Annotated in this window: 37 protein-coding genes and 4 pseudogenes (2 of these 41 running past the window's edge); 23 read left to right on the top strand and 18 right to left on the bottom strand. The window is 72.5% G+C overall.

What is annotated here, in order from left to right; translation table 11 throughout:
- Both OV079_RS04585 and OV079_RS04580 read left to right on the top strand, forming a co-directional pair.
- Positions 1-286, top strand: partial view of a peptidylprolyl isomerase gene (locus tag OV079_RS04585; protein WP_267778457.1) — the 3' portion only. 164 nt of this gene lie to the left of the window's left edge; the window shows 286 of its 450 coding nt (coding positions 165-450); its start codon lies beyond the left edge, outside the window; its stop codon occupies positions 284-286.
- 92 nt (positions 287-378) lie between these two features.
- Positions 379-1,251 (top strand): peptidylprolyl isomerase, encoded by an 873-nt coding sequence (locus OV079_RS04580; RefSeq protein ID WP_267766463.1) that lies wholly within the window; start codon positions 379-381, stop codon positions 1,249-1,251.
- Positions 1,252-1,638: 387 nt separating this feature from the next.
- Here OV079_RS04580 and lon read toward each other — a convergent pair whose 3' ends face one another.
- The 4 genes from lon to OV079_RS04560 form a co-directional block, all read right to left on the bottom strand.
- The gene (lon, locus tag OV079_RS04575) at positions 1,639-4,107 is read right to left on the bottom strand and encodes an endopeptidase La (protein WP_267766462.1); all 2,469 of its coding nucleotides are present in this window, start codon (positions 4,105-4,107) and stop codon (positions 1,639-1,641) included.
- A 153-nt stretch (positions 4,108-4,260) separates the two neighbouring features.
- Positions 4,261-4,623 carry a hypothetical protein gene (locus OV079_RS04570; RefSeq protein WP_267766461.1) on the bottom strand — a complete coding sequence of 121 codons (363 nt, stop codon included), beginning with the start codon at positions 4,621-4,623 and terminating at the stop codon, positions 4,261-4,263.
- Positions 4,584-5,375: a hypothetical protein gene (locus OV079_RS04565; protein WP_267766460.1), complete on the bottom strand. Its 792-nt coding sequence runs from the start codon at positions 5,373-5,375 to the stop codon at positions 4,584-4,586. Before OV079_RS04565 ends, OV079_RS04570 begins: the two co-directional genes overlap by 40 nt.
- Entirely contained in the window at positions 5,372-6,058 is a 687-nt protein-coding gene (locus OV079_RS04560; RefSeq protein ID WP_267766459.1) for an HAD family hydrolase, read from the bottom strand. Before OV079_RS04560 ends, OV079_RS04565 begins: the two co-directional genes overlap by 4 nt.
- Before the next feature lie 49 nt (positions 6,059-6,107).
- On the opposite strand from OV079_RS04560, the gene OV079_RS04555 reads away from it, so the two are divergent.
- The 3 genes and pseudogenes from OV079_RS04555 to OV079_RS57260 form a co-directional block, all read left to right on the top strand.
- Complete coding sequence (locus tag OV079_RS04555; protein WP_267766458.1) at positions 6,108-7,994, top strand: PAS domain-containing sensor histidine kinase; 1,887 nt, start codon at positions 6,108-6,110, stop codon at positions 7,992-7,994.
- A 644-nt stretch (positions 7,995-8,638) separates the two neighbouring features.
- The gene (locus OV079_RS04550; protein WP_267766457.1) at positions 8,639-11,467 is read left to right on the top strand and encodes a response regulator; all 2,829 of its coding nucleotides are present in this window, start codon (positions 8,639-8,641) and stop codon (positions 11,465-11,467) included.
- Positions 11,464-11,745: pseudogene (locus OV079_RS57260) on the top strand (hypothetical protein); the annotation flags it as partial. The gene OV079_RS04550 and the pseudogene OV079_RS57260, both read left to right, overlap by 4 nt.
- Here the strand turns inward: OV079_RS57260 and OV079_RS04545 are convergent.
- The gene (locus OV079_RS04545; protein ID WP_267766456.1) at positions 11,656-11,898 is read right to left on the bottom strand and encodes a hypothetical protein; all 243 of its coding nucleotides are present in this window, start codon (positions 11,896-11,898) and stop codon (positions 11,656-11,658) included. The pseudogene OV079_RS57260 and the gene OV079_RS04545 sit on opposite strands and share 90 nt — an antisense overlap.
- Before the next feature lie 21 nt (positions 11,899-11,919).
- Between OV079_RS04545 and OV079_RS04540 the strand changes: the two genes are divergently transcribed.
- Entirely contained in the window at positions 11,920-12,321 is a 402-nt protein-coding gene (locus tag OV079_RS04540) for a TrmH family RNA methyltransferase (RefSeq protein ID WP_267766455.1), read from the top strand.
- Between the two features lie 2 nt (positions 12,322-12,323).
- Positions 12,324-12,956: pseudogene (locus OV079_RS55575) on the top strand (sterol desaturase family protein); the annotation flags it as partial.
- 72 nt (positions 12,957-13,028) lie between these two features.
- Here OV079_RS55575 and OV079_RS04530 read toward each other — a convergent pair.
- A complete protein-coding gene (locus OV079_RS04530; RefSeq protein ID WP_267766454.1) occupies positions 13,029-13,901 on the bottom strand; it encodes an FG-GAP repeat domain-containing protein in 873 nt (290 codons plus the stop codon).
- A gap of 753 nt (positions 13,902-14,654) precedes the next feature.
- On the opposite strand from OV079_RS04530, the gene OV079_RS04525 reads away from it, so the two are divergent.
- The 6 genes from OV079_RS04525 (at position 14,655) to OV079_RS04500 (ending at position 19,523) form a co-directional block, all read left to right on the top strand.
- A complete protein-coding gene (locus OV079_RS04525) occupies positions 14,655-15,284 on the top strand; it encodes a zinc metalloprotease (protein WP_267766453.1) in 630 nt (209 codons plus the stop codon).
- Positions 15,278-15,598, top strand: coding sequence for a M43 family zinc metalloprotease (locus tag OV079_RS04520; RefSeq protein WP_267766452.1), 321 nt, complete (start codon positions 15,278-15,280; stop codon positions 15,596-15,598). The genes OV079_RS04525 and OV079_RS04520 overlap by 7 nt, the downstream gene beginning before the upstream one ends.
- Before the next feature lie 215 nt (positions 15,599-15,813).
- Complete coding sequence (locus OV079_RS04515; RefSeq protein WP_267766451.1) at positions 15,814-17,127, top strand: vWA domain-containing protein; 1,314 nt, start codon at positions 15,814-15,816, stop codon at positions 17,125-17,127.
- 19 nt (positions 17,128-17,146) lie between these two features.
- On the top strand, positions 17,147-18,139 hold the full coding sequence (locus OV079_RS04510; RefSeq protein ID WP_267766450.1) for a DUF4003 family protein: 993 nt from the start codon (positions 17,147-17,149) through the stop codon (positions 18,137-18,139).
- A 41-nt stretch (positions 18,140-18,180) separates the two neighbouring features.
- The gene (locus tag OV079_RS04505; RefSeq protein WP_267766449.1) at positions 18,181-18,888 is read left to right on the top strand and encodes a hypothetical protein; all 708 of its coding nucleotides are present in this window, start codon (positions 18,181-18,183) and stop codon (positions 18,886-18,888) included.
- Between the two features lie 32 nt (positions 18,889-18,920).
- Positions 18,921-19,523, top strand: coding sequence for a hypothetical protein (locus OV079_RS04500; protein WP_267766448.1), 603 nt, complete (start codon positions 18,921-18,923; stop codon positions 19,521-19,523).
- A gap of 28 nt (positions 19,524-19,551) precedes the next feature.
- Here the strand turns inward: OV079_RS04500 and OV079_RS55570 are convergent, their stop codons facing one another.
- Positions 19,552-22,041: a type ISP restriction/modification enzyme gene (locus tag OV079_RS55570; RefSeq protein ID WP_267766444.1), complete on the bottom strand. Its 2,490-nt coding sequence runs from the start codon at positions 22,039-22,041 to the stop codon at positions 19,552-19,554.
- A 310-nt stretch (positions 22,042-22,351) separates the two neighbouring features.
- Positions 22,352-23,089, bottom strand: coding sequence for a metallophosphoesterase (locus OV079_RS04490; protein ID WP_267766443.1), 738 nt, complete (start codon positions 23,087-23,089; stop codon positions 22,352-22,354).
- Between the two features lie 979 nt (positions 23,090-24,068).
- Between OV079_RS04490 and OV079_RS04485 the strand changes: the two genes are divergently transcribed.
- Positions 24,069-24,362 carry a hypothetical protein gene (locus OV079_RS04485; protein WP_267766442.1) on the top strand — a complete coding sequence of 98 codons (294 nt, stop codon included), beginning with the start codon at positions 24,069-24,071 and terminating at the stop codon, positions 24,360-24,362.
- Between the two features lie 290 nt (positions 24,363-24,652).
- Here the strand turns inward: OV079_RS04485 and OV079_RS04480 are convergent, their stop codons facing one another.
- A complete protein-coding gene (locus tag OV079_RS04480) occupies positions 24,653-24,925 on the bottom strand; it encodes a hypothetical protein (protein WP_267766441.1) in 273 nt (90 codons plus the stop codon).
- A gap of 239 nt (positions 24,926-25,164) precedes the next feature.
- Between OV079_RS04480 and OV079_RS04475 the strand changes: the two genes are divergently transcribed.
- Both OV079_RS04475 and OV079_RS04470 read left to right on the top strand, forming a co-directional pair.
- Entirely contained in the window at positions 25,165-25,554 is a 390-nt protein-coding gene (locus tag OV079_RS04475; RefSeq protein WP_267766440.1) for a hypothetical protein, read from the top strand.
- A 151-nt stretch (positions 25,555-25,705) separates the two neighbouring features.
- A pseudogene (locus OV079_RS04470) lies at positions 25,706-26,302 on the top strand (serine/threonine-protein kinase); the annotation flags it as partial.
- Positions 26,303-26,967: 665 nt separating this feature from the next.
- On the opposite strand, the gene OV079_RS04465 reads toward OV079_RS04470, so the two are convergent.
- From OV079_RS04465 to OV079_RS04450, 4 genes and pseudogenes are all read right to left on the bottom strand, one after another.
- The gene (locus tag OV079_RS04465; RefSeq protein WP_267766439.1) at positions 26,968-28,182 is read right to left on the bottom strand and encodes an RNA polymerase sigma factor; all 1,215 of its coding nucleotides are present in this window, start codon (positions 28,180-28,182) and stop codon (positions 26,968-26,970) included.
- 53 nt (positions 28,183-28,235) lie between these two features.
- Positions 28,236-29,504, bottom strand: a complete 1,269-nt coding sequence (locus OV079_RS04460; protein ID WP_267766438.1) for a hypothetical protein — start codon at positions 29,502-29,504, stop codon at positions 28,236-28,238.
- Positions 29,505-29,845: 341 nt separating this feature from the next.
- A pseudogene (locus tag OV079_RS04455) lies at positions 29,846-31,388 on the bottom strand (amidase).
- Between the two features lie 10 nt (positions 31,389-31,398).
- Positions 31,399-32,010, bottom strand: a complete 612-nt coding sequence (locus OV079_RS04450; RefSeq protein WP_267766436.1) for a hypothetical protein — start codon at positions 32,008-32,010, stop codon at positions 31,399-31,401.
- A 199-nt stretch (positions 32,011-32,209) separates the two neighbouring features.
- Here OV079_RS04450 and OV079_RS04445 point away from each other — a divergent pair, with 199 nt between their 5' ends.
- Complete coding sequence (locus OV079_RS04445) at positions 32,210-33,430, top strand: hypothetical protein (protein ID WP_267766434.1); 1,221 nt, start codon at positions 32,210-32,212, stop codon at positions 33,428-33,430.
- Here the strand turns inward: OV079_RS04445 and OV079_RS04440 are convergent.
- The gene (locus OV079_RS04440) at positions 33,427-34,116 is read right to left on the bottom strand and encodes a glycosyltransferase family 2 protein (RefSeq protein WP_267766433.1); all 690 of its coding nucleotides are present in this window, start codon (positions 34,114-34,116) and stop codon (positions 33,427-33,429) included. The two genes, OV079_RS04445 and OV079_RS04440, sit on opposite strands and share 4 nt — an antisense overlap.
- Before the next feature lie 310 nt (positions 34,117-34,426).
- Between OV079_RS04440 and OV079_RS04435 the strand changes: the two genes are divergently transcribed.
- Together OV079_RS04435 and OV079_RS04430 are read left to right on the top strand one after the other, a co-directional pair.
- On the top strand, positions 34,427-34,780 hold the full coding sequence (locus OV079_RS04435; RefSeq protein ID WP_267766432.1) for a DUF2304 domain-containing protein: 354 nt from the start codon (positions 34,427-34,429) through the stop codon (positions 34,778-34,780).
- Complete coding sequence (locus tag OV079_RS04430) at positions 34,777-34,971, top strand: hypothetical protein (RefSeq protein ID WP_267766431.1); 195 nt, start codon at positions 34,777-34,779, stop codon at positions 34,969-34,971. Before OV079_RS04435 ends, OV079_RS04430 begins: the two co-directional genes overlap by 4 nt.
- Positions 34,972-35,248: 277 nt before the next feature.
- On the opposite strand, the gene OV079_RS04425 is transcribed toward OV079_RS04430, so the two are convergent.
- Entirely contained in the window at positions 35,249-36,379 is a 1,131-nt protein-coding gene (locus OV079_RS04425) for a putative sodium/potassium/calcium exchanger (protein WP_267766430.1), read from the bottom strand.
- A 1-nt stretch (position 36,380) separates the two neighbouring features.
- Between OV079_RS04425 and OV079_RS55565 the strand changes: the two genes are divergently transcribed.
- A complete protein-coding gene (locus OV079_RS55565; RefSeq protein WP_267766429.1) occupies positions 36,381-36,953 on the top strand; it encodes a YfhO family protein in 573 nt (190 codons plus the stop codon).
- Positions 36,954-37,180: 227 nt separating this feature from the next.
- On the opposite strand, the gene OV079_RS04415 is transcribed toward OV079_RS55565, so the two are convergent.
- Positions 37,181-40,267, bottom strand: a complete 3,087-nt coding sequence (locus OV079_RS04415) for an ankyrin repeat domain-containing protein (RefSeq protein ID WP_267766428.1) — start codon at positions 40,265-40,267, stop codon at positions 37,181-37,183.
- 552 nt (positions 40,268-40,819) lie between these two features.
- Here OV079_RS04415 and OV079_RS57255 point away from each other — a divergent pair.
- The 3 genes from OV079_RS57255 to OV079_RS60570 all read left to right on the top strand — a co-directional run bounded on the left by OV079_RS57255 (position 40,820) and on the right by OV079_RS60570 (position 43,342).
- On the top strand, positions 40,820-41,176 hold the full coding sequence (locus OV079_RS57255; RefSeq protein ID WP_267766427.1) for a CAP domain-containing protein: 357 nt from the start codon (positions 40,820-40,822) through the stop codon (positions 41,174-41,176).
- A gap of 201 nt (positions 41,177-41,377) precedes the next feature.
- Positions 41,378-41,926 (top strand): nuclear transport factor 2 family protein, encoded by a 549-nt coding sequence (locus OV079_RS04405; protein ID WP_267766426.1) that lies wholly within the window; start codon positions 41,378-41,380, stop codon positions 41,924-41,926.
- 114 nt (positions 41,927-42,040) lie between these two features.
- Positions 42,041-43,342 (top strand): PAS domain-containing protein, encoded by a 1,302-nt coding sequence (locus OV079_RS60570; RefSeq protein ID WP_267766425.1) that lies wholly within the window; start codon positions 42,041-42,043, stop codon positions 43,340-43,342.
- Here the strand turns inward: OV079_RS60570 and OV079_RS04395 are convergent.
- On the bottom strand, positions 43,326-44,189 hold the full coding sequence (locus OV079_RS04395) for a bifunctional metallophosphatase/5'-nucleotidase (protein ID WP_267766424.1): 864 nt from the start codon (positions 44,187-44,189) through the stop codon (positions 43,326-43,328). The genes OV079_RS60570 and OV079_RS04395 overlap by 17 nt on opposite strands.
- Positions 44,129-44,757, bottom strand: partial view of a metallophosphoesterase family protein gene (locus OV079_RS04390; RefSeq protein WP_267766423.1) — the 3' portion only. The gene runs 553 nt beyond the window's last position; only the last 629 of its 1,182 coding nucleotides appear in the window; the start codon falls outside the window, past its right edge; its stop codon occupies positions 44,129-44,131. The genes OV079_RS04395 and OV079_RS04390 overlap by 61 nt, the downstream gene beginning before the upstream one ends.

Here is a 44,757-nt window from a genome sequence, read left to right as displayed (position 1 = left end):
CGGCCGCCGCGGGACCGGCCCGGGCTTCGTGCTTCAGGACGAGATGTCCGCCGGACACGTGTTCGATCGCCCGGGCCTGCTCGCCCTCGCCAACACCGGCGCGCCGCACAGCAGCGCCGCCGAGTTCTTCATCTCGTTCGCCCCGCTGACCCAGCTCAAGGGCAAGCACACCATCATTGGCTCGTGCGACTCCGAGGATGTCGTCCGCGAGCTGGCGCGCCGGGCCCTGGCCGACCCTGCGAACCCGCCGAAGATTGCGACGGTCACGATCCGCCGCGAACCATGACCCGCGATCTTCCTCACGGCTCTGCGCGTGCAGATTCGCTGGCCGCGGCGCGCGGTCGTGGGAAAACCCTCGCCGTCTACGGACCTACGACCATGCCCGAGATCTCGCACGTCCGCATCCTCTCCCTCTCCTGCGCGCTGGTGCTTGCCGCCTGCGCCCCCGACGCCGGCAAGACCGACGCTGGCAAGGCCGAGTCGACCAAGACCGAGGCCAAGAAGCCGGACGCCAAGGCGCCCGAAGTGAAGGCGCCCGAGGCCAAGGCCCCGGAGACCAAGCAGGAGGCCAAGACCGAGCCGCAGCCCGCGGCTTCGAAGTTCAAGAAGGGCCAGAACGTACGCCCTGGCCTCTCCCCGGCCGACCTGCTCGAGTTCAACAAGGCCCAGGGTGACCCGATGGGCGAGATCACCCTCGAGCAGGCGCTGGCCGGCGACGAGGTGCTCGCCGACAAGTCGAAGGGCAAGCTGTTCGCCACCCTCGACACCACGATGGGCCCGATCCGCTGCGAGCTGTTCGAGGAGCAGGTACCCAAGACGGTCGCCAACTTCGTCGGCCTCGCGCGCGGCGTGCGGCCCTACTACGTCAAGAAGGAAGACACCTGGAAGACGGGCAACTTCTACGACGGCACCCTGTTCCACCGCGTGATCCCCGGCTTCATGCTGCAGGGCGGCGATCCGCTGGGCAACGGCACCGGCGGCCCGGGCTTCCTCATCGTCGATGAGTTCGACAAGACCCTGCGCCACAGCGGCCCGGGCATCCTGTCGATGGCCAACCGCGGGCCGAACACCGGCAGCTCGCAGTTCTTCGTCACCGTCGCCGCCACGCCGCACCTCGACGACAAGCACGCCGTGTTCGGCAAGTGCGACAGCAAGACCGCGATCGAGATCAGCAAGGTCAAGACCCGCGCCGATCGCCCGCTCGACGACGTGAAGATCAACAAGGTCACGTTCGAGCGCGCCAAGAAGTGAGCCGCTCGCCTCTTTCATGACCGAAGGACATGGCCGCCGAGACCTGCGCGATGGGACAGGTCTCTGCGGCCATGTAGTATTCGCCGATTCGACAGCGACGGTGAGTAGACACGTCGCGCCTCGCGAGCTGGCGAGGACACGACCTCGAGAGCTGACGCTTCATCCTCGTCGCGGCAGTGAGCGCGGCCCTCAAGACGGCGAAGCCGCCGAGACTCGCGCCCGGGCTCCGCGTCGCGGGCGCTGCGCTCCATGCGGCCTGGAACGGCGAAGCCGCCGAGACTCGCGTCCCGGCGGCTCCATCGCGGCGCTTCGCGCTCGATGCGGCCCGAAACGGCGAAGCCGCCGAGACTCGCGTCCCGGCGGCTCCGTGCGGCGGCGCTTCGCGCCTCAGTGCGGCCCGTGCTCGCTCTCGTGGGCGGCGCGGTCCTTGCGGCGGCGCTCGTCGAGGTACTGCGCGACCGCTCGCCAGTCAGCCGGGCCTGCCACCAGCTCCCCGGACATGAACTTGCGGAACGGCGCGTTCGGGTGGTCCTCCGGCGGCATCGACAGGGCGGCGCGGAGCACGTCGTCGATGGTGTCGGCGAGCTTGACCTCGAGCGCCTTGAGCACGTTCTTCGGCACGTCCTGCAGGTCCTTCTCGTTGTCGCGCGGGCAGATGACGGTCTTCATGCCGCCGCGGAAGGCCGCGAGCAGCTTGTCCTTGAGCCCGCCGATCGGCAGCACCTTGCCGCGCAGGTTGATCTCGCCGGTCATCGCCACGTCCTTGCGCACGGGCACCTGCAGCAGCGCGGACACCAGCGAGGTCACGATCGTGACGCCCGCCGAGGGGCCGTCCTTGGGCACCGCGCCCTCGGGGAAGTGCACGTGGAAGTCGATGTGCTCGTAGAAGTCGGGCTCGAGGCCGAACGACAGCGAGCGCGAGCGGACGTAGGTGACCGCCGCCTGCGCCGACTCCTGCATGACCTCGCCGAGCTTGCCGGTCAGGGTGACCTTGCCCTTGCCGGCCGACACGGTGACCTCGGCGGGCAGCAGGTCGCCGCCGAAGATCGTCACGGCGAGGCCGTTGGTCATGCCGATCTGGTCGTTGGTCTCGGCGACGTTGTAGCGGAACTTCTGCGGGCCCAGGAGGCGCTGGACCGTGCGCACGTCGACCTTGTACGCCTTCTTCTTCTTGCCTTCCTTGATGTACTCGCGGGCCAGCTTGCGGACCACCGAGCCGACGGCGCGCTCGAGGTTACGGACCCCGGCTTCCTTCGTGTAGTGGTGGATGAGCTCGCCGACCGCCTGGTCGGTGAACGTGACCTCGACCGTCGACAGGCCGTTGGCCTCGAGCTGCTTCGGGATGAGGTACTGGCGGCAGATCTTGCCCTTCTCCTCGTCCGTGTAGCCCGTGAGCTCGATGATCTCCATGCGATCCTGCAGCGGCAGCGGGATCGAGTGCAGCGAGTTCGCGGTGCACAGGAACAGCACGTCGCTCAGGTCGTAGTCGAGGTCGAGGAAGTGGTCGACGAAGGCCTGGTTCTGCTCGGGGTCGAGGACCTCGAGCATCGCCGCCGACGGGTCGCCGCGGAAGTCCATCGAGATCTTGTCGATCTCGTCGAGCAGGAACACCGGGTTGGCGGAGCCCGCCTTGCGCAGGCCCTGGATGATCTTGCCCGGCATCGCGCCGATGTAGGTGCGCCGGTGGCCGCGGATCTCGGCCTCGTCGCGCACGCCGCCGAGCGACACGCGGACGAACTTGCGGTTGGTCGCTCGCGCCACGCTCTTCGCCAGCGACGTCTTGCCGACGCCGGGCGGGCCGACGAGGCACAGGATCGGGCCCTTCAGCTTCGGCACCAGCGAGCGCACCGCGAGGTACTCGATGATGCGCTCCTTCGGCTTCTCGAGGCCGTAGTGGTCCTGGTCGAGGATCTTCTCGGCCTCGTCGACGTCGAGCTTCTCGACCGTGCGCTCGTCCCACGGCAGCGCCAGCACCGTGTCGATGTAGTTGCGCACGACCGTGGCCTCGGCGCTCATCGGGCTCATCATCTTGAGCTTGCGCAGCTCCTTCTTGAGCCGGTCGGTCGCCTCGGCCGACATCTTCTTGCGGCGCACCTTCTCCTCGAGCTCGGCGATCTCGTTCTTGAACTCGTCCTGCGAGCCGAGCTCCTTCTGGATCGCCTGCATCTGCTCGTTGAGGTAGTACTCCTTCTGGTTCTTCTCCATCTGCTTCTTGACGCGCGTCCGGATCTTCTTCTCCACCTGGAGAATCTCGATCTCGTTCTGCATCAGCTCGTAGAGCTTCTCCAGGCGCGCCCGGACCGACTCGGTCTCGAGCAGCTCTTGCTTGGCCGACAGCTTGAAGTTCACGTGCGCGGCGATCGTGTCGGCCATGCGCGACGGGTTGTCGATGCTCGCCACGCTCGCGGCCAGCTCGGGCGGCACGCGCTTGTTGAGCTTGACGTAATTCTCGAAGGTCGCCTGCACCGAGCGCATCAGCGCCGCCAGCTCCGGCTCCTCCTCGACGGTCACCGCGGAGGGTTCGACGACGTCGACTTCGACCAGGAAGTACTTGTCGTGGTCGATGTAGCGGCCGATCTTCGCCCGGCTCTTGCCCTCGACCAGCACCTTGACGGTGCCGTCGGGCAGGCGGAGCAGCTGGATGATGCTGCCGATCGTGCCGAACGTGTGGATGCCGTCCGGCCGCGGATCGTTGACCTTGGCCTTCTTCTGCGCGCAGAGCAGGATGCTCCGGTCGCTTGCCATGGCCTCTTCGAGGGCGTTGATCGACTTCTCGCGCCCGACGAAGAGCGGCACGACCTCGTGCGGGAAGACGATGAGCTCGCGGAGCGGGAGAAGCGGGATCTTGCGTGCCATGAAGGAGCCTGGCGGCAAACCTAGCATCCGGGCCAGGTGGGGTCAAACACCGCGCGTGCGCTGCCCCCCGCGGCATGGCGCGGCGCGACTCGAGACCCGATGTGTGTGTCTCCAACGAGTGCGATCGGGCGGGCTCGTTTTGTGAGGCCTCGCTCACCCTCTCGGCGCGATGAACCACCGCCACAGCCGCGCGAGCGCGGCGCCGACGAGCACGCCCCAGGGCAGGCCTGGCGCGCCCGTGACGGCCAGCGCCAGCGCGACGACCTCGACGCGGACGTCGCTGTTCGACCACGCCGGCAGCGTGGCGCCGAGCCGCGCCGCGAACGCGTCGGCGCTCGGCAATTCGAAGCGCGGTCGCTCGCCGCGCAGCACGTCGCGCGCGTGGGCCAGCGACAAGAACGCCGCGCCCGCGCCGAGGCCGAGCAGCACCAGGCCGGCGACGCTGGAGCGACCCGCCTCGGCGACCAGCGCGTAGGTCAACGCGGCGACGTAGGCCGCGTGCCCGAACGGTCGCACCGCGGGCGCGAGCCACTGCACGTCGGCCGCGCCCCGCGCCCGCGGACCAGTCGCGCGAGCGCGGGCACCACGGCCGCGAGCTGCACCCCGATGCAGAGCAGCGCGGCCCCGAGGACGATCCCGAGCCGTCCACCGAGCAGAGCCGCCGGCCCGGCGAGGACCGCCGTCACCGTCGCCGCGAGCTCGATCTGTCCCAGCGGACGACCGCCGTCGGCCAAGCGATTCACGATCGCGCGCAGCCACCCCGAAGCGCTCGCGGCGCCCTCGACAGCGTCGCCGCGATCGCTCCAGATCACCGCCTCGAGCCGCGCACGATCTTCGCCGTACACGTAGCGCGCGAGATCTGCGGGCCCGCGATCGGCCGGCCACGGCAACTCCTCCGCGATCGGCAGCTCGGCCGGCACGCACGCGAGGTGACCGGTACACCACGCACTCGGACGTCCGAGCCCGTCGCCGAGCGAGTAGCCCTCGTCGGCCGCCAGCGGCTGCTCGACGAGCGCGCGCAGCAGCGGCTCGGCGATCACCGCGCTCTCGAACACCAGCAGCGCCGGGGCCGCGATCGGCTCGCCGGACGACACGACCCTCGCGCCATGTACGATCGAACATGTCCCTGGGGCCAGGAGCACCTCGGCGAAGCCGGCGCGGCGAGCGGCCTCGGCGAGGCGGACCGCGGGGGTGGTGCCGAGCACCGGGCGGGCCAGGTCGACCCGCGCCTCGGCGTCGGGCATCAGCACCAGGACGGGCGCGCTCACGAGGTCATCACCGCCGCGAGGTCGGCCAGCTGCAGCCCGGCGAGCCCGGGGACCACGCGGTGAGCCGCGTGTTGCCGCTGGTGCCCGGGCCGATCCGGCGGCGGGTTGGCCGCCGAGGTCGCCAGCACGCGCATGCCGGCCGCGAGCCCGGCCGCGATCCCGGCCTCGCTGTCCTCGACCACCAGGCACCGCTCCGGCGCCGCGCCGAGCCGCTGCGCCGCCAGGACATAGCCCTCCGGCGAGGGCTTGCCGCGGATCACGTCCTCGGCGCCGACGTAGAAGCGCAGCAGCTCGCCGATCTCGAGCACCTCCAGCGCCTGCACGATCTCCGAGCGCGCCGAACCGCTCACGATCGCCACCGCGATCCCGGCGGCGTGGGCCAAAGAGACCAGCTCGCGCGCCCCCTCGAGGACAGGAAGCCTCAACCCGGCCGCGAACATCACGTCCTTGGCCGCCGTGGTGCCGGCCAGCACCTCCGCCAGGGTTGCTCCCAGGCGCGCCTCCAATCGCAGCTCGGCGTAGATCTCCTGCCAGGCGTGGCCGATCACGAACAGCCGTTCGGGCTCGCTGAGTTCGAGCCCGCGGCCCGCGCAGAAGCGGACCAGGCCCTCGGTATGGATGTGCTCGCTGTGGACGAGGGTGCCGTCGAGGTCGAGGAGCAGCGCTTGCGGCAGGCCGATCATGCCGCGACAGGCTAACCGACCTCCGGCCCTGATACACTGTCACCTCCAGATGCCTGACCCCGGCGATGAACGCTGCCTGCCCGCCCTCGCCGCGGCCTTGCGGAGCCTCCTGCTCCCTGGTGCGGGCGCGGCCGAGCGGGCGCTCTCGGCCTTCGCCGAGCCGCAGGGGCTCGACTTCGCCGCGTTCCTCGAGCCCAGCGGACTCGGCTTTGCCCCGCGCGGCGTGTGGATGCGCGAGCGTGGGGCGCCGCGCGGCGACGAGCTGCGGCTGCCCCCGCGCTGGCTCGAGGCGTTCGCCGAGGGTCGGGTCGTCAGCGCCCCGGCGGGCGAGGTCTCGCCGCCCGAGCTCAAGCCGCTGCGGCTGTTCGGCGCCCCCGCCCTGCTGGCCGCCCCGGCGCGCGGCGACGGCCTGGTCGGCGTGCTCCTGTTCGCCGCCTTCGGCCAGCGCTTCACCTGGTCCGAAGGACATGCCCATGCGGCCAGTGCGTTGGCCGCCGCGCTGGCCGCCGCGCTCGTGCGCATCGACGAGACCGCCGCCGTCCTCGACCACCTGCCGCAGCGGATCGCCTGGAAGGACAGCCGCCTGCGCTACCGCGGGGCCAACCGCGCGTTCGCCCGCGCGGCCGGCCTCACCGGCGCCCAGCTGGCCGGCCGCAGCGACCGCGAGCTCGTCCTGCGCCCCGAGCTGTGCGACGGCGGCGACGTCGCGCGGCGGCACGAGCGCGAGGTGCTGCAGAGCGGGCGCCCGCAGCTCGCCCGCATCGAGGCGACCCAGGTCGCGGCGGGCCGCGAGCAGTGGCTCGCGGTCAGCCGGATCCCGCTGACCGGCGGCGACGGCAAGCCCTCGGGCGTGATCGTCGTCAGCGAGGACATCACCGACCGCTTGCAGGCCGCGGCGATGCTGCGCCACGCCGAGCGCACCGGCGCCGTCGCGCGGCTGGCCTCGGCGATGAGCGCCGACCTCCAGAACCCGCTGACCGAGATCGAGAACCTCGCCACCGACGAGCGGATCCGCAGCGCCGCCCGCAACGCGAACGACCTCGTGCGCCAGCTCGCCGCGTTCGCGCGCCGCCAGCTCGCCGACCCGATCGACGTCGCCCCCGCCTCGCTGATCGCCCGCATGGGCGGCCTGCTCGGGCGCGTGCTCGGCGACGGCCTCGCGCTCGAACTGCCCGTCGAGGGCCTGCGCAGCGCCGTCCGCGTCGACCCGCGCCAGCTCGAGCTGCTGGTCGTCGCCGTCGTGCGACACATCCGTTCGTACATGCCCCAGGGCGCCAAGCTGGCGATCGACGTCGCCCTGCAGACGCTGGGGATCGAGCGCTCGCTCGGGTTCGGGCTGCCCGCCGGCGAGTACGTCCGGATCCGCTTCCTCGCCTACCCGGTCGAGTCGGGCGGCGCCGACATGGGCGAGGCCCTGCGCGCGCGGCTGGCCCTGGCGCAGGCGATCGCCCGCCACGGCGGCGGCGCCCTCCGGCTCAACCGCGACAGCGAGTCGAGCTTCCGCGCCAGCTTCGACTCGCTGGCGATCGAGGTCGTGCTGCCGCGCGTGTTCAGCATCCCGCGCGCGGTCGATCCGACCCCCACGTCCGACACCCGCGGCGTCGAGTCGGTGCTCATCCTCGACGACGACCTCCACCTGCGCGGGGCCGTCGCCGCCGCCCTGCGCCAGCTCGGCTACACCGTCCACATCGCCGAGCACCTCGACGAGGCGCTCGCGCTGCAGCGCCAGACCCGGCCCCCGCCGGCCCTCGCCCTCATCTCGTCCGAGCTGTCGGCCGGCACCGCCGAGGCCGCGCGCGCCCTGCAGAAGGCCCAGCCCGAGCTGCGCGTGCTCGTGCTGTCGCGCCACGCCGGCGGCGAGGGCGTGGTCGTGTCCGGCAGCTTCGAAGCCCTCGCCGCCCGCGTCCGCCAGGCGCTCGACACCCGCCCGGGCTGACGCGCGCCGCGAGGGCGTGGTCGTGTCCGGCAGCTTCGAAGCCCTCGCCGCCCGCGTCCGCCAGGCGCTCGACACCCGCCCGGGCTGACGCGCCGCGAGCCGGCCCGAGCCCGCACGCGCGAGCGGCCTGTCCCTTCGCGTCGACATGTCCCTCAGGACATGCTCGAACAGCCATGCTTATTCAGACATGTCTCATAAGACATGCCCACTGAGACATGTCTACAGAGACATGTCCTCACGCCCCCGGCTGCGCGCGGCTTCGGCGCGGCGGCATCGCTCGCGCGATCGCCTCGGTCCACGCACGGGGACTGCGCACTGGGCGACGCCCGCGAGGTCGACGCCGCAGTACGCCGTCGCGATTCGGGCGCGGTCCGGTCCGCATCGCCCGGTCTGCGCTTGAACAGCGCACAGCGGCCCCTGCGCGCCGTTGTGGCGGTGATCCTGTCCCGGAGATCTCCCCGCGCGTGGCCCTGGGGTGAGGCGCGAGAACAGCGTATGGACGCGACGTGGAGGCCCTCGGCGCGCGCGCCGCTGCGCGTGAGCGTGGCGAGTTTTGGTACACCTTGCCACAGAGCAACCGGTGATGACGGCGCAGGGGCACTCGGGAGTTCGGTTTGCCGTGGCGTGACCACTACCTCGCGGCGATGCACGACATCCGGCGCGGCCTCGGCGAGCAGGTCGACCTGCCGGCGTTGGTCGGCTCGATCTTGTGGCACGCCGAGCAGTTCTTCGACGGCGTCGGCGCGGCCTTCTACCTCGCTCAGCCCGAGGGCCTGCGGGCGATCGCCGGCGCGAGCTCGGTGATCCGCTCGCTCGGCGAGCACATCGAGGGCGACCGCGGTCCGGTGGGGGAGGTGTGGCGCTCCGGGCACGCGCTGCTGGTCCCGCCCACCCACGACAGCTCGATCGGCCTCGCGCTGACGCCGGTCGAGACGCACGAGCGGAGGCTCGGCGTGATGGTCGTCGGCGGCCTCACCGGCCTGTCGGCCGTCGACGCCATGACCCTGGCCGAGATGGCCCCGTTCGCGGGCCTGCTGGCGATCAGCGTCGTCAACGCCGGCCTCTACATCACCGCCCGCCAGGAGCTGGCCGAGCGTCGCAAGGCCGAGGCCGCGCTGCGCGAGAGCGAGGAGCGGTTCCGGACCCTGTTCGAGTACGCCCCGGACGCCATCCTCGTCGTCGACGGCAACACCGGGCTGTTCGTCGATCCCAACGCCAACGCCCTCCGGCTGTACGGCCTCTCGCGCGAGGAGCTCATGCACGTCGGCCCCGGCATCATGAGCCCGCCGGTCCAGCCCGACGGCCGCAACTCGCTCGAGGGGGCGCGCGAGCACGTGCTCGCGGCCATGGCCGGCGAGGCGCCCGTGTTCGAGTGGGTCCACCGCAACGGCGCCGGGCAGGACATCCCGTGCGAGGTCCGGCTGGTGCGCCTGCCGGCCAGCGGCCGCAACCTCGTGCGCGCCAGCGTCACCGACATCACCGAGCGCAAGCGGGCCCAGCAGGCGCTGGCCGCCGCCAAGGAGGCCGCCGAGGCCGCCAACGCCGCCAAGGGCACCTTCCTCGCCAACATGAGCCACGAGATCCGCACGCCGATGAACGCCATCATCGGCATGACGGGGCTGCTCCTCGACACCCCGCTGAGCAGCGAGCAGCGCGACTTCGTCGACACCCTGCGCTCCTCGTGCGAGTCGCTGCTGACCATCATCAACGACATCCTCGACTTCTCGAAGATCGAGGCCAACAAGCTCGAGCTCGAGAGCGAGGCCTTCAACCTGCAGGAGTTCATCGACGGCGTGGTCGACCTCGTGGCCGCCAGCAAGCTCGGCGATAAGCCGCTCAACATCGCCGTCTCGATCGCCGCCGACGTCCCGCGCCGGCTCGTCACCGACTCCACGCGCCTGCGCCAGATCCTCCTCAACCTCCTCAGCAACGCCGTCAAGTTCACCGCCCACGGCGACATCAGCCTCGACGTCAGCGTCCGCGGCGTGCGGCGCCCCGGCGACGGCCCCCCGCGCTACGGCCTCCTGTTCGCGGTCGAGGACACCGGCATCGGCATCCGCGCCGACCGCATGGATCGGCTGTTCCAGAGCTTCAGCCAGCTCGACAGCTCGACCACCCGGCGCTTCGGCGGCACCGGCCTCGGCCTGGCGATCAGCAAGCGCCTGGCCGAGATGCTCGGCGGCACCATGTGGGCCGTCAGCGAGGTCGACCGCGGCTCGACCTTCTACTTCACCATCGACGCCGCCAGCGAGCCGAGCCCGCAGGTCATCGTCGCCGACCACGACGGCCGCTTCCGCGGCAAGCAGCTGCTGCTCGTCGACGCCAGCGGCCCGCAGCGGCGCCTGCTGTCCGGCCACGCCCACGCCTGGGGCCTGCAGACGCTCGCCTTCGCCACCGCCGGCGAGGCGCTGGCCGGCCTGCGCGAGGTCGCCGTCGACGTCGCGGTCGTCGACACCCTCTTGCCCGACGAGCGCCACAAGGAGCTGCTCGCCGCCCTGCGCGACGCCCACGTCCCGGTGGTCCTGCTCGCGCCGATGGCGAGGCGGTCCTATGGGACAGGTCTCGAAGAACATGACGCATTGGTCAGCAAGCCGATCAAGGGCGCCTCGCTGCTGGCCGCGCTGGCCAGCGTGCTCGGCGAGGGCGACGCCCAGCCGAAGCCGCGGGTCGAGCTCGGCGCGTCCGAGTTCGACCCGACCCTGGCCGAGCGCCTGCCGCTGCGGATCCTCGTCGCCGAGGACAACGCCACCAACCAGAAGCTCATGCTGTTGATGTTGGAGCGGTTCGGCTACCGGGCCGACTGCGCCTTCCACGGCATCGAGGCGCTCGACGCCATCAGCCGTCACGCCTACGACATCGTCCTCATGGACGTGCAGATGCCGGAGATGGACGGCCTCGAGGCGACGCGGCTCATCCGCCGCAGCGGCGGGCCGCAGCCGCGCATCGTCGCCATGACCGCCAACGCCATGGACAGCGACCGCGAGGCCTGCCTCGCCGCCGGCATGGACGACTACGTCAGCAAGCCGATCCAGATCCGCGAGCTGAGGGCCGCGCTCGAGCGGTCGCGCCGGCCCATCGAGGTCCCGCCGCCGCCGCCGCAGCTCGATCCTTCGCTGGTGTCGACCCCGACGGAGCTCGAGCGCGAGGCGACGGCCGGCTACCGCCAGCTGCGCGACCTGCTGGGCGCCGCCACGGCCGACGAGATCGCGGCCCTGTTCCTGCGCGAGGCCGACGAGCTGATGGAGCGCCTGCGCCTCGCCATCGCCGGCGGCGACGTCGACGGCGTGCGAGAGGCCGCGCACAGCCTCAAGGGCAGCTCCGGCGGCCTGCGGCTGATGAGCCTCCACGCCCTCGCCGCCGCCCTCGAGGCCAAGAGCCGCGCCGGCGACCTGCTGCACGCCCCGCTCCTGTTCGGCGAGCTCCAGCGGCAGTACGGCGTCGTCTACGATCACCTGGCCGGGCGCCCCGCCTGACCCGACCGGGCTCACGAGCGCCGGCGCCGGAGCCCCGCGGGCGCCTGCTATACCTCCGGCGCCCGCATGCAACGCGCCCTGAAAAGCCCCAAGGCCCCCGCCGCCCCGGCCGCCCCCGAGATGAAGGTCTGCGGCGTCAACGCCTGCCTGGCGCTCGCCGCTCGCCGCCCCGACGACGTCCGCCGCGTCTACGTCCACCCTCGCGGCTGCCCGCGTTCGGCTCTTTCCTCAAGCGCTGCGCCGAGCGCCGGATCGCCTACCACATCGTCGAGGACGACGAGCTCGAGCGGATCACCCAGTCCGTCCACCACGAGGGCATCTGCTTCATCGCCCGCGAGCGCCCGGCGATCGGCCTCGGGAGCGCGCTGCAGCGGCGCGACCCGACGCGCCCGCGCTGCCTCCTCTACCTCGGCGGCGTCGGCAACCCGCACAACCTCGGCGCCATCGTCCGCGTGTGCGCCCACTTCGACGTCGACGCGGTGCTCGCCGGCGGCCTCGAGACGCACGCCTCGCCGGCCATGCTGCGCACCGCCGAGGGCGGCGCCGAGTTCGTCGACGTCGTCCCCGTCGCCGACGGCACCGGCCCGTTGGTCGCCGCGCGGCGGGCCGGCTTCCGCCTGATCGCCACCGCCGCCCGGGCCAAGCGCTCGCTGTACAGCGCCCCGCTGCCGCCGCGGTCCATCATCATGCTGGGCGCCGAGGCCGACGGCCTCGCCCCTGCGCTCCTTAACATGGCCGACGACACCGTCCACATCCCCGGCACCGGCGCGCTCGACAGCCTCAACGTCGCCTGCGCCGCCGCCGTCGTGCTCGGCGAGTTCTGGCGCTGCCACCGGACCCCCGCCGCGGAGTAGTCGTGGCGCGCCACCCGGTCCTCACCGACGCGCTGCTCGCCGCCGCGCTCGGGCCCGAGGCCAAACCTGACCTTCAGGCCAGGTCCCCGCGCTTCTTCCACCGCCCGCTGTACGAGCGCCTGACGCGGGCCCACTGGGCCAGCCCTTACCTCCTGTGGGCCGGCCCGATCGCCGCCGGTCTGGTCTTCGGGACAGCCGCCTACCGCCCCGCGTCGCTGGCCCTCCTGGTCGCCGGCGGCTGGCTGGTGTGGACCTTCGTCGAGTACTGGCTGCACCGCGGCTTCTTCCACCTGGCCCCGACCACCCCCGCGCGGCAGGTCACCAGCTTCATCGTCCACCGCCACCACCACGTCGCCCCGAACGACCGCGACCGCCTGGTCGCCACCCCGCTCTACAGCGGCGGCCTGGCCCTGCTGCTGTTCGGCGTCTACGGCCTCGCCTTCGGCCCCGACGCCCGCTGGCCGCTCCTCGCCGGCACCCTGCTCGGCTACCTCGCCTACGAGTGGGCCCACCTCGTCGCCCACCACCGGCGCCCGCGCACCGCCCTCGGCCGGGCCGTCCGCCGCCGTCACCTGCGCCACCACTTCGGCGACCGCGCGCGCGACTTCGGCATCTCGAGCCCGCTATGGGACCTGGTCTTTCGCACCTATTCCAAAAACATGCCCCTGAGAACATGCCCGATCGGGCATGCCCTCCGTGACAGGTCCTCACGGCCCGGTCCGCGCCAGCGTGAAAGCCGCCAGCTCTGGCGCGGCTGCCACCACGTCGGCCCGCCCGTCGCCGTCGACGTCGCCGGCCGCCAGCGCCTGGGGCGTGATGCCCGGGCTGAACGGCACGCTCTGCACGCACGGCCCGTCGCCGCCGGCCACGAAGATCACGTGCACCCGCCCTGATCCCGCGGCCAACACCTCGCCCGCCCCGTCGCCGTCGACGTCGGCCACGGGCCCGAGCAGCCGCCCTTCTTCGACGTGAAAGTCCGGCATCGGCTGGCCCAAAGACCAGATCGTCAGCAGGTCGAGCTCCGGCGGCGGCTTGCGGTGCCCGATCAGGTCCGTCAGCCCGTCGCCGTCGACGTCCCCTGCCACCACGCTGTCGAGCGCGCGAATCCCCGGCGCCGTCACCCCGGCGATCGGCTGCAGCCCGATCCCCGCCACGAACTCGAGCACGTCGACCGCCGGCGGGCTCGCCACCGTCGCCAGCAGGTCGAGCCTGGCCGGGTCTCCGGCGACCGCACCGACCGACGTCGCGAACATCACCCCGCGCAGCGCCGCCCCGAACGGCTCGCCGAAGCCGCCCATCCCGTCGCCCAGGCGCAGCGCGATCGGCTGCGCCGGATCGGCGCCGCGGGCCAGCAGGTCGGCTCGCCCGTCGCCGTCGAAGTCGCCGGCCCACAGCTGCTCCGGGGTCGCGCCCAGCGTCTCCTTCACCGGCGCCGCGAACATCCCGTCCTGCCCGAACAGCAGGTGCAGCTCGCCGACGGGCGCTGCCCGGGACACCGCCAGGTCCGACGCCCCGTCGCCGTCGAAGTCCGCCACCGCCAGCCGCTGCGTGCCCCCGAACATGTCGGTCGGGAACGCCACCCCCGGCGCGAACCCCCGAGCCCGTCGCCGAGCAGCACCTCGACCGCGCCCGCGTCCGGCTCCAACGCCACCACGTCGAGCGCCGCGTCGCCGTCGACGTCGACCAGCGCCAGCGCGCTCGGAGAGCCATCCAGCCACGGCTCCGACAGCGTCAGCGGCAGCCGCTCGCACACCGGTATCGCCGCGATCGGGTCGCACCACCCTGGGCCGACGCACTCGTGGCCCTCGTCACATTCGTCGTCCGCGTAGCATTCGTAGCCCTGACAGCGCAGCTTGCTGCGCCATCGAGGTTCGGCACCACCGCGCAGCAGCCGACCGCGTCGTAGCACTCGCCCTCCACGCAGTACTCGCAAAAGCCCTCGCAGTCCGCGTCCGACTGGCACTCCGGCGCCGGGCCCGACGTCCCGCTGGTCTCGCTCGTCGCGCTCGTCGGCACCGTCGCGGACGGCTCGGTCGGCGATGGATCTCCCGTCGACGAGCCCGTCGTCGACGTCGACGTCTGCGCTCCCTCCGTCTCGTTCTCCGGGGTGCAGGACCACACGCCGCCACGCACAAGCCGGCAGCAATCCAGGTCAATCGAGTCTGCATGACGCGTAACCTTCGCACATTCGCCCGGGCGCGACAGGGGCAATCGCGTTCACATACAGAAGCGGACCCGTGGCCTGTACGACGCAGGCGCGTCATCGCTGCTGGTTCCTCCTGGACGAAGTTGTTTACTCTACGATGGGCCCGTGATCGGGCTGTAAGGAGCTCATGAAGACCACGACTCTCTGGTGCACGATCCTCGGCGCGTGTGCGCTCGCTTGCGATGTCTCTGACGATTCCACCCCTGGCGAGGCGCAGGACGTTGTTCTCGACCTCGACGAGGACGCCCGCGACATCTGCGAGATGGACGACGACGCCTGTGTGGAAGACCTGGCGGCCGCTGAAGAGCAGGCCTTGCACGGCCGCTGCGGCGTTCACCCGAGCGCCTTCGAGATCGCGGCGATGGAGGCCGACTTCCTGCATCGCTTCGCCGCCGGCCCCTCGCAGACGATCGACGGCACGCGGGCGGCCATCCCGGTGTGGTTCCACGTCATCCGCAACAACTCCGGCCAGGGCGACGTCAGCGACCAGCAGATCAACGCCCAGCTGAACCTCCTCAATCTGACCTACGCCGGGACCGGCTTCTCGTTCGCGCTGGCGGGTGTCGACCGGACCAACAACAACGCCTGGTACACGATGGCCTCCGGCAGCTCGGCCGAGGTGCAGGCGAAGAACGCCCTGCGCAAGGGCGGCAAGGAGACCCTCAACATCTACACCGGCAACATCGGCCAGGGCTTGCTCGGCTGGGCCACCTTCCCTCCCAGTACAACAGCAACCCGAAGTACGACGGCGTGGTGATCCTCAACGCCAGCCTGCCGGGCGGCAACGCGGTGCCTTACAACCTCGGCATGACCGGCGTCCACGAGGTCGGCCACTGGATGGGCCTCTATCACACCTTCCAGGGCGGCTGCTCCAAGCAGGGCGACCTCGTCGACGACACCCCGGCCGAGAAGTCGGCCGCGTTCGGCTGCCCCGTGGGCCGCAACACCTGCCCCGCCGCCGGCGAAGACCCGATCCGGAACTACATGGATTACACCGACGATGCTTGCATGACCAACTTCACGGCCGGCCAGGCCAGCCGCATGCAGGCCCAGGTGTCGACCTATCGCTGAAGCGACGGGAGCGGCGGGGGCCCGCCGCGTTCCTCGGGGTCATTCGCCCTCAGGAGCGCGCGGGCCTCGAGCCCGGCGACACGCCAATCTCTGACTCGCCTGAAAGGCCGCGCCCCGACATGGAAGGTCACGCGGCCTTCGTTGCAGGTACACCGCCCTGCCGATTGAAAGCCGGGGGCGACCTGTGCTTCCGTCGCGGCGTCGGAGATTGTGTGATGTCGCAGCGTAGCCTCGAATTCCTCGTTACTTGTTCTCTCCTGCTCGCCGCTTGCGGTGACGACGGCGGCGTCGCCACCGGCAGCGCCTCGGGCACCGGCGTGACCTCGGCCAGCGGCACGGTCACCGCCACTACCACCGCCACTACCACCGCCACCGCCACTGCCGGGACCGAGAGCACCTCCGGCAACAGCGGCACCGAATCGACGGGCACCGGTCCGACCACCGGCGACCCGACCACGGGCACGACCGCGCCGGTCGACACCACCGGGCCCGACACCACCGGCACCACGAGCAATCCCAGCACCACGACGCTCGATACCACCACCACCACCACCGGCGACGACACCACCACCACGTCGACGAGCCTCGCCACCACCGACGGCACCACGGGCGACTGCGCCGCGGTCAGCGAGACGGCGACGAACAAGAAGCAGCCGGCCGACATCATCTTCGCCATCGACAACTCGGGCTCGATGGACATGGAGATCGCCAGCGTCCAGGCCAACATGAACCAGTTCTCGGCCAAGATCATCAACAGCGGCATCGACGTCCGCGTCATCGTGATCTCCGACAACAGCATCTGCGTCGGCGCCCCGCTCGGCTCCGGCAACTGTCCAGCCGACAGCAAGCCGCCGACCTACACCCGCATCAATCAGGGCGTCGGCAGCAACAACGCGCTGCAGCTCATCCTCAGCACCTACCCGCAATACAAGGACCTGCTGCGCCCCGACGCCGCCACCCACGTCGTCGTCGTCACCGACGACGACTCCGACCTCGGCGCGAACGCCTTCGACACCCAGTTCAAGGCGCTGGAGCCCGGCATGACCGACTACAAGATGCACGCGATCTGCGGCGCCAAGGGCCCCAGCGACGTCCTGTGGTGCATCCAGAACGCGGTGTGCTGCGCCTTCACGGCCGACGCCGGCGACGTCTACCTCGACCTCATCGCCAACACCGGCGGCAAGTGGGGCGACCTCTGCCTGCAGAACTTCACCCCGGTGTTCGACGAGCTGTCGACCCAGGTCATCGAGAACGCCACCCTCGCCTGCGAGTGGAACATCCCCGAGCCGATGGGCGAGCCGATCGACTTCGACAAGGTCAACGTCGAGTTCGACGACGGCACCCCCGAGACCTTCGGCAAGGTCCCGAGCCCGGCCGAGTGCGCGAACGTCAGCGACGGCTGGTACTACGACGACGAGCAGAACCCGACCAAGATCTTCGTGTGTCCGCAGACCTGCGCCAAGATCCAGGGCGTGCCCGACGCCAAGATCAACATCGAGTTCGGCTGCGAGACCATCATCGCCCAGTGATAGACTGACCGGGCGCGCCATGTCGTTCCGCGACCAGCACGCCGTGCCCGGCCCCGCCGCCGACCCGTTCGCCCGCTTCCAGGCGCTGTTCGCGGCGCTGGAGCACCTCGGCGGCAACGGCGACTCGCTGCGCCTCGTCGCCATCAACCTGCTCGGCGTGCCCGGCGAACCCGACGCCATCGCCGAGCAGGTCCGCGAATGCGACCGCGAGCTCGCGCAGCGGTTCGGCTGGTGGAGCAGCACCCCCGGCGACACCCGCCGCGTGCTCGCCTCGCAGCTCGTCAAGACCGGCGACCGGGCCGACGCCTTCGTCGCCGAGGTCGACCGCGTCGCCGCCCTGTTCCGCGACGTCGGCGTGCGCCGCGGCGGCGTCTACGAGACCCTCGCCGCGCTGGTGCTGCGACGCGCGCTCGGCGGCGCCCCCGCCACCCGCGCCCACGTCGAGCGCTTCGCGGCGATCTACGCCGAGATGAAGCGCTATCACTGGTGGCTGACCGGCCCCGAGGACTTCCCCGCCTGCGCCATGATGGTCGGCTGCGAGGGCACGCCCGCGGACATCGGCGCCGGCATCGAGGCCATCTATCGCGCGCTGCACGAGCGCGCCGGGCTGTGGCAGGGCAACGCCTTGCAGACGGCCGCCAACATCCTCTACCTCACCCGCCTCGGCGCGCTCGAGATCGCCGAGCGGTTCGCCCTCGTGGTCCAGCAGTTCCGCGCCGCCGGGGCCAAGATCGGCCAGCAGGAGTACGACGACCTGGCGATCCTGTGCTTCCTCGCCCTCCCGGTCGAGCGGATCGTCGCCAACGTGCTCGCCATCCGCGATCGGTTGACCGCGAGTCGGTGGTGGTCTCGCCGCGGCGACCTCGGGCTCGCCGCCAACCTCGCGTTCGTCCACCTGGTCGGCGAGGACGGCGCTCTCGGCCCGCTCGCCGACGCCAAGCTGCTGCTCGACATCCAGGCCCTCGTCGCCGCGCGTCAGGCCACCGTGGTCGCCGTCGCCGCCAGCGGATAGGGCCTTTTTCGCCGCGCCTCGGGTCTGGCATCCTGCTCGGGATGTCCACGCCGCGCTTGCTGGCGCTCGTGCTCGTGCTCGCGGGGCTGCACCTCGGCGTCGACGCGCTGGCGGCCGAGGTCGTCGGCACCTTCGGCGCAGTGCTGGCCGCGACCAGCTTCGGCCCCGGCGATCCGCCGCGCCGACCGTGGCTGCTCCGCGCCGTCGCGCTCGGCCTCGTCGTGACCGCGCACGCGCTCCAGCGGCTCGGCCTCGTCACCGTCCACCGCCTCGACTACGTCCTCCTGATCGTCGCCAACGTCCTCGGCGCGCTGGCCCTGCTCGGCTTCTTGCGCGTCCTCCGGCGCAGCGGCCTCACCGTCCCGCTGCGCCCCGGCGAGCGCGTCGTCGCCGTGCTCCTCGCCTGCGCCACGCTCGGCGTCGTCGCGTGGATCCTCGCCGCCCTCGTCCTCCACTCGATCCGCGACGTCGCCGTCGCGGTCAGCACCCTGTGTGACGCGGTCGTCTTCACCACCGCCGCCTTGCTGCTCCGTCATGTCTTGCCGATGCGCGGCGGCCTCGTGGCCCAGCCCTACCTCCTGCTCGCCGCCGACGGCCTGTGCTTCCTCGCGCTCGACCTCGCCCACGCGCTGCAGCCCGTCCCCGGCCCGGCGTTCGCACCGCTGAGCGCGCTCGGCCACGCCACGGGCGGCGCGGCCGGGTTCGCGCAAGCGGTCCTCGTGCGCCGCGGCGCTCGGCCTTCACGTTGACAGCACCCGCCTCGCCGCGACATTTTCTCGCCATGGCCGAGGAGCCGCACGCGCTCGTCCCCGTCGACGCTTCGCGTCCGCCCGACGCGTACGAGCAACGCTACATGGCCGGCGAGGGCACCGTCCTGTACCGCCACAAGCACCGCGCGCCGTGGCAGCTGCACGCGCTCTTCGTGTTCAGCATGATCGCCGTGTTCGGCGCCGCGCTGGCGGCCGGCGGCCTCGTCGGCGGCGCCGTCGGGATCGCCGTCGGCCTGCCGCTGTTCGGGCTGATGTGGATCCTGTCCTCGGTCCTGCGCGTCACCGTGTCGGAGGGCCACGTCAACGTCCAGTACGCGATGTTCGGGCCCAAGATCCCGATCGCCGGCATCGAGCACGCCGAGCTCGTGCAGTACGACTGGCGCCGCTTCGGCGGCTGGGGCATCAAGCGCTCGCTGGCCGGCGAGTGGATCTACAACATGCCCGGCGACGGTGGCCGCGCGGTCCGGATCGTCTGGCGCGACGCTCGCGGCAAGCGCCACGTCACCCACGTCGGCAGCCCGCGCGCCGACGAGCTGTTGCAGCAGATCCGCCGCGCCCAGCGAGCCTTGCCCGCCGGCGCCCGCCCGGCCGCGCTCGCGCCCGGCGACGAGTGAGCCGCAGCGCGCGCGCGTCGGCGACGACTCACGAGCCTCGTGGCGCCTCACCCATCACGAAGGCCCCCGGCCAGCCGCCGTGGGCCGCGATCGCGCGATCGATCTCGTCCATCACCGCGAGCGTCGCCTGCAGCGCCGCCGCCATCACCCGGTAGTGCCCCACCTCTTCGATCGTCAGCGTCCGCCCGCGGCGCGCCTTGAGCCACTTCTCGCACGGCGCGTAACCCCCGACCTCGAACGCCCACACGGCGGCCGGCACCCCGGCGAAGCCGCGCGTCTTCTTCCTGTCGATGAAGACATGTCCCTCGGACCATGTCACGACCTCGACGACGCGCCCCGGCTCACCTGTCCATTCGGCCAGCCCCTCGACGACCTGCGCCGTCTCGAGCAGGTGCAGCCCGACCAGCCGATCCCCCGACCTCACCAGCGCCTGCGCCAGCCCCGGCGTCGCCGCGATCGGCACCCGCGCGAAGTCCTCGCGGATCGCCGGCCCGTAGCGCGCCCGGTACGTCGGGCTGTGGACCACCGCGTACACGTAATGCAGCAGCGCCTCCGGCCCGAGATCGAGCCCCGTCGCGCTTCGCACCGCCGCGACGAACTCCGGCCGCAGGTTGGCAGCGCGCGCCCCGTCCTCGCCGAGCAGGTACAGCGGCGCCAGGAAGTCCTGCCCGCGGTTGCCGAGATAGAACGTCCCGTGGCAAGTGGCGTCGCGCGTCACGCCGAAGTGCGACACCCGCGGGCCGACGATCTGGCGGTTGTACACCAGGGCCAGGTTGTCGCCGGCCAGCATGTGCCGCATCACCGCCGCGCGCGGCCGGCCAAGGAATCCACCTGACTTTTCGGACATGTACGTCCAGCGCCAGTCGAACGGCCGGTACAAGATCCGCCGCACCCGCTCGAGCGCCGGCCCGAGCGCCCGCAGCTCCGCCTGCGCCGCCGCCAGCGACCACGCCCCGTCCGCGGCGATCGCCAGCGCCCGCCGTGCCTCCGCCTCGCTCGCGCCGGCCAGCAGCCGGGTCCGCGCTTGCACATCCGCCGCGGTCCAGCCGATGCACACCGGATCGTTCTTGCTCTGGATCCCCGAACTGTGGACCGCGAAGATCGCCGGCATCGGCCACCAGCCCGCGTACTCGGCCGGCACCTCACCTGTCTCTTCCGCCATGTCCCAGCGGTAATACGGCGCCCGCGGCTGGTGCGGCCGCAAGAGCCCCGTCAGCCCGCCGGCATCGCCGAGCCGCGCCAGCTTGTCGGCCCGCCGCCCGCGCAGCGAACCGCCGTGGTGCCCCGCCCCGCCGCCCTTGCACAGCCACGCGATCGCCACCCCCTGGGTGATCGCGAACACGTTCTCGTCGACCACGTCGCCGCGCACGTCGCCGTGGAGGTCGATCACCCGGCGCCACGGGAACGTCGCCTGCAGGCTGGCCCGCAGCCCGCGCTTGGCGATCCCCACCAGCAGATCGCGGTTGATCACCAGCCCCACCACCGCGCGCGGCACCTGCTCGGCCAGGTACTCGGCCAGGCGCAGGAACTTCCACTCGTCGCGCAGCAGGTCGCTCTTGGTCTCGCCCAGCCCAGACTTCCAGCGGCGCAGCTCGGCCACCAGCCACCCCGGCGACGACGACGACGACGCATACGGCGGATTGCCGACCACCACCGTGTAGCGCCGCTCGGGCGGCTCGGCCAGCGCGTCGCGGCGCACGAGGCCGCACGGCTCCTCGCCGCTCGGCGCGTAGCCGCTGCGGATCAGCGCGTCCGCCAGGCGCAGCCGCGCGACCACCAGCGGCGCCAGCATCGGCTCGTACGCGTGCAGCCGCGGCAGCAGGTGCGCCGGCACGTAGGCACGCCAGCGCTGCAGCACGGCCGCATCGTCGATCGCGGGCACGCCGAGCTCGCGGCGCCAGCGGTCCTTCATCGTCCGCTCGATCGACCGCACGCACGCCAGGACGAACGCCCCCGTCCCGCACGCGAAGTCGAGGATCGACACGAACGGCCCGGGCCCGTCCGCCTCGCCCGTCACCTGCGCCCACGTGTCCGTCGCCGCCAGGCCGTCGGCCAGCCCGAGCTGCTCGCGCAGCGCCTCGTCGACGCCGGCGACGATCGCGGTCACCAGCGGCCGCGGCGTGTAGAACACCCCGCTCCGCCGTCGCGCCCGCGGATCGAGGCTCGCCAGCAGCGGCTCGAAGAACGCCTCCGCGGCCTCCTCGCCGCCCATCACTTCGAGCGCGTCGAGTCGCCCGGCGATCCGCGCCAGCTCGCCCGCCAGCGGACCGGTCAGCGCCGCCAGCTCGCGCTGCAGCCCGGCCGCCCGCGCCAGCTCGATCGCCCGCGCCAGCGTCGCCCCCTCACCTGTCTGTTCGGACAGCCCGCGCGCGGCGAACAACGCCGCCACCAGCGCCTGCGCCTCGACCTCGGTCTCGCCCGTCAGCCCCGTCAGTCGCGGCTGCAGCGCCCGGACCTCCGCCGCCAGCATCGGCGCGAGCGCCTCGACCCGCTCGCTGGCGCGTGCACGCCGTGGCACACGCGCAGCCTAGCCCAACCTGTCCCTGCGGACAACGCCGCCCCGGGTCGGGCCGCCCCGCTGCCGGTCGCGCAGCTCGGGCACGAGACTGGACCTCGAGGACATGTCCCAAAGACGTCTCGCGCGTGCGACCGTCCGCTCGGGTGAACTCCGACGGACCTCGCCCCCGCCGCGCAGCCCGGCCAACGACATGCCCTCGAAGACATGTCTAAAAAGACATGTCGATCGCGCGGCCGTCAGCTCGGGTAGAGCCGGCGGATCTCGAACCCGTCGCGCAGATCCGACACCGAGTTGTACCTCGAGGACAGGTTTAAAAGACATACCGCTTGTGCGACTTCGGCGCCCCGAAGATCACCGGGCAGGCCTGCCGCAGGCCGCTCGAGAAGAACCCCTCCTCGTCGCGGTCGTGGCCGTGGATCACCAGCGACACCGGCACCGCGCTCGCCGACACCCGCGCCAGCAGCCGCGCCGTCACCTCGTCGCGCTGGCCGTAGCTGCACAGGAACGTCGCCAGCAGGTGGCGGCGGTACGGGTCGTTGTCGCGAGGCGACAGCCGCACCCCGTCGAGGTCGTCGAACTGTTGCAGGCGGTCGTCCGGCGAGCCGTGCGACAGCAGCACCCCGCACGGCGCCGCGATCGCCAGCAGCGCCGGCTCGAACAGCGCCCGCAGGTCGGCCAGCTGCGCCGGCGTGCAGCGGCCCTCGAGCGCCGCGACCTCGTCGGTGTGAAACTTCGCCGTCCGCGGCCCGCCGACGTGCCCGTGGTCGTGGTTGCCGAGCACGTAGTGGACCCGACCCGGGTAGGCGCGCTGCAGCTCGAGGATCGCCGCCACGATCTCGGCGGACATGTCCGAATAGTCATACAGCTCGGGCCGGCGGCCGCGCGCCTCGTCGCTGGGCCCGTGGACCGTGTCCCCGAGGATCGCCCAGTGCGTCGCCGGCTCCGTCGCCGAGGCCGCCAGGAAGTGCTCGCGCAGCGCCAGAAAGTCGGCCCAGCAGCCGTGCAGATCCGTGCTGACGATCAACGCGCCGCGCGACGGCAGAATCACGGTCCTGCGCCTCATCTTCGCGGCGCCGATGATACACGAGACCGCTTGAGGAGGCCGCCACTCGAGCGACCGCGCGGCTCCGCGCCCGCATGGGCGCTCGCCATGGAAGAGGCCGATGCAAGCTCGTGGACGATCGCAGAGGGCTGCACACCACGAGCGCATGCGCACTGCCGCCGCGACTTCGGCTTCGCCTGGCCACTGCGCCGGCGATCCGTGTCGTGCTCGTCCCTCTGCGACGTCGACGAGCTCACGCCGCGTAAATAACGGTTCGACGCGCCCTGAATATCGACCCCGCGAGGACTCGCAGTCAGCGATGCCAGCGCGACCACGACCTGCGATCGCACCTGAACGACGCGTGGTTTGCGATTTGACGTCGCTCCCGATCGTAGCGACCTCTCCACCTCCTCGACGCACGCCGACGCACCGACCGCTGCAGCGCATCGCGAACTCGTCGCCGCGTGAGCGCTCGCGGGTCGCCATCCGATCTCGGCGCTCACGATCGTACGAGCGCCGATCTCCCGGCCTCTCGCATCCTCACCCACGACGCACCTCCGGGCGCCGCGCCGACTGCCGAGCCTCGTGTCGTTGCGTCGGCCTCCGCGCCGTGCGGCGACGAGCGTACGACGCGCGCTCGCCCTGCCGTCGCGCTCGTCCTCCGCTGGGCCCCGCGCACCGACAGCAGCGCCATGGCGACTACTTGTCCGCGCCGGCGGCCCCGCGCTATCCTCGCGGCCGTGCGAACCGCCGCGCGAGTGGGCCTGTGCGTCGTGCTGTTCGGCCTCGGGAGCGCCTTCATGGCCTGCTTCAAGGCCGACTTCTTGCTCGGCGCAGTGTGCAACCGCGACGACGCGTGCGGCCAGGACCAGGGCCTGTGCTGCTCCGGGTATCGCTGCCGACCGGCGCCCGAGCACTGCGAGCGCGGCGAGAACCAGGACACCGGCTACACCCTCGCCTACGCCCCCTGCGACGACGACGAGGAGTGCCACGCCTACGGCATGCCGCGCTGCGTCCACCGCGACGGCGCGGAGCGGGCTTCTGCGCCGACCTGTGCGAGGGCATCGCCAGGAATTGCGAGAAGCACCCGAACTCCGACAGCCGCGTCTGCCTCGACGTCGACGGCCAGCCGCTGTGCGCGCTCCGTTGTTGCAGCGCCGGGTGTGTCGCTGACACCGACGCCAGCAGCTGCGTCGGTCAGGAAGATTGTCCCGCTCCCTGCCCCTCCGAGATGGAGTGCCTGGACGACGTATGCGTGCCGGCCAAGAAGTCGCAGTGATCGCCCGGCCGCCTCGTCTGCGGCGCGCCGCCACCGACGCGCGCCTCCAGCCCCCTGCGTCCACTCCCGCCCCGCCCCCGCCTCGCGGGTCGAACGGGCCGGCCCGCCTCCTCGCAGCCGGTCTCGCCATCTACCTGTCCTTCGAGACAGCCACCGCCCGCGCCGCCGTCCCCGCCGCGGCTGACCTGTCCTTCGAGACACCTGCCTCGCGCGCCTTCACGGCCTCGATCGCGCTCCCCTCGTCGCGCGAGGCGCCCGCCGTGAGCGGCGCGTTCGCCCCGCGCTTCCTGTCAGCGACGCTCCTCGCCGACCTGTCCTTCGGACCACCCGCCCCGTCGCCCCGCGACCTCGCCTACGAGCAAGGCCAGGCGGCCAAGGAGGCCGGCGACGACGCGCGCGCCGCCGAGGAGTTCGCCCGCGCCTACCGCCTCACCCCGGCCGAGGAGACCGGCCCGCGGCTGATGCTCCTGCGCGAGAGCGTCGACGCCCGCCTGCGCGCCCACCAGCGCGGCGGCGGTGCGCGTGAACAGCTCTGTCCCGCCCGCGGCTTGCTGCGCGAGCACCTCGCCGGCGCCGCCCCCCTGGCCGACGAGCGCGCCCGCCTGGACCGCATCGACCAGGGCCTCGGCGCCGTCGACTGCGACGCCCCCGAACGACCGGCCCCCAGGACCCCGCGCCGAGCCAACCTGTCCCCGAGGACAATCCGCCAGCCTCCCCGCGACCTGTCCCTCCAGACATCTCACCTGTCCCTCCGGCCACCTCGCCCGCGACCGCCGCCCCGCCACGAGCTGTCCCCGGAGACATGTCCTCCGCGCCACGCCGGCCGACCCGGCCCGGCCGGGCGCTCCGGATCGCCGGCGCGACCGTGCTCGGCGTGGGCGCGGCGGCGCTCGTGCCCATGGGCGTCGGGATCGCCCTCGCCCGCGACGCTACCCGCGACGGCCGCCGCGTCTGCTGGGGCATGGACATCGCCTGCGACGGCGGTGATAACCCCGAGGTGCGGGAGATCCTGGAGCGCGGCTACGACGCCGACAAGCTGGTCCGGATCGCCGCGCCGATCGCCGGCGTCGCCCTGCTCACCGGCCTCGTCCTGCTCAGCGTCGGCCTCGCCGTCCGCGGCCGGGCGCCCGTCGCCGTCGCCCCGCGCCTCGGCCCGGGCAACCTCGGCATCGGGCTCCAGGGCCGCTTCTGACGGCCCCCGCGGCCGCGCGTGTTAGACTCGGGCGCCGCAGGCGACGCGTGGACGAGGCAGGCGACAGCACGTTCCCGATTGGCCCGAGCTGCGGCGCCTCTTCACCTACGACGAGCTCGTCGGCAAGGTCCTGCAGGGTCGTTACGAGGTCGTGCGCCGGCTCGGCGCCGGCGGCATGGGCGTGGTGTTCCTCGCCCGCCACGTCCACCTCGACAAGCTGTTCGCGCTCAAGATCATCAGCGCGCGCTACCTCGACGAGCCCGAGATCGGCCGCCGCTTCCTGCTCGAGGCCCAGGCCGCGTCGAAGATCGATCACCCCAACGTGGTCGGGATCACCGACTTCGGCCCGCCCGAGGCCGGCCCGACCTTCTTCGTCATGGAGTACCTGGAGGGCGAGGACCTCGCCCGCACGCTCGCGCGCGAGGGCCCGCTGGCCTGGCCCCGCGCGCTCCACGTCGTCACCCAGATCGCCCGCGCCCTCGCGGCCGCCCACCAGCGCGGCGTCGTCCACCGCGACATCAAGCCGCAGAACTGCGTCCGCGTCGAACGCGACGGCGACCCCGACTTCATCAAGGTCCTCGACTTCGGCCTCGCCAAGATCCTCTCCGGCACGGCCAAGAGCACCTGGACCGTCGGCGGCTCGCCCGGCTACATCGCCCCCGAGATCTACCGCGGCGGCCGCACCGACCACCGCGTCGACATCTTCGCCCTCGGCGTCGTCCTCCACACCCTTTTGCTCGGCCGCCTGCCGGCCCAGGCACCCGGCGATGTCGAGATGCCGCCGCACGCCCCCGTGCTGCACGGCGCCGACCTGCCCGGGCCGCTGCGGGCGATCATCGACCGCGCCACCGCCGAAGACCCCGAGCGCCGCTACCCGTCGGCCGACGCGCTCCTCGCCGCCCTCGCCGACGCCCGCGCCGCGCTCGATCGCCCCTCCGGACATGTTTTTAAAGACATGACCGATCGGCCACGCGATCGCCCGGCCCGCCGCGGCCTGTTGCTCGCCGCCTCGTTCGGCGGCGCGCTGGCCGTGGCCGCCGTCGCTGTCAGCATGCGCGAGGCCTCGGGCGACGCCGCCGGTCTTACGCGCGTCGACACGACCGCCGACCCGAACGCGGCGCCGGCCGCCGCGGAGCCCAATGACGCCGGCGCGGCGCCGACCTCCAGCCCCCTCCCAGGCGCGGCAGAGGGCCGCGCTCCCGCGAGCTCCCTCGCGCCTGCCTCCGGCGCAGCGACCACGGTCGCAACCGCGAGCCCCTCCCCGGACGCGGCGGCAAGGACCACGCTTCCGCGGGACCGCTCGCGCCTGCCTCCGACGCTGCGACAGATGGCGCTGCGAGTCTCGCCTCGCCCGCTCCGGCGATCCCGCCGTCCGCCGCCCAGGCGACCGACGCCCGGGAGGGCGCGACTTCTTCACCAGACCTCAAGGACATGTCCGAGAAGACATTGCCCAAAGCCCCTGTCGCAAGCGCCAGCAGCGCTCGCCCGCCGAAGCCGCTCGCCCCGTTCGACCCGGCCGCCGCGCGGGCCCGGCTCGAGCGCCGCGCGGCCGACGTCCGCGCCTGCAAGGCCGACTCGAGCTTCCGCACCATGACCGCCACCGTCCGGCTCGCCGGCACCGTCACCGTCTCCCCGCGCGGCCAGGCCACGGTCGTCCTCCCGCCCGGCTACGACGTGAGCCCCTGCCTCGAACGCCTGGTCGCCGGCACCCGCTTCCGCCCCAGCCTCGACGGCGGCGAGTTCGCCTTCACCTTCCTGCTCTGACGCGGCCTGGATCGGCTCTTCCCGCCACGAAATCGACCTGTCCCGGAGGACATACGCTCGGCCTCCTCCCACGGGGTCTCGCGCCCGCCGCTCGCCGGGCCGAGCCGTCGCCGGGTCCGAAATCACCTGTCCTCGAGGACATCCCACCGCGAGGGCCCTCTCGTCGCGGCTCAGCGCCGACCCGGCGCGACGAGCACCGCAGGCCTCCGCCTCACCCCGGCGCCGGGCCCAGCCCCATGCGCGCCAGCGGGCGTCGAGGCGCTCCTTGGCCACCCGTAGCCGGCTCTTCGCGGTGTTCTTGGGGATCTCGTACACCGCCGCGATCTCGGCGCTCGTCATCTCCTGCGCGTAGCGGAGCTCGAGCAAGATCTGCAGGTCGAGCGGCAGCTTGCGCAGCGCCGCCGACAGGCGCTCGAGCTTCGCGTGGGCCGAGACCAGCCGGCTCGGCGACGGCGACAGATCTTCGATCGACGACAGGCTCGGGTCGAACTGGGCCGCGCGGGTCTTCTTGCGGTAGTGGGCGAACAGCACGAAGCGGGCCGTCCCGTAGAGATAAGCGCGGAAGCTCGCCGCGATCGGCTCGCCGGCCACGACCTCCTCGCCGGGCACGACGAAGCGGTCGCGCGCGTGCGTCAGCGCCTCCCACGTCTGCTGCGCCAGGTCGTCGACCTCGAAGTCGCGCGCCTTGTCGGCGAAGAAGCGGACCACCTGCGGCCCGTAGTGGCGCACCAGCCCGTCGCCCGCGCGCGCGTCCCCGGCCCGCCAGGCCGCCAGCAGCGCAAGGTCCTCGTCGTTGCGGGCCATCGCCGCCGCGCGCGGGCCCCCGGCCTCGACCTGGTCTTCGGGTCTGGTGGACTTCGGCATGCGGGGCGGGTCGCGGATCGCACGACCCGCCCCGGCCTCCAAGGGCCTCTCGCTCAGCCCCCGGCCAGCGCCGCGCTGATCTCGCCCACCGCCGACACGCTCCCGCTCAGCGCGCCCGAGCCGCTCTGGATGAGCGTGCCCACGCTCTCGAGCTCGGCCACCGCGCAGAGGATCCCCACCTTCGCCCGCAGGCTGGTGTCGCTCGCGAAGTCGGCCTGCACCGAGGTCACCAGCCCCACCGCCGCGTCCCCGAGCCCGGTCCCCGCCTCGAGCACCAGCTTCGCGCGGGCGCTCGCGGCCAGCAGACCGGCGTAGCGCAGGCGGAAGCCCTCGACCCACGCCTTGAACTTGGCCCGCTCGACATCGTCCTCGAAGTCTTCATGCCACTGCCACAGGATCTCGAGCGACGGCGGCGTGCACTGGGCCTGCATCTTCGCCTCGGCCTCGACGCTCGCCTCGCACTCGGCCTTGGCCTTCGGCGGCACCACCTCGCCGTCGCACGAGCCGTTGCACTCGGCGCTGGCGTCGGCCGCCGCCTGGCAGCGCACCTCCGCTCCCGCCTCGCACTGGCCGCTCGGCGCCTCGTACTCGCACGAGCCCTGACAATTGCCGTCGCACGTGGCGCCGGCCTTGAGCTCGCACGTGCCCATGCACTCGCCCGTGCACTCGCCCGCGCACTGGCCGTCGGGCCCGGTCACGCTGCACCCCGTACTGCACTCGCCGTTGCAGGTGCCGTTGCACTTCAAATCGTTCGTCAGCTCGCAGGTGCCGGTGCAGGAGCCGCTGCACTGCAGGTTCGGCGCCGTGCCCTTGCACATCACCTTGGCCGACACGTCGCAGCTGGCCGAGGCGCTGGCGTCGACCGTGCAGGTGCCCTTGCACTCGACCGAGGCCATGCCCGGATCGATCTCCGCGTCGCACTTCGCCGACGCATCGATCGCCACCTTCGCGTCGACGGTGCAGCGCGGCGGCGCGTACTTCACCTTGAGCCCGCCCTCGATCGCGCCCGAGAACTTGGCCGAGAGCGCCGCCCGGATGTCCGCCGCGCTCGCGCCCGCGTCGAGCTCGAGCGACACCGCGAGCGCCCGCAGCTCCGCGTCGACCCCGGCCTTGACCTCGAGCGCCGCCTTGTCGAACCCGACCACCGCCGCGAAGAAGCTGTCGACGCTGGCGAATCCCGTGATGGAGGCGTTGCCCTCGGCGAGCCCTTGCTCGGGGCACTGCAGGCCGCAGATGTCGGTCGCGGGGTTGTCCTCACAGCCGGCAGTGATGGTCGCGAGGAGGCCGATAGCGAGGGTGGAACCAGAGATATTTCGGAACATGTTCTTTGTCTCCTGTCTCAAAAGACTTGTCGTCGAGGCGCACCTGACCTGACCCCGAGGCCAGGCGATGGAGGTCGATCGCCCGGCCCGGATCGCAGGCGCCGGTCTTGCGCGTTCGGCCCAGAGGTGTCGCTACCCGCCCCGGGGATCGGATTTTTTTCGCGCCCCCTCAAAAGCCCGCCGCGCGAATCCGCGCAACCGGCGAATTCAGCCGATTCGTGGCTAGTATCTGACGATCTGAGCCCTCGCCCGCTCACTCCGCGAGCGTCACCGTCGGCCGGAACGTCGGCGCCCGGCGAGCGCGCGTCTTCTGTTCGAACAAACGCTCCTCTCGCCCGCGTTCACTCCGCGAGCGTCACCGTCGGCCGGAACGTCGGCGCCCGGCGAGCGCGCGTCTTCTGTTCGAACGCGTAGCCCATCGCCAGCAGATCGGCCTCGCCGCGCGGCTTGCCGAGGAACGCCAGCCCCACCGGAAGCCCGTGGATCTCCCCCATCGGCACGGTCAGGCTCGGCGTCCCCGCCACCGCGGCCGCCCCGAAGCTGCCCCCGCCGATCCTGTCCCCCAGGACAGGGTCCGTCGGCCAGGCCGGGCCCATCGCCGGCGCGACCACGGCGTCGAGCCGGTGCGTCGTCAACGTCGCCCCCAGCCCCTCGTCCCACGCCAGCCGCCGCGCGGCGGACCGCGCCGCCGCGTACGCCGGCGCGTCGAGCCCGTCCTTCGCCTGCGCCTGCTCGAGCACGTCCTGCCCGAACCACGGCATCACCGCGCGCGTGCTCGCGGTTCCACGCGATCAGCCCCGCGAGCGACGACACCGGCGCGCCCGACTCGCGCAGGTAGCGGTCGAGCCCGTCCTTGAACTCGTACAGCAGCACCTCGAACTCGTGCTCGCCCCATTGCTGCCACGTCGCGATCTCCACCGGATCGATCAGCTCCGCCCCGGCCGCGCGCAGCGACGCCAGCGCCTGCTCGGTGATCGCGTCGAGCCGCGGGTCGGCGCCCATCGCCTGGCGCAGCACGCCGATCCGCTTGCCCCGCAGCGCCCCCGCGTCGAGCCCGGCGGTGTAATCACCTGTCCCTTCGGTCATCCCGTTCAGCAGCAGCGCCGCGTCCCGCACCGTGCGCGCCATCGGCCCCGCCGTGTCCTGTGTCGCCGAGATCGGGATGATGCCCGCGCCGGGGATGAGGCCCACCGTCGGTTTGAGCCCGACGAGCCCCTGGATCGCCGACGGACAGAGGATGCTGCCGTCGGTCTCGGTGCCGACGCCGACCGCGGCGAGGCTCGCCGCGATCGCGGCGCCGGTGCCCGAGCTCGAGCCGCACGGGTTGCGATCGAGCGCGTACGGGTTCTTCGTCTGCCCGCCGCGGCTGCTCCAGCCCGACGTCGAGTCGCTCGCGCGGAAGTTGGCCCACTCGCTGAGGTTCGTCTTGCCGAGGATCACCGCCCCGGCCGCGCGCAGGCGCGAGACCAGCGGCGCATCGGCCCGCGGTCGGTGCTCCGCCAGCGCCAGCGAGCCGGCCGAGTTGACCATCCCGGCGACGTCGATGTTGTCCTTGATGAGCACCGGGATCCCGTGGAGCGGCCCCCGCACTCGCCCCTGCGCGCGTTCACGATCGAGCGCCTCGGCCTCTGTACGTGCATGCGGGTTCACCTCCACGACCGCCGCCAGCGCCGGGCCCGCGTCGTCGATCGCCGCGATCCGCTCGAGGTACGCCGCCGTCAACGCTGCGGACGACAGCACCCCGGTCTGCATCCGTCGCTGCGCCTCTGCCAGCTCGAGCTCGATCACGTCGATCGGCACGCGCGTCGCAGGGGACCTCGTCTTGTCGCCGTGTACACAACTCGAACACAGCAGCGCGACGACGAGGGCCAGCGAGCGACGCATCGACCGCAGCTTATCCGCGGCGCGCGAGCTTGACGATGGCGCGGGCCCAGCGGACTCTGCCATGAGGAGGTGAATCATGGCCGACCGCAAGCCGATTGAACCGCTGGCGATGTTCGACTCGATCGTCGTCATCGACGCCACCCCGCTGCTCGGCGAGCCCCAGGCGACGGCCGCCGGGCTCGCCCGCGAGCCCGACGTTCCCCTGCCCCGCGCCGCCCCGCCCGAGCGGCTGTCGCACGCGCACCTGCTCGATCTCCTGCGGCGGGTCGAGGGCGTCGACATCAAGCGGCTCGATCGTGGCGACGACCTGCGGGCCAGCGATCTGCGCCTCTCGCCGCGCCGGCCCTACATCGACGGCCGCGGCCACCTCGACTTCCACGGCGCGCGCGTCCTCGGCGGCGACTCCGACCTGGCCCACTTCACCGACGACGACCCCGAGCTGGCGCGCGTGGAGATCTGGCTCAAGGGCCTGGTGCCCGGCGGCTCCTATCTGGCCCAGCTCCGCCTGTCGGGGCCGAGCAGCGGCCGGTTCCGCGTCCGCGGCAGCGACACCGGCGGCGAGATCGAGTTCGCCGCCGGCCCGGGGCTCACCGTCCTCGTCGTGCTTCACGACATCCAGCACGAGCTGTCCCTGCTCGCCGTCGAGGCGACGGGTGCGCCAGCTGGACCTTCTACGACATCAGCTTCACGCCGCTGTGAACATCCTGAGGGACATGTTCCATGCGACATGTTCCTTGCGCCATCGCGTGGCCTCGCGGCCCCAATCGCGCCGGTCCCGCCCCCGGTGGCGCTGCGACGCGCGCTCGGCGATACTGCCGGCCATGAAGGCCACCATCCGCACACCCCTCGCGTTCTTGGTCCTCCTGCTCGCCTGCGACTCCGCTGCCGAAGGCAACGGCAAGGTCGAGGCGAAGGCCGACGTCAAGGCCGACGCCAAGGCCGACATCAACCTCGACGCCAAGGCCGTCGCCGACGCGGCCGCCAAGGCCCAAGCCGAAGGCGACGCGAAGGCCGAGCTGGCCGCCGACGCGGCCGCGCAGGTCACCGTCCCGCCGCTCAAGGCCGTCGCCGACGTCGAGGCCGCGATCGGCACCAAGGTCGCGCTCAAGCCCGCGGACCTCGACCTCAAGGGCGTCGTCGACCTGCTGGCGAAGGGCGAGATCAAGACCGCCGCCGAGCTCGAGCTGTTCCTCAACGCGCCGGGCGCCGCCGCCCACCGCGTCGACTTCGACGCCGACGGCAAGCTCGACTACCTGCAGGTCGTCGAGATCCGCGCGGGCGCGGGCGTCGACTTCGAGCTGCGGGCCGTGCCCTCGAGCAAGCTCGACGCCTCGCTCGCCGTCCTGGTCGCCACCATCGGCACCCTGCGCGCCGAGGCCGAGGGCGCGCTCAAGGTCGTGGCCAGCTACTCGGCGGCGGTCGAGGGCGGCGCCGACTTCAAGTTCGAGCGCGGCTTCGATGCCGACTTCAAGGCCGACGGCGTCGTCCTGGCCGACGCGGGCGCCGGCGCCTTCTTCGGCTGGGCCCTCGACGTGCGCCGGCCCGCGTACGTCAGCGCCCACGTCTCGCCGGTCGACATCCAGATCGGCGCCGACGGGGCCGCGCAGTTCGCCGGCGACGTCTCGGCCTCGCTGGCCGCCGCTCACCTCGCGGCCCTGCGCGCCGCGGTCAAGGTCGAGGCGCTGGCGCTCGCCGCCGTCGACGTGCCGAAGATCGACGTCACCCCGCCCAAGGTCGACGTCAAGGGTGTCGCCAAGGCCAAGGGCGGCATCGACCTCGACCACTCGGCCAAGGCCGAGGCTCGGTCAAGGTCGGCTCGGGCGGCGGCGTCAACGTCGGCAGCGGCGGGATCAAGGTCGGCGGCAGCGCCGGCATCTCGGTCGGCGGCGGCGGCGGCGTCTCGGTCGGCGGCGGCGGCAGCGGCAAGGCCAAGGCCGGCGCCGGCATCAAGATCGGCAAGTGATCGCGGCCTGCGCTTCGGGCATGTCCTCGCGGACATGCCTCCGAGGACATGCCCCTTCGCCCATGTCCCGCCGATCTAGCCCATGATCCGCCGGACCAGCAGGTCGAACAGGATGCTGAGCGCGTCGAGGGCCGACTGGCCCTTGCGGCGCGACCACTCGGTGTAGCGGATCGTCACCGGCACCTCGACGAAGCGCAGGCGCAGGCGGCGGATCTCGTGCAGGATCTCCGACGCGTGCGCCATCCGGTTCTGCGTGATCCGCAGCGCCCGCGCGGCCGCGGCCGTGAACGCGCGCAGGCCGTTGTGCGTGTCGGTGATGTCGAGGCCGGCCGCCACCCGCGTGAACGCGGTCGCCAGGCGCAGCACCACGCGGCGGCTCTCGGGCATCCCCACCGTGCCGCCGAGGAAGCGCGAGCCGAGCGCGACGTCGGCGCGGCCCTCGGCGAGCGGGGCCACGAGGGCCGCGACGTCTTCGGCGCGGTGCTGGCCGTCGCCGTCGAAGGTGACGACGTAGTGGGCGCCGCGGGCGAGCGCCAGGTCGATGCCGGTCTGCAGGGCCGCCCCCTGGCCGAGGTTGACCGCGTGGCGCACCACGGTCGCGCCGGTGTCGCCCAGGCGCGCGGCGGTGTCGTCGCTCGATCCGTCGTCGACCGCGATCACGTGCGGCCAGGCGCGCAACAGCTCGGCCAGCACCTCGCGGATCACCGGCCCCTCGTTGTAGCAGGGCACCACGATCGTCACTTCCGCGGGCGAGGCCGGCGACATCGGCCGGCATTGTCGGGCCGCGAGGGCCGCGAAGCAATCGCCGCGGAGTGGAGGTCGACCCCGGCCTCGGCGCTGCGAACCCGTGGACGCGGCGAGCCGACCCGCCCACCGCGACCGCGGAGCCATCGCCGCGAGCGCAGAGGGTGGCAGCGGCCTCGACCTCGGGCGCTGCCTCGGCGACCGCGACTCATCGCCACGACCGCGGCGAACACCGCGGCGGTTTGTACCCTCGCCACCCGTCGCTCCGCTCGCTGGCGGCGAATTGACATCCGTCACCGCGCGCCCGATGCTCCGGCGACCGCGGGCGTCCATGGCGATCCAGTTCGTGCTCATCGGCGGCAGCCTCGCCCTCCTGTTCCACTTCTTCGTGCGAGCGCGGCGGCGGCCGGTGCAGAAGCTGGCGATGACCGTGGTGTTCGCCGCCATCATCTTCCTGGTGATCTTCCCCGACGTCTCGACCTGGTTTGCGAACCGCGTCGGCGTCGGCCGCGGCGTCGACCTCGTCTTCTATCTCAGCTCGCTGGTGCTGCTGTTCCTGTGCTTCAACCTCTACCTCGGGCAGAAGGCGCTCGAGGATCGCCTGACGATCGTCGTCCGCGAGCTCGCGCTGCAGCCTCACCGCCCGCGGCCCGACGCGCCGGCTGAAATGCGCGCGGAGCCGTGACCGCGGCGCGCCGCCTCCTCGCGGGGCTCGGCCTCGCCTGCCTCTACGCGGGCGTGTTCCTCGCGTTTCACCCCGCGATCCTCCGCGGCGAGGCCTTCCTCGGCTGGGACGCCGTCAACGAGCACTGGGGCGACCTGCTCGTCCCCGTGCACGCCCTGCGCGCCGGCGAATGCCGCTGTGGAACCCTTTGAGCGCGGCGGCTACGACTTCCTCGCCGACCCGCAGACGGGCGTGCTCTACCCGTTCAATTGGCTGGTGTGGCTCGGCGCCGCGGTGTTCGGCGAGGGCCCGTGGGTGGTCCTGTTCAAGGCGTTGCTGCACGTCGCCATCGGCGGCCTCGGGACTCATTTGCTGCTCGCGCGGCTCGGCCTCTCGCGCTCCGCCAGCACGTTCGGCGGCCTCGCCTTCGTGCTCTCGGGTCGGGTCGCCAAGGCCAAGGACTCGGCCGGCCTGTGGTCGCCGGTGTGGCTACCGTGGCTGGTGCTCACCGGCCTCGAGCTGGTGCGTCGGCCCTCGCCGCGCAGCGGCCTGGCCTTTGGGGCAGCCACCGCCATGGCCTTCCTCTCCGGCTACCCGCCCAACTTCTTCCGCGACCTCGTCGGCCTCGCCCCCGTGCTGATCGTCGCGCTCGTCCTCGTGGTCCGCGGCCTCCCGACCGCGCGGCGTCACCTCGCGCGGGTCGCCGCCGCCGGTGCCGTGGCGGTCGCCGTCGTCATGGGCCTGGCCCTGCCGAGCATCGTCGCCACCCTCGCGTGGCTGCCCGAGACCGTGCGCGAGCAGCTCAGTTTCGCCGAGGTCGTCTACTCGACCGCGCGTCCGCTGCACCTGTTCGACGCCCTCGCCCCCGGCACCTGGCGCGAGGGCGCGCCCGTCCACTACCTCGGCGCCATCGCCCTGCTGCTCGCGGTGTTCGCGGTCCGCCGCGACGCCCTGCGGATCACCTACGCCGCCTGCGCCCTGCTCTTCTTCCTGCTCGCGTGCGGCGACGGCTCCTTCCTCCTGCCCTTCCTCGCCCGCCACGTCCCCGGCTTCGGCCTGTGGCGGATCCCCGCCCAGTACTTCTTCGGCTTCGCCTTCTTCGTCGCCGTCCTCGCCGCGCACGGCTTCGACGACCTCGTGCGCGCCGAACCGGCGCGCCGGCGCGCCCTCGCTCGCCGCCTCGTCCTCGTGTTCGCGCCGGCCTGCCTCGGCCTGCTCGTCGCCCTCGCGTGGAGCCGTGCGCCGACGAGCACCGGCCTCGGCGCGCTGTTCATCGCGCTCGGCGGCGCGTGCCTCGGCGGCCTGCTGAGCGCGCGACAACGGCTGCGCCGCGCGGCCGCGCCCGCGGCGATCGTCGTGGCCCTGCTCGAGCTCAAGGTGCAGGCGCGGCAGATCCACGAGATCGCCCAGCGGCCGCCCGATCTCGCGCGCGACGCTGCCCTCGCGCGCCTGGACGACCGCGTCGGCTGGCGTGTCGCCGACGACGAGCACTACCGCTGGCGCGTCGGCGCGCGCCTCGACGTGCGCGACATCTTCGGCCGCAACAGCACCCTCGTCACGCGCCGCTGGCGGGCCTTCGCCGCGCGCGCGCGAGCACGCCGGCCTGCTCGCCGCCGCCAACGTGCGCTGGTACGCCGGCGGGCATCGGGCCGCCGTCCAGCGCACCGCCGCCGGGCGGTCGCGCTGGATCCCCGGCCAGCCGGTCGAGCTGCTGCAGGCCGCCCCGCTGGCCTACTGGACCGCGCGGGTCGAACTCGTCGAGCGCGAGGAAGACGCCCTCGATCGCCTGACCGCCCTGCCGCCCGGCAGCGCCGCGGTGCTCGAGGCGCCGCACCTCGGTTCCGACGACGCCGCCGCGCTCGCCGACCTGCGACCCGAGCACGCGCCGGTGCCCGCGGTCCTCGACGTCTTCGCGCGCAACCGCCTCGCGCTCACCGTCGACGCCCCTGCCGCCGGCGTGCTGGTGGTGAACGAGGCCTGGGGACCCGGCTGGACCGCGCGGGTCGACGGCGCGCCGGCAACGGTGCTGCGCGCCAACTACCTGTTCCGCGGCCTGCTCGTCGGCCCGGGCCGGCACACGGTCGAGCTCGAGTACGGCCCCCCGCGCCTGCGCGCCGCGCTGGCCGTCTACGCGGTCACTGCCCTGCTGGTGCTCGGCGGGCTCGTGTGGCTGCCCCGAAGGGCAGGTCCATGAGGACATGTCCTCATAGACATGCCTCTACGAGCATGTCCAAAGAGCCATCGGACCAAGGCGGCTTCGCTCGCGGCGAGCTCCGCGACCGTTGAAGATCGACCGGGCTGCAGGCCGTCGCAGGACGAGGCAGCTGCGAGCACCGGCTCGCCGGCGGGCGCCACGAGCCGAGGCCCGCGGCGCGGGCCGCGGGCCTCTCATGACATGTCCGCCAGGACATGTCCTCCGGTTCACCCGCCGGCCAGCGTCTCGAGGACCGTGCGGATCTCGGCCAGATCGGGGTCCGCGGGCAGGGCCGCCTCGGCGACGGCGAGGACCGCGAGCGCCGGCGCGAGCGTCGCCGCCTCGGGCGCCTCGCGGTAGGCCTTGAGGCCCTCGGCGTAGGCGAACACCGCGGCGCCCTTCTTGAGCAGCGGCGACTCGGCGGCCACCGACTCCTGGATCTTTTTGACGACCTCGGTCTCGCGCTCCTCGAACGTGATCGGGTCCTTCCAGCGGACGGCGACCTTGAACTCGGCGGCCTCGTCGACCAGCGCGGGCGCGCAGGTCGCGACGGTCTGGTGGAACACCATCGCGTCGTTGGGCGCCAGGTGCTGCGGCTCGATCTCCGCGGGGTCGGCCGAGTACTCCTCGCCGCTGAACTTGACGATCGAGAAGCCCGGCGGCATGTCGAGGCGCACCCGCACGTCGCGGACCGCGACCGCCATGGTCTGGACGAAGCGCTCGCCGAACATCTTGTGGGCCTCGTCGACCGACGGGATGAACAGCGACGCGCCGCGGCCGACGTCGGTGACCGTGTCCATCAGCTCGTCGTTGTACGTGTCGGGCGTGCCGACGCCGACGCCGACCAGGTAGATGCCGTCCTTGTCCTGGCTGCCGGCGCCCTCCGAGATGATGTCGATGTCGGTCACGCCCGCGTTGGCCCCGCCGTCGCTGATCAGCACCACGCGGTTGATCCGCGCCGCGTCGAACTGCGCGTGTGCCAGCTCGTAGCCGGCCGTGAGCCCGCCGTTGAGGTCGGTGCCGCCGCCGGCCTCGAGCGCGTCGCACAGCGCGACCAGCTCGGGGTCGCCCGCCTTCGTCACCTTGTACTTCGTCATCTTCACCGCGTTGACGGTGTCCCAGCCGACCGCCGACACGATGTCGCCCGCCCGCAGGCTGCCGGCGATCGTGCGGCACACCTCCTGCTGCAGCTCCATCGGCGCGCCGCTCATCGAGCCCGACTCGTCGAGCACCAGCGTCACGTTCATCAGCGGGCGGTCGGCGTTGCTGACCGTCTCGCTGGCGACGCCGATCTGGACCACGTACTGGTCGTCGGGGTCCTCGGCGAAGCGGGCGATCTCCGGCAGCACCGTGACCATCCCCTTCTCCGCGGCCGCGTAGCCGAACGAGTAGTAGTTGAGGAACTCCCACGTCCGGATCGGCACGTAGCTCAGCGAGCCCCACTCGGACAGCACCGCCTCGCGCACCTGCACCGGCGACGACGTCGAGTTCGAGTCGTCGGGCGACAGGTAGAGCACCACGGGGGTCTGGTCGTCGCACGCGGGCTCGCCGGTGCTCGTGCTGTCGTCGCCGGTGGTCGACGCGTCGGAGGTGCTGTCGCCGTCGTCCGGCGGCGGCTGCGGCTCCTCGCCCGTGCCGGTGCTGCCGCCCGGGTCACCGCCGCTGGCGCCGGACGTCGTCGGCGCCCAGCCGCTGGTCGACGCCCCGTCGCCCGAGTCCCAGCCGTCGGTCCCGCCGCCGTCGGTCTCGCCCGGGTTGGCCGAGCCCGAGCCCGGGCCGCTGTCGGAGCCCGGCCCCGTGAGGCCGCCGCTGGCGCCGGAGCCGTCCTGAACGGCGGCGCTGCTACAGGCGCCGGCGAGCGCGGCGAGGAGGGGCAAGGTGAGCGCACCGAGGGTGCGCGGACGTGTCGGCTGCGTAAAGTTAGGGGTCGGCATCGGTCCTCGGCCGCCGCGTATTGCAAGGACAGGGCAACCTGCAATTTCAACCACTTCGCCCCAGCGCTGCGCGCTCCGCCCTGACAGCCGTGTCGCGTTCGCGCCCGGCGCGTCAGCCCCGGACCACCCGAAGATGCCGGCGCAACAATTCGCCGCGCCGCGATGCTCCTCCACGCGGGCCCAGTCGAGCGCGGTGCGGCCGGCGTGATCGCGGATCGCCGGGTCGGCGCCGACCTCGAGCAGCACCGCCGCCGTGCCTTCCTGGCCCGACATCGCCGCGCGCATCAGCGGCGTCTGCCCGCACGCGTTCACGGCCTCGACGTCGGCGCCCGCCAGGCACAGCGCGCGCACCACCTCCGGCACCGGCTCGGTCGCCGCCAGCGCCAGCGGCGTGTCGCCGTTCACGTCGCGCAGCTCGGTCGCCGCGTCGGCCGCCAGCAGCACGCGCACGCTCTCGCGGTGGTCCTGCCAGGCCGCCACGTGCAGCGGCGAGTGGCGGTGGAAGTCGACCGCGTCGACCGGCGCCCCGGCGTAGCACAGCATCGCCGCCACCAGCGCGTGCTCCTGATCGACCGCGAGGTGCAGCGCGGTCCGCCCCTGCACATTGGTCGCGTGCACGTCGGCGCCGCGCGTCAGCAGCTCCTCGACCACCGCCGTGTGCCCGCGGAAGCTCGCCGCCAGCAGGGCCGTCGGCAGCCCCGGCCAGGCCGGGTGACGCGCGTCGACCCGCACGTCCGCGTCCAGCAAGCGCCGCACCTCCGCCAGCTGACCCTCGAGCGCCGCGCGGTGCAGCGCCCACTCGCCGCGCCTGCCGTCCGCGCCCGGCAGCGACTCGAGGAACTCCGGCGCCCGCGTCACCTCGGCCAGCGCCTCTGCCATCGCCCGCGCCGGCTCGTCCGTCCCCGCGGCCTCGATCTGCGCCTCCACGTGCTCCAGCCACGCCTCGATCTCGGCCGGATCGCCGACGCGGGCGAGCAGCGCGAAACCTGTCCCGACGGCCATCCCGCAGCCCTCCGCGTCGTCGCCCGCGCGCCGCAGCGCCAGCGCGCGGCCGATGAGCGCCCGCACCTGCGCCTTCGCGCCCGCCCGCAGCGCCATCTCGGCCCCCGCGGAGTGCAGCCAGGCCGCGTTCTTCGTGGAGATCGACATCACCCGCGGCGGCGGCGTCATCAGCATCGCCACGCCCTCGGCGTCGCGGCCGAGGCGGTACAGCGCGCGGATGTGGTAATCGCGGGCCCACCCGAACTCGATCGGGTCGGTGGTCTCGGCGGCCAAGAGGTCGCGCTCCAGCGCCTGCGCCAGCGGCACGGCGTCGGCGGGCGAGCGCTCGAGCGTGGTGGCGAGCGCGAACATGCGGGTCGGGAAGTCGACGGCGGTCATGCCCGCGACATGAGCACGCCGCGTGCCACTCCCCGCGCCGCCCCGCGTGGCCGCAGGCGTACCGAACATGTCTCAAAACGATCGAGCGCAATGCATCGTTTCGATACGCATGGATTGTTTTGATACACCCGCCTCACCCGCGGCGCGGGCCTCCTCCTGGCCGGCCGCGAGCGAGCTCGGCGTCATGGCAGCCCCACGACCCGCCACGGCGACCCGATCGGCCGCACCGCCGCCCCGCCCCGCCTCTGTGTGCCACTTTCCTCGCGGCGCCGCCCCGCCCGGCGATCTACACTGCCCGCGTGCCTCGCCGCTCGTCCGCGCTCCTCTTCGCCGCCGCGCTCGCCTGCCGCCCCGACGTGTCCCGAGGACAGCCTCGCCGCCAGCCCGAGATCCCGCCGGCCCGCCGCCGACTCCCTCCACGTCTGCGCCTGCGCCCGCATCCGCGCCCGCGCCCGCCGCCGCGCCCGCGGCCGATCCCGAACCGGGTCGGCTGGCCGGCATCACTGCCGCGCACAACCGTCATCGCGCTCAGCTCGACATCGCCCCGCTGACGTGGTCGCCGAGCTGGCGCGCTACGCCCAGAAGTGGGCCGACAAGCTGCAGCGGCGCCGCTGCGACCTCCAGCATCGCCCCCGCGCCGGCGCGGACGCGCAGCGCTACGGCGAGAACCTGTTCGGCGCCAGCGGCCAGGCTGCGACCGCCGAGCAGGTCGTCGCCGCCTGGGTCGCCGAGGTCGCGGGCTATGACGCCAAGACCGGCCGCTGCCGCGGCATGTGCGGTCATTACACGCAGGTCATGTGGCGCGACAGCCAGCGCGTCGGCTGCGGCGTGGCCACCTGCGGCGACGCCGAGGTATGGGTCTGCAACTACGATCCCCCCGGCAACTTCCTCGGGCAGAAGCCCTACTGACAGTGGCATCCACGAATGCTCGGTGTCCCCGACTCGCACCCTCGCCGACAGTCGTCACACCTTCACCTGTGCCCGCGCATACGGGTGATGGACCGATCTGCGTGGGATCGGCGGAGCCGGCGCCGGCGCTGGACAGTCGCTACAATCGCAGCTCCGGAGTACTTCGTGATGCTGTTCAAACACCGTTCGATACGCAGTCTCGTGGTCGCTGTCAGTTGCCTCGCCTCCGTCGCAATCAGCCCGACGGCCGACGCCAAGAAGGGCGGAGAGGACGCCGGCAAGCGCCTCTCCGACCGGGCCGAGATCGCCGATCTGACCTACTGCTACGCCGAGGCCACCGACGCCATCGGCAATGGTGACTTCGCCAAGGGCAAGGCGACCTACAAGGAGTGCTTCACGCCGAACGCCCAGATCGGGGCGTACTTCCCGGGCGCCGATCCGAACGGCCCGCCGGGGGTCGGGGCGGTAGGTCCCGACGCGTGGGCGGTCGAGGTCCAGAACGTGTTCACCAACAGCGGTTACGTCGCGACCCATCACCTCATCAGCAACGTCCGCATCGATCTCGACGGCAACACCGGCACCATGACGTCGTATCTCAGCGCCACGCACGTCATCGATCCGGACGGCGCCATCGAGGTCGCGCACGGCACCTACTTCGACACCGTCGTGCGCACCAACCAGGGCTGGCGGATCGCCAAGCGCAAGCTCATCCTGATCGACTTCGTGCGCCTCGAGTCGCCTGCGCCCTGAGCGCTCGGACTGGCCCCCAACTCGCCCGGGCTGGACAACACGTCCGGCCCGCCGTACGGTCTTCCGCCGCGCAATAGGCGTTCGCGCGCCGCCTCGCCCCGCCGTATCCACCGCATGGCCACCGAATCGCAACGAGCCGCGCTCGACCGCATGACGCGGGCGCTCCACCTCTCGGGCGCCGCCGTCCTCGAGTTCGAGGACCTCGGCGCCGACGACCCGCTCGCCGCCGACGCCCCCGCCTACTACAGCGACCGCGTCTGCCGGCTGCTCGGACGCGACGGCGACGTCCCGCCCGTGGTCGGGACCTGGCTCGCCGCGGTCCACCCCGACGACCGCGACAAGCTCCGCGTCGTGCGACGCGAGCAGCTGCTCACCGCCGGCGCTGCCACCTTCGAGTACCGCGTGCAGGTCGGCGGCGCCACGCGCTGGTGGCAGGAGCAGAGCGAGGCCACGTCGACGCGGCCGGGCCGCGCCTCGCTGGTGGCCGTCGTCCGCGACATCACCGACGAGCGCGCCGAGCAGGAAGAGGTCCGGCGCTCGGTCGAGCTGCTGCGCCAGACCCAGGCCGCCGGGGCCGTCGGCGGCTGGGAGGTCGACCTGGTCAACAACACGCTCTACTGGACCGAGGAGACCCACCGCCTCCACGAGGTCCCGCCCGGCTTTGTCCCCGACCTCGCCACCGCGATCGACTTCTACGCCCCCGAGCACGTGCCGATCATCTCGGCCGCGGTCGAGCGCTGCATGCAGGGCGAGCCGTACGACGTCCAGCTCGAGATCGTCACCTTCCTCGGCAACCGCCGCCACGTCCAGGCCGCCGGCGTCCCGTTCTTCGAGGACGGCAAGCTGACCCGCCTCTACGGCATCTTCCGCGACATCACCGAGCAGCGCCGCCGCGAGGACGAGCTGCAGGCCCAGATCGAGATCATCGCCCGCCAGGACAGCGCGATCCGCCAGCTCTCGACGCCGATCATCCAGCTCTGGGACGACATCCTGACCCTCCCGCTGCTCGGCACCATCGACGCCGCGCGGGCCGCCCACATCATGGAGCGGCTCCTGGGCGAGGTCACCCGCACCCGCGCGCTTCGCCATCCTCGACCTCACCGGCGTCGAGGCCCTCGACGAGACCACCGCCGACCACCTGCTCCGCCTCGTCCGCGCCGTCGACCTGCTGGGCGCCCGCGGCGTCCTGTGCGGCCTCCAGCCCGCCGTCGCCGACGCCCTCACCTCGTCCGGCGTCGAGCTCGCGGGCGTCGTCACCTACCGCAACCTGCACGAGGCCCTGCAGCGCTGCCTGCAGGCCGGCCCGGCCCGCCGCCCGGGAGCGGCGCGTTCGGACATGTCGTCGCGGCCATGACCCCGAGGACATGCCCCGACGGGCATGTCTCTCGGGCCAGCCGAATCACGGCACCAGCGTGATGCGGTCGAGCGCCGGCGGCGACACCGGCGAGTGGTCGGCGAAGTAGTCCTGCAGCGCCTGCATGTCGGTCACGCCGCCGACGCGGTCGGTGCCGGCCTTGAACACGCTGAAGCCGTCGCCGCCGTCGGCCAGGTAGCCGATGGTGCCGACGCGGTACTCCTGATCGGGCACGATCGCTACCCCGTTCAGCTCGATGCTGGCCGGGTCGACCTTCGACCCGACCGGCGCGCTCGCGCTGTACGCGTACGAGAAGCCCGCCGACACCTGCAGGATGTTGTCCTGCTGGCCGTCGGCGAACTGCTGCTCGAGCAGCGCGTCGATCTGCGCGCCCGTGAGGGTCAGGACCACCAGGTTGTTGCCGAACGGGTTGACCGCGAACGCCTCGCCGTAGGTGACGATGCCGTCGACCGGCTCGCCGCCCGACTTCGGGTAGGCCAGGTCGGCCCGCACGCCGCCCGGGTTCATGAGCGCGAGCTCGGCCCCGCCGAGGATCGGGTCCTGGGTGGCGTCGAGCATCGCGTCGGCCACCACCGCGCCCATCGTCGACAGGCCGGGCGAGTCGTCCGGCGCGGACTTCTCGAGCGTGGCGGTGATCGTGCCGATCTGCTGGTTCGCCAGCGGCGCGGCCAGCTGCTTGTACATGGCGACGAACGCCTCGATCACCGGGTCCGCCGACTCGCGGGTGACGATCACGTTCTCGGCCGTGGCCATGGTCACGTCGCCGGTCTTGCTGCTGATCTCGAGGTCGATGTCGGTCAGCACGCGGCCGAACGAGGCCCCGCTGGTCACGATCTTGCCGTCGATGACGCAGTTGTAGGCCTGGTGGGTGTGACCGCTGATGACCACGTCGACCGCGTCGTCGAGGCCCTCGACGATGTCGACGATGGGGCCCGAGATCCGGGGCACTCGTTGTAGAGGCCGCTCTGCAGCCCGCCCTCGTGGATCAGGACCACGATCGTCTCGACGCCGACGCCGGTCAGGATGGGCACCAGCGCGTTGACCCGCTCGACCTCGTCGACGAAGGTGAGGCCGACGATCCCGCCCGGCGAGACGATGCTGCCGGTCGCCTCGAGCGTGAGGCCGATGAAGGCGATCTGCACGCCCTCGACCATGCGCAGCGCGTAGCTCGGGAACAGGGTCTCGACCGGGTCCTCCTGCGTCAGCACGTTGGCGGCCAGGAACTGGAACTCGGCCCCCGGGAACGGCGTGTCGTCGCCGCAGCCGTCGATCGGGTGGCAGCCGCCGCCCTGCATGCGCAGCAGCTCGTTGGCGCCGTCGTCGAACTCGTGGTTGCCGACGGCGTTGAAGTCGAGGCCGATCGCGTTCATCGCCTCGATCGTCGGCTCGTCGTGGAACAGCGCCGACACCAGCGGCGACGCGCCGATGAGATCGCCGGCCGAGACCACGATCGTGT

This window comes from Nannocystis pusilla (assembly GCF_026626665.1).
GTDB classification, from domain to species: domain Bacteria; phylum Myxococcota_A; class Polyangia; order Nannocystales; family Nannocystaceae; genus Nannocystis; species Nannocystis pusilla.
Note: the sequence above shows the minus strand (reverse complement) of the source record. Positions and strands in the feature narration are given on the sequence as shown.

What these genes read in the sequence shown, in the direction of transcription:
- OV079_RS04580 (WP_267766463.1), top strand. Translation starts at nt 379, where the DNA reads ATGCCCGAGATCTCGCACGTCCGCATCCTCTCCCTCTCCTGCGCGCTG.
- lon (WP_267766462.1), bottom strand. Translation starts at nt 4,107, where the DNA reads ATGGCACGCAAGATCCCGCTTCTCCCGCTCCGCGAGCTCATCGTCTTC.
- OV079_RS04560 (WP_267766459.1), bottom strand. Translation starts at nt 6,058, where the DNA reads ATGATCGGCCTGCCGCAAGCGCTGCTCCTCGACCTCGACGGCACCCTC.
- OV079_RS04555 (WP_267766458.1), top strand. Translation starts at nt 6,108, where the DNA reads ATGCCTGACCCCGGCGATGAACGCTGCCTGCCCGCCCTCGCCGCGGCC.
- OV079_RS04550 (WP_267766457.1), top strand. Translation starts at nt 8,639, where the DNA reads ATGCACGACATCCGGCGCGGCCTCGGCGAGCAGGTCGACCTGCCGGCG.
- OV079_RS04525 (WP_267766453.1), top strand. Translation starts at nt 14,655, where the DNA reads ATGAAGACCACGACTCTCTGGTGCACGATCCTCGGCGCGTGTGCGCTC.
- OV079_RS04515 (WP_267766451.1), top strand. Translation starts at nt 15,814, where the DNA reads ATGTCGCAGCGTAGCCTCGAATTCCTCGTTACTTGTTCTCTCCTGCTC.
- OV079_RS04510 (WP_267766450.1), top strand. Translation starts at nt 17,147, where the DNA reads ATGTCGTTCCGCGACCAGCACGCCGTGCCCGGCCCCGCCGCCGACCCG.
- OV079_RS04505 (WP_267766449.1), top strand. Translation starts at nt 18,181, where the DNA reads ATGTCCACGCCGCGCTTGCTGGCGCTCGTGCTCGTGCTCGCGGGGCTG.
- OV079_RS04500 (WP_267766448.1), top strand. Translation starts at nt 18,921, where the DNA reads ATGGCCGAGGAGCCGCACGCGCTCGTCCCCGTCGACGCTTCGCGTCCG.
- OV079_RS04475 (WP_267766440.1), top strand. Translation starts at nt 25,165, where the DNA reads ATGTCCTCCGCGCCACGCCGGCCGACCCGGCCCGGCCGGGCGCTCCGG.
- OV079_RS04465 (WP_267766439.1), bottom strand. Translation starts at nt 28,182, where the DNA reads ATGCCGAAGTCCACCAGACCCGAAGACCAGGTCGAGGCCGGGGGCCCG.
- OV079_RS04460 (WP_267766438.1), bottom strand. Translation starts at nt 29,504, where the DNA reads ATGTTCCGAAATATCTCTGGTTCCACCCTCGCTATCGGCCTCCTCGCG.
- OV079_RS04445 (WP_267766434.1), top strand. Translation starts at nt 32,210, where the DNA reads ATGAAGGCCACCATCCGCACACCCCTCGCGTTCTTGGTCCTCCTGCTC.
- OV079_RS04440 (WP_267766433.1), bottom strand. Translation starts at nt 34,116, where the DNA reads ATGTCGCCGGCCTCGCCCGCGGAAGTGACGATCGTGGTGCCCTGCTAC.
- OV079_RS04435 (WP_267766432.1), top strand. Translation starts at nt 34,427, where the DNA reads ATGGCGATCCAGTTCGTGCTCATCGGCGGCAGCCTCGCCCTCCTGTTC.
- OV079_RS04415 (WP_267766428.1), bottom strand. Translation starts at nt 40,267, where the DNA reads ATGACCGCCGTCGACTTCCCGACCCGCATGTTCGCGCTCGCCACCACG.
- OV079_RS60570 (WP_267766425.1), top strand. Translation starts at nt 42,041, where the DNA reads ATGGCCACCGAATCGCAACGAGCCGCGCTCGACCGCATGACGCGGGCG.